The 57,671-nt window shown below is 54.8% G+C and carries 37 protein-coding genes (2 of these 37 only partly in view); 25 read left to right on the top strand and 12 right to left on the bottom strand.

Annotation, left to right across the window (positions count from 1 at the left end):
- On the bottom strand, positions 1–833 hold the 5' portion of the coding sequence (locus Mal65_RS26735) for a family 78 glycoside hydrolase catalytic domain (RefSeq protein ID WP_165701520.1). The gene continues 3,943 nt to the left of window position 1, outside the view; the window shows 833 of its 4,776 coding nt (coding positions 1–833); its start codon is at positions 831–833; its stop codon lies beyond the left edge, outside the window.
- A gap of 288 nt (positions 834–1,121) precedes the next feature.
- Here Mal65_RS26735 and Mal65_RS25045 point away from each other — a divergent pair, with 288 nt between their 5' ends.
- Both Mal65_RS25045 and Mal65_RS25040 read left to right on the top strand, forming a co-directional pair.
- On the top strand, positions 1,122–1,322 hold the full coding sequence (locus tag Mal65_RS25045; RefSeq protein ID WP_145304095.1) for a hypothetical protein: 201 nt from the start codon (positions 1,122–1,124) through the stop codon (positions 1,320–1,322).
- A 198-nt stretch (positions 1,323–1,520) separates the two neighbouring features.
- Positions 1,521–2,816 carry a BNR repeat-containing protein gene (locus Mal65_RS25040; RefSeq protein WP_165701519.1) on the top strand — a complete coding sequence of 432 codons (1,296 nt, stop codon included), beginning with the start codon at positions 1,521–1,523 and terminating at the stop codon, positions 2,814–2,816.
- 252 nt (positions 2,817–3,068) lie between these two features.
- Here Mal65_RS25040 and Mal65_RS25035 read toward each other — a convergent pair whose 3' ends face one another.
- The 4 genes from Mal65_RS25035 to Mal65_RS25020 form a co-directional block, all read right to left on the bottom strand.
- Positions 3,069–3,305, bottom strand: a complete 237-nt coding sequence (locus tag Mal65_RS25035; protein ID WP_145304091.1) for a hypothetical protein — start codon at positions 3,303–3,305, stop codon at positions 3,069–3,071.
- Between the two features lie 79 nt (positions 3,306–3,384).
- A complete protein-coding gene (locus Mal65_RS25030; RefSeq protein ID WP_145304089.1) occupies positions 3,385–4,722 on the bottom strand; it encodes a sulfatase family protein in 1,338 nt (445 codons plus the stop codon).
- 135 nt (positions 4,723–4,857) lie between these two features.
- Positions 4,858–6,807: an ulvan lysase-like protein gene (locus Mal65_RS25025; protein ID WP_145304088.1), complete on the bottom strand. Its 1,950-nt coding sequence runs from the start codon at positions 6,805–6,807 to the stop codon at positions 4,858–4,860.
- Between the two features lie 96 nt (positions 6,808–6,903).
- Positions 6,904–8,268, bottom strand: coding sequence for a sulfatase family protein (locus tag Mal65_RS25020; RefSeq protein ID WP_196784438.1), 1,365 nt, complete (start codon positions 8,266–8,268; stop codon positions 6,904–6,906).
- A 366-nt stretch (positions 8,269–8,634) separates the two neighbouring features.
- Here Mal65_RS25020 and Mal65_RS25015 point away from each other — a divergent pair, with 366 nt between their 5' ends.
- On the top strand, positions 8,635–9,495 hold the full coding sequence (locus Mal65_RS25015; protein WP_145304085.1) for a helix-turn-helix domain-containing protein: 861 nt from the start codon (positions 8,635–8,637) through the stop codon (positions 9,493–9,495).
- Positions 9,496–9,527: 32 nt separating this feature from the next.
- On the opposite strand, the gene Mal65_RS25010 is transcribed toward Mal65_RS25015, so the two are convergent.
- From Mal65_RS25010 to Mal65_RS25000, 3 genes are all read right to left on the bottom strand, one after another.
- A complete protein-coding gene (locus tag Mal65_RS25010) occupies positions 9,528–10,820 on the bottom strand; it encodes a class II aldolase/adducin family protein (RefSeq protein WP_145304083.1) in 1,293 nt (430 codons plus the stop codon).
- A 58-nt stretch (positions 10,821–10,878) separates the two neighbouring features.
- Entirely contained in the window at positions 10,879–12,369 is a 1,491-nt protein-coding gene (locus Mal65_RS25005; protein ID WP_145304081.1) for an aldehyde dehydrogenase family protein, read from the bottom strand.
- A 325-nt stretch (positions 12,370–12,694) separates the two neighbouring features.
- A complete protein-coding gene (locus Mal65_RS25000; RefSeq protein WP_165701518.1) occupies positions 12,695–16,252 on the bottom strand; it encodes a glycosyl hydrolase in 3,558 nt (1,185 codons plus the stop codon).
- A 549-nt stretch (positions 16,253–16,801) separates the two neighbouring features.
- Between Mal65_RS25000 and Mal65_RS24995 the strand changes: the two genes are divergently transcribed.
- Entirely contained in the window at positions 16,802–18,220 is a 1,419-nt protein-coding gene (locus Mal65_RS24995; RefSeq protein WP_145305192.1) for a sulfatase family protein, read from the top strand.
- A gap of 70 nt (positions 18,221–18,290) precedes the next feature.
- Here Mal65_RS24995 and Mal65_RS24990 read toward each other — a convergent pair whose 3' ends face one another.
- Both Mal65_RS24990 and Mal65_RS24985 read right to left on the bottom strand, forming a co-directional pair.
- Complete coding sequence (locus Mal65_RS24990) at positions 18,291–19,424, bottom strand: glycoside hydrolase family 183 protein (protein ID WP_145304077.1); 1,134 nt, start codon at positions 19,422–19,424, stop codon at positions 18,291–18,293.
- 192 nt (positions 19,425–19,616) lie between these two features.
- Positions 19,617–21,065 (bottom strand): right-handed parallel beta-helix repeat-containing protein, encoded by a 1,449-nt coding sequence (locus Mal65_RS24985; RefSeq protein WP_145304076.1) that lies wholly within the window; start codon positions 21,063–21,065, stop codon positions 19,617–19,619.
- 357 nt (positions 21,066–21,422) lie between these two features.
- Here Mal65_RS24985 and Mal65_RS24980 point away from each other — a divergent pair, with 357 nt between their 5' ends.
- The 8 genes from Mal65_RS24980 (at position 21,423) to Mal65_RS24945 (ending at position 32,226) form a co-directional block, all read left to right on the top strand.
- Complete coding sequence (locus Mal65_RS24980) at positions 21,423–22,136, top strand: orotidine 5'-phosphate decarboxylase / HUMPS family protein (RefSeq protein WP_145304074.1); 714 nt, start codon at positions 21,423–21,425, stop codon at positions 22,134–22,136.
- Positions 22,133–23,155, top strand: coding sequence for a zinc-binding dehydrogenase (locus Mal65_RS24975; RefSeq protein ID WP_145304072.1), 1,023 nt, complete (start codon positions 22,133–22,135; stop codon positions 23,153–23,155). Before Mal65_RS24980 ends, Mal65_RS24975 begins: the two co-directional genes overlap by 4 nt.
- A gap of 112 nt (positions 23,156–23,267) precedes the next feature.
- Positions 23,268–24,152, top strand: coding sequence for a sugar phosphate isomerase/epimerase family protein (locus Mal65_RS24970; protein ID WP_145304070.1), 885 nt, complete (start codon positions 23,268–23,270; stop codon positions 24,150–24,152).
- Between the two features lie 152 nt (positions 24,153–24,304).
- Positions 24,305–25,699: a sulfatase-like hydrolase/transferase gene (locus tag Mal65_RS24965; RefSeq protein WP_145304068.1), complete on the top strand. Its 1,395-nt coding sequence runs from the start codon at positions 24,305–24,307 to the stop codon at positions 25,697–25,699.
- 352 nt (positions 25,700–26,051) lie between these two features.
- Entirely contained in the window at positions 26,052–27,494 is a 1,443-nt protein-coding gene (locus Mal65_RS24960; protein WP_165701517.1) for a sulfatase family protein, read from the top strand.
- A 150-nt stretch (positions 27,495–27,644) separates the two neighbouring features.
- Positions 27,645–29,582 (top strand): DUF1592 domain-containing protein, encoded by a 1,938-nt coding sequence (locus Mal65_RS24955; RefSeq protein WP_196784437.1) that lies wholly within the window; start codon positions 27,645–27,647, stop codon positions 29,580–29,582.
- A 68-nt stretch (positions 29,583–29,650) separates the two neighbouring features.
- Positions 29,651–31,039, top strand: coding sequence for a DUF1552 domain-containing protein (locus tag Mal65_RS24950; protein ID WP_145304065.1), 1,389 nt, complete (start codon positions 29,651–29,653; stop codon positions 31,037–31,039).
- Between the two features lie 251 nt (positions 31,040–31,290).
- The gene (locus Mal65_RS24945; protein WP_165701516.1) at positions 31,291–32,226 is read left to right on the top strand and encodes a nucleoside hydrolase; all 936 of its coding nucleotides are present in this window, start codon (positions 31,291–31,293) and stop codon (positions 32,224–32,226) included.
- Between the two features lie 52 nt (positions 32,227–32,278).
- Here Mal65_RS24945 and Mal65_RS24940 read toward each other — a convergent pair whose 3' ends face one another.
- Positions 32,279–33,688, bottom strand: a complete 1,410-nt coding sequence (locus Mal65_RS24940) for a sulfatase (protein ID WP_145304061.1) — start codon at positions 33,686–33,688, stop codon at positions 32,279–32,281.
- 246 nt (positions 33,689–33,934) lie between these two features.
- Here Mal65_RS24940 and Mal65_RS24935 point away from each other — a divergent pair, with 246 nt between their 5' ends.
- The 4 genes from Mal65_RS24935 to Mal65_RS24920 all read left to right on the top strand — a co-directional run bounded on the left by Mal65_RS24935 (position 33,935) and on the right by Mal65_RS24920 (position 40,757).
- Positions 33,935–35,083, top strand: a complete 1,149-nt coding sequence (locus Mal65_RS24935; protein ID WP_165701515.1) for a glycoside hydrolase family protein — start codon at positions 33,935–33,937, stop codon at positions 35,081–35,083.
- Between the two features lie 26 nt (positions 35,084–35,109).
- Complete coding sequence (locus Mal65_RS24930; RefSeq protein ID WP_165701514.1) at positions 35,110–37,158, top strand: beta-L-arabinofuranosidase domain-containing protein; 2,049 nt, start codon at positions 35,110–35,112, stop codon at positions 37,156–37,158.
- Between the two features lie 81 nt (positions 37,159–37,239).
- Positions 37,240–38,709: a sulfatase-like hydrolase/transferase gene (locus Mal65_RS24925; protein ID WP_196784436.1), complete on the top strand. Its 1,470-nt coding sequence runs from the start codon at positions 37,240–37,242 to the stop codon at positions 38,707–38,709.
- A gap of 155 nt (positions 38,710–38,864) precedes the next feature.
- Positions 38,865–40,757 carry a sulfatase-like hydrolase/transferase gene (locus Mal65_RS24920; protein ID WP_145304056.1) on the top strand — a complete coding sequence of 631 codons (1,893 nt, stop codon included), beginning with the start codon at positions 38,865–38,867 and terminating at the stop codon, positions 40,755–40,757.
- A 69-nt stretch (positions 40,758–40,826) separates the two neighbouring features.
- Here the strand turns inward: Mal65_RS24920 and Mal65_RS24915 are convergent, their stop codons facing one another.
- Entirely contained in the window at positions 40,827–41,594 is a 768-nt protein-coding gene (locus Mal65_RS24915; RefSeq protein WP_145304054.1) for a hypothetical protein, read from the bottom strand.
- A gap of 422 nt (positions 41,595–42,016) precedes the next feature.
- Between Mal65_RS24915 and Mal65_RS24910 the strand changes: the two genes are divergently transcribed.
- From Mal65_RS24910 to Mal65_RS24865, 9 genes are all read left to right on the top strand, one after another.
- Positions 42,017–44,182: a right-handed parallel beta-helix repeat-containing protein gene (locus tag Mal65_RS24910; RefSeq protein ID WP_174820232.1), complete on the top strand. Its 2,166-nt coding sequence runs from the start codon at positions 42,017–42,019 to the stop codon at positions 44,180–44,182.
- Positions 44,183–44,310: 128 nt separating this feature from the next.
- A complete protein-coding gene (locus Mal65_RS24905) occupies positions 44,311–45,441 on the top strand; it encodes a putative glycoside hydrolase (protein ID WP_165701513.1) in 1,131 nt (376 codons plus the stop codon).
- Between the two features lie 119 nt (positions 45,442–45,560).
- Positions 45,561–46,598: an alpha/beta hydrolase gene (locus Mal65_RS24900; RefSeq protein WP_231131246.1), complete on the top strand. Its 1,038-nt coding sequence runs from the start codon at positions 45,561–45,563 to the stop codon at positions 46,596–46,598.
- A 56-nt stretch (positions 46,599–46,654) separates the two neighbouring features.
- Positions 46,655–48,178, top strand: coding sequence for a glycoside hydrolase family protein (locus tag Mal65_RS24895; protein ID WP_145304047.1), 1,524 nt, complete (start codon positions 46,655–46,657; stop codon positions 48,176–48,178).
- A gap of 8 nt (positions 48,179–48,186) precedes the next feature.
- Positions 48,187–49,935: an arylsulfatase gene (locus tag Mal65_RS24890; protein WP_145304046.1), complete on the top strand. Its 1,749-nt coding sequence runs from the start codon at positions 48,187–48,189 to the stop codon at positions 49,933–49,935.
- 2 nt (positions 49,936–49,937) lie between these two features.
- Positions 49,938–53,555 (top strand): alpha-L-fucosidase, encoded by a 3,618-nt coding sequence (locus Mal65_RS27050; RefSeq protein WP_196784432.1) that lies wholly within the window; start codon positions 49,938–49,940, stop codon positions 53,553–53,555.
- Positions 53,556–53,622: 67 nt separating this feature from the next.
- Positions 53,623–55,128 (top strand): alpha-L-fucosidase, encoded by a 1,506-nt coding sequence (locus Mal65_RS24875; protein ID WP_145304044.1) that lies wholly within the window; start codon positions 53,623–53,625, stop codon positions 55,126–55,128.
- A 55-nt stretch (positions 55,129–55,183) separates the two neighbouring features.
- The gene (locus Mal65_RS24870) at positions 55,184–56,554 is read left to right on the top strand and encodes a sulfatase family protein (protein WP_145304042.1); all 1,371 of its coding nucleotides are present in this window, start codon (positions 55,184–55,186) and stop codon (positions 56,552–56,554) included.
- Positions 56,555–56,556: 2 nt separating this feature from the next.
- Positions 56,557–57,671: the 5' portion of a sulfatase family protein gene (locus Mal65_RS24865; RefSeq protein WP_145304040.1), read on the top strand. Its footprint extends 331 nt past the window's final position; only the first 1,115 of its 1,446 coding nucleotides appear in the window; it begins with the start codon at positions 56,557–56,559; the stop codon falls past the right edge of the window.

Here is a 57,671-nt window from a genome sequence, read left to right as displayed (position 1 = left end):
ACACGGTGGCCGTTGATATGAAATTCACAGATGCCAAGTGCTGATCCATACAACCTGGCTTTGATGATCGGTGCTCGGACGTCAAATTTGTGACGGAAGTAGTAACCGGGGTGGGCCGTCCAGGGCGGCAACGGACTGAACCGCTTGTTCTCCGCTACGGTCGCCTTCTTCGCTACGCCGTTGAACTGAAATTCGACCCACAAGGTCTTGGCAGTGTCCGGCGCCGGATCACCGCCCAGTCTCGCATTCGTCACAGGGAATGGGATAACGCCGCGATCGATGGCTCTGGACAGTCGGGCCGTGACGTCGACCACTTGCGCAGAGGTTCCTTCACGACTTCCGTACTCCGCTTTCAAGATCGTGATTTCGTCCGCCGCTGCCGTTTCGCCTTTGACCTCAATCCAGTCCGCTTTCCAATCGGAATTGGACAACAGTCCCATCTCAATGGTCGCATCATTGCTCCATTGCGAACGGCGGCCCTGGTCATCCCAAAATCGGACTCGCCAAACGATTCGCTGGCGAGACTTTAGCGCCGGACCACTGTAGGGCACCCATGTGGATTGATCCGACACGATCTTTCCTGAATCCCAAAGCGGTGTTGCCTGACCGTGGGTGGCATCTGTCACGATGATCTGATAGGCAGACTGGGATGTCACACCGCTATCCGCCGGCAACTTCCATGAGAAAACAGGTGAAGGATCATAAAAGCCAATCGGGTCGGCAAACCCTTCTCCCACCGTCAGCGAATGAGGTTGCAGGCCGTCGGAAAAGCTCGGCGCAGACCCTGCCCATAGAAACAATGCGGATAGGAAAACGGGTCGCAAGTTTTTCATCACACGGTTCGCTGCTTGTTCATTCTGGTGTTGGAGGCTTGGACGCCTCTCGATCAACGATTCAGTTTAGCCGTGGGGTCGATGAAAACCTGGACAATCGAATCGAAAACTAGCACGATAGTACCGCCTGCCCGAAGGCCTTCTGGTGTGGGCTGTTTCCGTACAAAGGTTTCTAGGTCACCGGAGTCGTCCCTCAGTAGCCAAGGTCGACTGATGTACTGAAAGAAGTAGGACGATGTTGGTACACTGGTTCGTCCGGTCTCTGGGGCTACTGATTTCTGTATCCCGATGTTGTCGCAAGAGCCGCTTGGTGCAAACCGCGTCAAAGACGAAATCGCATTGTCCCAAGTTGTGCTGTTGGCGACCGCAGGTGATTCGTCGCAAAGGATGTCTTGGTACTCAATCGAGCCCAGCAGCAAGACTGCTTTGGATTCGCAGACGCGAAAGGTATCGCGGTCTCCGAACAGAGTGGTGGATGAATCGGTGTAGAATTCACGCTCGGCATCTGACACTCGAATGAACTAAGAACCGTTGATTCATCCGTGATAATGGCGTCGACGCAAGAGCGTTTGATATTCCAGTGGAACTCTGAACGGAAACAAGATGATCGCGAGACACGTTGCGTCCATTGCACTACTTCTTCAATCATGCCTATTGCACGCTGATGCTCCTGCGGTAACGGGTCTGATGGCAAACGGTATCCAGCGTTCGTTGGTTTCTGAAAACGGCATGCCCTTCGATATAGTGGACCGGCATTCACAATGGAACTTCGGCCCGGGGGCACTTCAGACGTTCAACGGTTGGCAATATGCCGCCTACTGGGATGACACAAAACAGGTTTCGGTAGCCAGACGGAAGCTACCGGATGGTCCCTGGGCTGTCGTGTCATTATCCGATTACCAGCGGACCCGCACTGGCGATCGCGGAAAGGGCGGCGTGATCTCACGCGGATTCGGAGACGGTCATGAAAAAGTTGCAATGGGCATCTCGCCCGATGGTTTCATTCATCTTTCATTTGACCATCATTTATCAACCCTACGTTATCGTCGCAGCAATGATCCGATTGCCCAATACCCCGAGAAGGTATTCTGGGACGAGAATCTATTTGCCGACGTTCAAAATCACCTCGGAATCGCACATAGTCAGAGCCCCGGCGATAATGCTCAGGGAAACGAAATGCAGACAGCTCCGAGGCTAGAGCGTGTGACTTATCCGAGTTTCATCTCGCACGGCAATTCAATGCTGTTGTACCTGCGCCTCGGTGGTGGGTCCGGGGCGGCAAACTCACATTTGTTTCATTACTCAGGCGGATCTTGGTCACCGCGTGATGAACCGTCCAGTCAGTTCATCGACCAACGTTGGTCTGGTGGTGACGGAACCGTGAATGCGTATCCGTTCGGGTTTGTGTTCCAACACGGTAGATGCCACTTGACGTGGTGCTGGCGAGACAACCCGGATCATCGCACCTCGCATGACCTTTGCTACGCCTACAGTGACGACGGAGGGGTCCATTGGCGCAACAACGACGGGAGTTTGGTCGCAACGCACGGTCTCGAATTCATCACTGCCGACAGCACCGGCATCACTGTCATGAAGATCCCGCCTGGACACGGCTATCGCAACGGCGGGTCGATGGTCGTCGACGAGGAAAGCCGAGTTCATGTTCTGGCACGAGGCCCTAACGGCGATCCGACGATTTACCAGCGTGATCCCCAAACCGGCGATTGGACACGAATGCAAGCGCCACAGTTTGGAAAGCTTTTGACCTACAATGGCAACCTGTACCTTGTATCCAATGACACTTTCTATCGAATCAGCCCAGCCGATCCGACAAAATTCAAGGTCCTCGCCTCTGGTTTTGAATCCACCTTCGAAAACAGCAAGTTGTCACTCGATCTCCAACGCCCATCACACGACGGTTGGACATCGATCATCGGCCAAAAAGGCAAGAATATCACTGTGATCGACGTGAAGCTTGAATAGCCACCTGCAGAGACAGCCTGTTTCAGGTCAGAGGCCATGTCGATTCGGTCTGCCAGCGTCAATCACCTGATTGCATCAAATCTGCGGTTCTCAAAACCTGCGAATCGAGAATCGCATTTGTGTCGGTCTCTGACTTGGTTCCTACGCGACTCACCCAGCGCGACTCTCTATTTCTTCATCGGAACTTTGTTGGATTTCATTCGTTCCGCTGCGGCGAGTTGCTTGGACAGTCGCGACGCTGAATCACGATGCCTATTTGGTGTCGGTTGAGATATTGGCGACGGCTTCGTCCGGCACACTCGCCAGATCAAACTCTTTCCGAAACGCCACCCAAGTATTCGCTGGCCCATCCTCCGCCTGCCAAATCCACTGGGCTCGCCAATCGGGGTTTGCGGCATTGGCACGGGAGGTTGTCAGCCAAATCGAGGTAAATGAATGAGCCAGGAAGACAACGCTAACGATGTACCCGCATTTGGTGATCGATTTCATGGGGAAGCATTCCGAAGTGCTTGTTTAGATAGTGGCTATGCAAATGGATCCGGATGTGGCATCGGATAACCGAACGCAATCATTCGGGATTCATCATGGGGGTCTTCGTCAGCCAATGCTTCAGGGCATTTGATAGTTCTTCCACCGTCTGCGGATCATTGTTCGACAAATCATTTCGGTCGTCCGAGTCAGACTTGAGATCGAAAAGCTGCTTGTGATCGGACCATGCAATCAGCTTGTTCCAGCCTTCGATGATGACACGTGCTTTCAAACCATGGTTGATGTCGTCGAGGTGGTCCAAGTCGGTGTCGTGCTGGTAGGCTTCGACAAAGATGCGGTTGCGTCTTCGCAATTCATCGCTGTCACGCAAATCCAACCCTTCCATTTCCTCAGGTGGCGTGATACCACAGGCCCGCAGAATCGTCGGTGCGATATCAATGTTACTAGCCAGTGTTGTGGAATCTCGTCGCGGATCGATTGTGCTCGAGTGCGTCAAAAAGATGGGTGTGCGAATTCCCGCTTCAACGGGTTCTTGCTTTGATCGAATGTAACGGTCTCGTCGCTGCGGATCGGGGATCCAGCCGTTGTCGCACGTGTAGACAAAGAGAGTATTTTCGTAGAGTCCCTTAGACTTCAAGTGATTGACCAGTTCGCCGCAAGTTTCATCAAACCAGTCCACATTAGCCCAGTACCATGCCGTTGGTTCATTGGGCGCGACATCTTTGTACTTGTCAAAAAAACGCTGTGGGGCGTTGTGTGGTGCGTGTGGCAGAAAAACCCCATACCAAACAAAGAATGGTTGCCCGTTTTCCGCGGCGTTTTCGACAAATTCATAGATCGGCTGCATCGTTTTGCGGCCGATATCCAAGCCTTTGTCACCATGACGCCCGCCGCGTGATTCGTCACCGTGCGTCATTGCATGGGTGAATCCATGATCTTTCGGGTTGCCTTCCCACCACTTTCCGGTTTGCAGTGTTGCGTAACCGTTTTCATTCAACGTGCGAATCAGCGACGGTTGCTCGTGCAAGGGTGTCGTCATTCGCCGCCGAAGCTTGGCGAACAAGGACGGGTTGTTCTTGCGATTGTTCGAACCTGGCATGACCGGATCATTGCCGCGGATTCCGGTTTGATGGGGGTATCGGCTTGTGACAATACTGGCAAGCGATGGCCGGCATAGCGGCGCGGTCACGTAGCCGCGTTCGTATAGCAAGCCTTGCCTGGCCAACGCATCCAAGTTCGGTGTTTGAATGTGCTCGTGCCCCATGAACCCATAATCATTCCACGCCTGGTCGTCACTCAAGATGAAAACGACATTTGGTTGATCGGCGGCGACCGATTGAAAAACTCCGAAGCTGATCAGCAAGAGTCTGTAAAGGACGTGCGGGGAAAATCGCGAAAGGGTGGCAATCGAAATCATGTCGACGACGTGGTTGATGGGGTAAAGACGGAGTAATTCTTTCGATCCGCGAGTGGACGCTGAGGCACGCGAATGTGGGAGAGTATGGCCTTCGCGGTCGGAATGACGGTGATGGCTGTGAATCTTCGGTCGTGTTCATGCGCGCACGGAAATTTCGCACACGATGGGGCTGGGGTTTTTGCTGAGTTTCATTGCCACGGGAGCGGATTCCATTCCGGGAACCATGTTGAAGACTCGTTTTTTGAGTCCGGCGAGCAACGTCAGAGGCACGTTCGATTTCAACACGACGGTTCCATGTGGCTTGTCGATCTCGATGCAAGTATTTGACACCTGTCGAACTGATTCGCCGGATGGGGAGATAAGAGGCACGACCAGTGTTGCGTCTTCCGTCTTCGCTTCGCTGGATTGGGTGACCGAGATAGTGGTTTTGTCGGAATCGAAGGTGTATCGCAATTGAAAGGCTGCGGAATCGTCCGAAGGCTTGTCTCGTTCTTCGTTCTGAAGGGTGGTCGCGATATCGAATACGCACCGCTGTTCGGTTTCCGAGATGCGAACGTCTGCTGTCAAGTCGTACAGATTGGTGAACCAATCATCGTCGATTCGACGTTCAACTCGTGTGGTCAGAGGAAAGTCGTCACCGGGTTGCGGCTGCATATTCAGCGGTTCGACCATCTCATAACGTGCCATACTGGACGCCAGCAACGTGCCCACCTTCTCGTGATACAAAACCGACAGCGAGCCTCCGGTTGGCTGTTGCAGCAGACCGGACTTTTTAGTTTTGTAGATCGAATCGTAGGCCGATACGGTGGCACGCCAAGGGCCTTTAGCCGCTAGCCAAACATCCAGTTCGGGAACATGCTTGACGTTACTGGCGATTTCACGAGGCAGCGGCGTGTTGGTATTGACCGGCGGCAACGACTTCATGCGATCCTGCATCAATGCCATCACTTTGGCGTGTGTGAACGTGTGATGCATGCATGGTTTGATACCGTGAGAAACATAGTGGGGGCCGCCGTGCAGAAGGCCGTTGGACGTGCAACGCTGCATCAGCTGGGCGTTGCGAATCGCTGCGGTACCGAATGCCGGGTTGTGATCGGCCATCAGGGCAAAGGCCGGCTGGCATCCGTCCGATGTACGGCTGCCCCAATAGCTCCACTTCTGTGACCGCGTTCCCCAACTGTTGTCCCAAGCTCCATCGGGAAGCATGAATTGCAGGTGTCCGGCCAACGCATTGGACACTAGGTCGAGCAGTTCCTGATCACCCACATCAACGGCATACAGGACAACACCGTTGAGCGATTCTTCGACGTTGTAACCCAGGTCCACCGGCAGCAGGCCACGACCGCTGCGATTGTCATTCGGTTTGCCTTCGCCCCAAAGCAAATGGTTCGGTTCGGTAAAAAACTCTTTCACGCGGCTAGCGAACCGTTCACTGCGTCGTGTGTAATCGGGGTTCGCCAGAAGATCGCCAAACAGATGGAACCCGTACACGGCAGTCATGCCGTAGTTGAGGTTGGTGAAATCAATTTCCTTGAAATCAGACCACAGATAGCCACCGACCGCTTCATCCAAACGGTTCGTCCAAGCGTCGCGTCGTGATTGATCCAACACGTCGCCGTGGTAGTGCAACGCTTCGGCCAACGCGATGGCTCCAAAGATCGTGGTCCCACGCCATGATTTCGGATTGACGTCATTGGTCCAACTGCCATCGGCGCGACTGACGTTGTGCTCGGCCCAGTCGTAAACGGCAATGGAAGCATCCAGGTATTTCTGCTGGCCGGTGGTGTGTGCCATGTGCAAAAACGGATACAGCGCATCGCTGCATCGACCGTGAATTCGCGGACATGCCGGGCACGCCAGGCCACCATGCCGGGTGGGATCTTCCGGGGCATCGATCTGATGGGCCAGCATTCCATCACACCATTGTTTCAATAGCTGTGCGGTGAGTTGGTCAAATTCGGAAAGGGCCTGCGGTGTGTCCTTGTCAGGTCGATACGCTTGGTCGGATCCCCATACTTGGTCAGGGGCCAGCGATACGAGTGCACCGCCGAGGGTCAGGGAAGTAATGAATTCACGTCGTTGCATGGAATCGTCTAGTCTTACACCCCACGTCCATCACCGGAGACGCGGGCGTGGTGGGGCACGAAGTCGAGAAGTTCAAAACTCCGTCACAACGAGCGCCTATCGTTTTTGGCGCGGCAATTTGCGAGGTTCCCAGGTTTCCGGCGCGTCGAGCATTAGCGGTTCGTGGAACACTGTAAGTTCGTCGCCTTGCGACTGGACCCAGGAGTTCAGCTCGTTTCGAAGACGGTCTTGAATTGCAGCAACGTCCTCGTTCCCGGCGATGTTGGTTTGCTCAAGCGGATCGGTCTGCAGATCGTACAGTTCGTATTCAGGGCGACCGTGGTGTTTGGCGACCACGTCAGCGGCACGCGCGTCCGTGTTCGCGAGCTCCGTCCACTGTTTGAAATAATCGCCCGACGTTTCTCGCAACAACAGGTCAATGTGCGTGGTGAACGCGAATTCCGGATGAACGTTCCAGATGAGCTTGTAGCGGTCGGTGCGTATGGCGCGGCTGAGATAGACGTTCATCAACCGGTCACCACTGTGGGTCGTGAAGATGCGATTGCGATGCGCGGTTTGTTGTCCGCCCAGGACCGCGGAGAAAGAACGGCCGTCCAGTCCATCGGGGACATTACCACCGGCAGCATCGATCAGCGTCGGCAGGATATCGATCCAGCTGACCATGGCGTCGGTACGCGAACCCGGTTCGATCACACCAGGGCGAGCGACAATCAGTGGAACGCGGGTGCCCTCGTCATAGAGTGTCCATTTGCCAAACGGGAACTGTGCGCCATGGTCACTAGAAAACACAAACACCGTATCATCCGACAGATGTTCGCGTGTCAGCAATCGCAGTTCGCCAAGGTAGGCGTCCAGGTCTTTGACTTCTTGTAGATAGCGAGAACGCTGTACTCTGGTTTGCGGAGTGTCCAACAATTTCGGTGGAAGGTTCATTCCCTGTGGATCAACGTTTGATTCACTGGGCCAGGGAACATGAGGATTGGACACGCCGACAAACAACGCCAGCGGTCGAGGGTCGTTTCGCTTCTTCAAAAAATCCTGGACAGCAGTGCGGACGTCGGGGATGTCTTGTCGTAGATCGAATGTCTGGAACTGATAGTCTTTGGCACTTTTCAGGTGAGCCACTTTTCCGAACGCTGCGGTTTCGTATCCCATTTGATTCAAAACCGCCGGCAGTCGCGGTGTGCCTTCTCGCGGGTAGGAATGATTTTCCTCGGCGCCGTTTCGTGCTGGCATCAGCCCTGTCAAAAACGCGGCTCGGCTGGGGGCACACGAAGGAGAGGCGACGAAGGCGCGATCGAACGTCATTCCCTCATCCGCCAATGCGTCGATGGCGGGAGTTGGAATGTTCGTTCCCCCGTAAAGCGAAAGGTCACGTGCCGATAGATCGTCGGCCAGATAGACGACAATATCCGGTTGTTGTTGATCCGCCGATGACCACGCGGCCATGGCGACTAGCATCGGAACAGCCAAAGTCAGCGGGAGATTTACCCTAGTCATGATGGAGGTTCGTGCGATGACGACAGGGAAGGGCGGGAGCGCATGAAATTCGGGAGCACGATGGTGGGCGGCGTCGCCAATTCCGCTGGGACGCTGCAATTCATCTCTGCGACGCCTCGAAGCGGAATCGTCACGATCCGTCGGCGGATCAGTTCGCTTTTCCCTTCAAACAGCAGACGCAGTCTAGGCCGCCGGTGACACCAAAACCTTGACGATCGAACCAGTAACTAGCACAATAGTTTCATCTTGGGTCGGTTTTCTGGCGGATCAAAATTCCTCTATCTGCATCCGCTGGCTGGATGGCCACCGTTGTGGCGTTGCTGTCGTATGAAAGTGCTAAAGAAGCAGGACTGGTTCCATGCCGACGGTTTTCCCATCGTCGTGGAGCGGCGCGACCCTCAGGAACCGTTTGGATTGCACTGCCACGAGTTCTCCGAAATCGTGATCATCACCGGAGGGGCAGGCGTGCATATCACGGGGGAAGACAGCTACGACCTGAAAGCGGGCGACACGTTTGTCATTGGCGGCGACCGGCCGCATGACTATTTGAATATGGATCAATTGAGTTTGATCAACATTCTGTTCACCCCAAGTGAGTTGCCGTTGTCGCTTGGCGATTTGCAATCGCTTTCCGGCTATCACGCGTTGTTTACGCTGGAGCCCGCTTGGCGTAGCCGGCACAAATTTACCAGTCGTCTGCAGCTGAGCCCGGCGGAGATCGTCGACACAATGCAGTTGGTCGACAAGCTAGACAGCGAACTTGCCGCAAGGCGACCGGGATTCGAGGTCGTGGCGATCGCGACCATGCTGGAATTGGTGACCTTTCTGTCGCGTTGCTACAGCGAGACGCGAAATCCATCCAGCAAGTCACTCATTCGCGTCGGCGAAACGATCTCGCACATGAGACGCCATATCGCCCATCCGATCACACTTGAAATGCTGGTCAATATTTCTGGAATGTCTCGGACGAACTACATCCGAATGTTTGAGTCCGCGATGGGAACCTCCCCCATCAACTACCTGATTGGACTACGGATCGAAGAAGCCAGTCGGTTGCTGCGGAACACAGACAACAGCATCACGGACATCGCATTTGAGGTGGGGTTTTCTGACAGCAACTACTTCAGCCGCCAGTTTCGCAAAGCGAACGGTGAATCACCACGCGAGTACCGCAAACGCCACCGCTGATTGGCACGGGACGACCTGTATTGATCGGTTGTTCATTTCAGGTTGAACGCGGTGCATAGTTCGTCGATCACATCACCGGACATGACCGACACGTTTCCGATGGCACCGGCGTTGATCACGGCTTCGGCGGTGGATTCCAAAACTTCCAACCGGTCGAACGTGTCCAGCACGGTCGATCCTGTTACCACCACGCCGTCATTCTGTAAAACCGCGGCAGGGTTGGATCGACACACGTAATCGGCAATACTGCCGTCGTCCCGGTACTGAACGCCGTACGGTACCCGTCGCACATCACGCAGAAAAACATAGCTTTCGGGAATGGTGCGAACGTCCAGTGGGGTTTCGGTCACGCTGAACGCCGTCGCATTCACGGGATGGGCGAACACGATCGCCTGCACGTGCGGATGTTTATCGTAAATCGCTTGGTGTGCACGAGCGGCACGGCTGGCTAATTTACCGGCTTCGCGCTGGTTGCCGCGAACCAGTACCAAATCATCGGCGTGTAATTGTTCACGGTCCTTTTGCGTGGGAGTGATCAGGAAAGAATCGGCGTCGACACGCGCAGAAAAGCTGCCTTCGGTACTGATCAGCAGTCGCTGGCGGCAACCACGACGCACAAAATCGCAAAGCTGCTTGCGAAGCTCCAGTTCGCCAGCGGTTGCCTGGTCCGGATCGTAAGAATCAAAATTGACGCAGCGATCAGCCGCCTGCCTCAGTTGGTCCTCGTCCAGGAATCGCACGGGGCTCAGCTGGTTGGCTTTAATCAGCGTCTTGCCGGCGAATTCAAACGCCTCGAATCGTTCGAACGCACGTGCAAGATCGCTTCCGCCGACGACGACACCGTGGTTTTCAAGGATCACGCTGTCGCAGCCCTTGGAAAACGTGTCCGCAATGCTCACGCCCAAAGCTTCGCTTCCCGGGCACGCATAGGGCGCAAATCCCACTTTCCCACACACCGAGTGAGCTTGGTGAAACAGGCGTGTGTCGGGTGACTGGCGACAAATGCTGAATGCGACCAACGCGACGGGATGAGCATGCACGATCGCCCGGATGTCGGGACGTGCTTCATAGATCGCTTTGTGAAAGGGAAACTCACTGGATGGTGGATGCAAGCCATCGGCGGTCCCGTCTGCGTGAACGCACACGATGTCACGGCGATTCAAGTTGCCTTTGTCCACACGGGCCGGCGAAATCCAAATGTCACCGGCGGAGTCGCGGATGGATAGATTGCCGCCTGATGTGGTCGTCATGCGGTAACGATAAATACGATCCATCGTTCGCATGATTTCATCACGCGGGTGAAGCGTGTTTCGCTTGTTGGTCATTTCAATATCAATCCACTTGTGAACTTCACCGGTCAACCGAACCGTCCGACGCGGCTGATCAGGCCAAAGGACGGACCACCGACGTGCTGCGGTAGTAATCCATCAGAGTTTCGACTGACAATACGCCGCCGCCCATGCCGCTTTTGTTGATGCCGCCATAGGGCACGCCGTGGACAAACACATTGTGAGCATTGATCCAGCTGTTCCCGGCGACCATGGACTCCGCCACACGATCGGCACGATCTTTGTCGTTGGTCCATACGCTGTTGGCCAAGCCGTAATCGGTGTCGTTGGCCATTGCGATCGCGTCTTCTTCGGTTTCGAACGCGGTCACATAGGCGACCGGCCCGAAGATTTCCTCTCGTGCTGCGACGTTGTCCAGTGATCCTGCGAGCAGCGTCGGGTTGACGTAGTTGCCTTCATAGCCATCGACCTTTGCCGGGCCACCACCCACCAAGCATTCGGCACCCTCGGCTTTGCCCTTGGCCTGATAACCGAGCACCCGCTGGCATTGCTTTGGATTGACCACCGGTCCCATTTGGCTTTCGGGATCCAGCGGGTGACCGATCTTCACGTTCTGCATCAGGTCTCGGCAATGAGCGACAAATTCGTCATAGATGTCTTGATGAACCAGCCAGCGTGTCGCGTCACAACAGACTTGCCCGGTATGAAAGGTGATCGCGCCCACCAATGCCTTGGCGGTGGCTTTGACATCGACATCGTCAAAGACCAGGGCCGCACCTTTGCCACCCAATTCCAGCTTAACCGGGACGAGATTGCGTCCACATGCTTCGCCGACCAATCGTCCGACCTCCGGTGACCCGGTGAAAGACATTCGTTTGATCTGTTTGTTGTTGGACAACGCCGAACCCGCGGTTGCGCCTCGACCGGTGACCACATTGATCACGCCATCGGGTACGCTGACTTCCTTTGCCAGTTGCGCCAGATAGATGGCCGACAGCGATGTGTCTTCGGCCGGCTTGATGACCACCGTGTTGCCTGCGGCAAGAGCAGGCGAAATTCCCCAGCCGATCAACAAGAAAGGAAAGTTCCACGGGAAGATAAACGCACAAGCGCCCCACGGTTGCTTCACCGTCCAAGCTTCATGTCCCTCGACATCCAGCTTCGTGCGTTTTTCGACTTTGCCGGAAAGTTCAACGAAGTAACGCAGTGTATCGACGAAGTTTTGGACATCGCCGGCCGCTTGAGCTTCGATCTTTCCGGCGTCCAGCGATTCGATCTGGGCAATGATCGACTTTCGTTGCTCAACCGCATCGGCCAACTTCAACAGAATGCTGCTGCGTTCTTGTTGTGGCAATGCGGCCCACGCGGGGAACGCTGCATCGGCGATTTCGACGGCGCGATCAATTTCCGCTTCACTCAGGTCATGGATCTCCGCAATCTGTTGGCCCGAACCGGGATCGATGGTTGCCACCAGATTTCCGTCCGCATTGGGGAAATTTTTCCCTCCCACAAAACTTGCCAGCGGACTCTGGTCCAAGAATGCTTCGACTTCGGGAAGCAGATTCAACTGAAGCGTCACACTCATTGGGGTCTCGCCTAACATTGGGGGAATGGGTGATCAAACGAACGCGAAAATGCGAAAGCGGATGCCCGCCGGTTGTACCGCGGGCGAGGGAGTCTATGCGTGTTCGATCGGTGAAACCATGACGATTGTTTCTCGCACTAGCACGATCGTTCCAACAGCGGCCTTTTAACATACCCGATGGGGGCACGTTGCATTTGCCCCGGTCACGGTGCCGTCGCGATCGCAATAGAGTCATCGTCTGTTGGGTTTGAACCAGCCAATCTTTGCGATTTTTGGTGGGCGTGTGATCGAGTACCGGAGTGCGGACGGGCGGGGATCTGCAACCTCAATCGAGTGAAGGTGGCTTTGACGCGTTGGTAATCCGAACGACCTGGCCGATGTTCAATCGGACGTCGTTGCTGAGACCCGAAAATTCGAGTGGCGAATCGATGGGCGGCGGGCCGATGGTCCATGTCTTCCGTTGCTCGGGTTGTTGACCGGAATCAAATGCCAATCGATTGTGCCAAGTGCTAGTCACCTGGATCGATAAAGTGTTTTCGCCAGGCTGAACTTGGTCGGAAATATCAAGTCGGTAGGGTGCCGACCAAAGTGTGCCTGCATGGATTCCGTTTACTTCGATGGACGCAATGTTTCCGACGCGTCCTAGGTCCAACTGAAACCGCTGATCGCCGGGTTTCGCGTCCAGTGAGAATGTCGTCTTGTAGGTCGCGGTGCCGGAGAAATGACGAACCGCTGGGGCGTCCAACTCGGACCAAGGCCGTGGTCCTTGCAGAGTCAATTGATCAGGGGTGTCCCATCCATTGGGAAACTGAAGTTGCCAGGTGCCGTCCAAAGGAATCGTATTCGCATCGATGATGTCCACCGTCTGCGCCGACCCTTTGGCTCGATCGATTCGATACTTTCCGTTTTGATAGGCGATCAAATGTTCGCCGGTGAGATCGAATTCAATCGTGGGGGACAGTGGCAGAACCCATGGTTGTGTGATTCCATAGCGGTCGATTCCAAACGCGGGGTAGCCCGGTGTGTCGTCGATGCGCGCGGTGTCGGTCGCGTCAAGCAAGACGTCGGAATTGCGCGAAAGACGCTGGATCGGTACGCCCGACGATGATTTAGGACGAAAGACCACAAAGGTGGAACCGGCGGCTGGCAGGCGGATCGGAATCGCGGTGCCATTTTTCGTCCGGTGGTACATCGGGGCGGCCATGCGATGGCCATCGATCGGGTTCCAAAACTCGGGCTTGCCTTTGGCGCGAAACTCCAGAGTCGCATCGACTGCTTGTGTGCGACTTCCAATGACAAAGTAGATGTCGACATCGCCGACGCGACGGTGACACCATCGCTGTGACAGTGTTCCGTGCACGTCAGGCGGTATGTCGATTCTTTGGAGGGCTTGTGCCAGCGGCATGCCCCACAACAAACGGCCACGGCCAATCCTGCGATCGCCTTGATGCCGATCTGCATCGCCCCAAAGCTCTCCAACCTGTCGACGGAACCGCCCGTCCGCTTGATCGCCACCACTGTGTGACGGATTCATGATGGCTGCCGGTCCAATGACCGTTGCCCCAGCGTGAAGCAGTTCTTTGATTCGCTGGAGTGTTTGCGGTGTCAAACGTCGACACTGCTGCGGGGCCAACCAAAGCACCTTCCATCGCGTGCCTTCGGGAATGACCAGTTCGCCTTCATCCACTGCCAGCCGATTCAGCAACGCGTCTTGATTGACATAGTCGAAATGGTAGCCGCCGGGGAACGGCGAATCCTGTCTGGGTTTGTGATCAACGTCATCGCCCAGGTACCACAGCACGTCGGCAACGGGATGGCCTTGTTCCAGCATGTGCTGGCAACGAGCAAGGTAATCCGTGAACAGTGGCATGTGTGGCCACCAGGTTTGACCACGCAGGAACGGCGTTCCAATCGTGCTGCCGAACGATGTTCCCGGCACGCGTTCGAGCGGATTATGCGTGTAGGTATGGAAGACCAAATGGGTGACGCCGGCCGCGAACGTTCGATCGGCGACGTTTTTAAGAGAAAACGGGTGCTCACGCCAGTTCATCGGCGCGGACGTGAACGTTTCGCATGCGACACGCGGTTTGCCATAGATGTGCGCCGCCGATGCTGTTGGTGCAATCGGTTTGGTTTCCAATCCACCGATGTGCGGATCATTCGGCTTCCAAACCTCGCACATTGGAATGTCGGCCGATTTGATATACTCCAGAATGTCGCCCGGCGAGACGTCACCCACGGCGGTTTCGAATGAAAGTTCCAAGCCGTGTTGTTTGCCCAGTTCAGCCATTCGGCCGTAGTAGTTTTCGACAATCAGGTCACTGATGGTCGCCCGCCAATCGCGAAGAAACTTCTCGCTGGTGGTGTGATCTTCCACGACCCAGCCGCCCAGGGCGGGAAGCCAGCTACGCAGGGAATAGCCACGACGCTTTTGAAACTCGTCCTCCATGGCGGGCGTCCACGTTTGTGTGTAGCACTCCCAGCTATCGATCAGCATGCCTTGCAAGCGACCATGGTCTGCCGCGCCGCCGGGTCTGGATAACCGGCCGATGTAACCGGCAAAGTGTTGTTCGGCTCCCCTGGGCGAAAGCTTGTTGCATTCGAATCCGGTCGCCTCGGGTGGCGCCGGCTTGTTCTTTACCCCAGTATTGACGTGACCGAACCGAACAATGGTCCAAACTCCGGCGGGCGGTTCCCAAGTCAACTGTCCAGACGAATCCATCATCGCCGAAACATCGACTACATCTTTCAAGTCGATCCATGCTTGGGTGGATTGTTGGGCCGGTGTGGTTCGCTCAAGACTGCGAAGCGCATATCCCGCTTGGGCCGGCCAATCGTGGGTGCGTGCCCCTGACGACAGACGCAGGTGCGAAATCTCCATCGGTCGACCGTTAAGGAACGTCATTCGATAACGCGTGGTCTTCGCATCGGGGACAGACAAAACATAGTGGTGCTCGGGTTGGCGATCCTGCCAGTTTCCTCGTGGTACTTGGTGTGTGACCAGTGGTTTCCAACCGGCGTCCTGTTTAGCGGAGATCGATATGGATGAATCCGGATCGAACATCATCCGTTTCATCAAGTGTTCCGTTGGAGGCAGCTGAATCGATCGTAGCGTGACCGGTTGATCAAACTTGAACTCGACCCAGTGATCCGGTGAATCCGCTGGAATTTGGATCTTGACGTCGTCTCCCTGCATCAACTTCGACCAATCCGCCTCGGGCAAACTGCTAGTGATCTTGGATGGAATCAGTGGTTGATCGGCGTCTCCGTCGGGCGTCGGAAATGCGAGTACGGCGATGTCACGGTAATCACGCCAATCTTCGTTACTGGGTTGCGGAATGGCCAGATCGAACGACAGGCGTTCTCCACCCGAAACATTCACCCGGCTGAACACAAGATGCCGCATCGCGTTATCGGGCGTGATCCATGGACCGCCGGACATGGCCCAGCCAGGACAATTCTGCATCGTGAATTTCAAGTTCAATCGTTGGCAATCATCCGCAACGTGCCCCACCAATGAATCCCATGTTGGGCTGAGCGTCTGAATTTGCGGCTCCACGCCCGGCCAAGCTCTGCCTCTGCCATGAAACAATTGGATGCCACGGAGTCCAGCCGAAGCCACCGCGTTTAGATCTTTCGTCAACGCTTGTCGATCGACGTTTCCACCAATCAAGTGAAACCATGTCTGTGGTCGCGATTCCCACGGCGGTGTACGGAAATCTTGCGACAAATTCTTCGGTTGTGCAGTGGCGGAAACCGGGATCGCGGCGACCAGAATCGTAGTCAGTACGCACCCGACCAAATGCTTGGTGAATGCTTGCCAACATCGGTGCCATACGGCCGGAGGGTTGGTCAACGTGGACAACGAACGTGATTTGTTCATCAATCGATTCCTAAACCGCTGAGATTTCAAGTCGGTTCCGTTGGACTGCAAATTGCGGTTGGTCTTGAATTCTTGTCGCCAGTCGTTTCGACACATGCGGGCAATCGAGCATTTGGCGTGACGCAACAGGTCGCGGGCCCCGTGTCAAATGTTCGCAACCACTATTTTGCCGCAGTTCGCGAGGCTCCGAGACCAGCCATGACTGGCGCAGATCAAGGCGTTGTGTTTCCATCAATCACCCGCCGGCAACGAGGATTTCTTCAACAAGCGTCCGCCGAGATGGGAGCGCATCGTAGGTCCGACGAAGAGCCGAAACCTTCACGATCGAGCCAAGGAATAGCACAATCGTTCGCCGTCAATCGCGAGTCGGGCAGTCTGCAAACACGACAGTTTTCCAAGTCAATTCTTAGCTGACGTTCATGCGGGACTTCGCAAAGTGATCCGGACGCCGCGCATTCGTTCGTCGCTTTTGGGCTATCTTGTGCGTCGCCTTTTGCGGCTGCCGAAAGACGTATTCCCAGTCGCTTTAGCGTTTGTTTTCGCCGCGTGATGAAAGTGGAAAGCCGCGTGTACCCGAAGCTTCGTTTAGCCGTCGTCGCCTGTGTGTTGTTTTTCCCTTGGCAGGTTGGAGCGGATGACCGTCCCAACGTGATTCTGATCATGGCCGACGATGTCAGTTGGGAATGCTTCGGGTGCTACGGCGGTGAAGACTACGAAACGCCCAACATCAATCGATTGGCCGCGCAGGGCATTCGTTTCGAACACTGCTATTCCACACCGATCTGTACTCCGTCACGTGTCAAAATCATGACGGGGAAGTATGGTTTTCGGAATTACACGCACTTCGGCTACTTGCATCCCGATGAACGAACCTTTGGCCACATGATGCAAGACGCTGGTTACCAAACGGCAATCGCGGGGAAATGGCAGCTGAATGGTCTGTACAACTCGTTGCCAGGCAACCAAGATTCCACGCGACCGATGAATGCCGGCTTTCACGAATCATTGCTGTGGCAGGTCACCCGCGGCAAAGCCGGTGACGGTGGCGAACGTTTCTGGGACCCGCCACTGGAACACAACGGCAATTTCATTACGAAGGCAGAAAACGCCGGCAAGTATGGGCCGGATTTGTTGACTGATTTCGTTTGCGATTTTGTGCAACGCAATCGTGATAAACCATTCTTTGTTTATTACCCGATGGTTCTGGTCCACGACCCGTTTGTTCCCACGCCGGATACGGTGGGTGACCAGGCAATCACACATGCATTGAACAAGGCACCGAAGGGGGCCAAAGCCCGCAAGGCGAACTTTGTCGCCATGGTCCAATACATGGACAAGCTGATCGGTCGAATCGCCGACAAGGTTGATTCGCTGGGCTTGGGCGAAGAAACCATCATCCTATTCACGGCGGACAACGGTACCAACACAAGCATCCGGTCACGATGGAATGGCACCGAGATTCAAGGTGGCAAAGCGGGAATGAAAGACAATGGGACGCACGTTCCGCTGGTTGCTCGGTGGAAAGGGCACACGCCGAAGGGAAGCGTGTTGTCTGACCTGGTCGACTTCACTGATTTCTATGCGACTCTATCGGACGTTGCGGGCCGCCAAATGTCCGCTGATGACCCGATCGATGGGCGAAGTTTTTTCCCCCAACTCAATGGCCAGCCTGGGAATCTTCGCGAGTGGGTTCTGTGCCACTATCAATGCTATTGGAAGAAGAATCCAGGGCAGTATGCCAGAACGGCACAATACAAGTTGTATCGTGATGGACGCTATTACCAAATTCCGGTGGATTTGGACGAATCGAACGACCTTGGTTCCGCCATCAGCGGTGAAGCGGCGAATGTCCGCAAGGAACTGGAGCATCTGTTAAATCAGTGCCCGCCGGTCCCACCGGGGGCACTCGACAAAAACACCAAGGTCCGGCCAACGTATCCAAAGACGCCGAATCTATTTGCGCAGTGATTGCAGGACGTTTGCAGCATACGACCGCATCACCCAAGCGGCACGGTTCACTGCGGCGGCCAACCCTGTGCTATCGACGGATTTTTCGAACGAATCGACCGCTGACCGTGTTGAACGAATCGTTGTCTTTTCCCATGCCAGCGCCAGTGAAGTTCGCGGTGAAGTCTAAACCGTCGAACCATTTCGTTGGGAATGCGAAGAAGAACACGTTGTTCTCCCACGGCCATTCGCTTCCCGGTCGCTGCGCACCGAACGGTCTGCCGGGACGGTAATACTCCACGGTCGTCCAGGGCCCCCAGGGTGCGGGTGCGTCAAAAATTCCTAGTAAGCCCGCTTTGCTTTCACCGTGTTCCGTGCTGATCAGGACTCGCTGAAATCCAGGATGGTAACACGCACTCATGCACCATCCGACTCCATTTGAATCGTGAAAGACAGGGCGTTTTTCGTCAATGGAGCCCCACTTGGGCTGGTCGTTAGGGCTCAGCCCGGCAAAGAACTCGAAGCGATCGCGATCTGGTCCTGATTGAAGTTGTTCCGTGGCGACGCGGGCAAGGTAAATCGTCCCTGGGTGATGGACGATCAATCCGGCGGCGTCGTTTCCCTGTTGTTGTATTTTGGGATCACTTGGCCGAATGAAATAGCTGTAAACATAGTCGCCAAACGATTCAGGGACGCCCCAGTTTGCACGTCCAAAGTTCAGGAAAGTTGGTATGGTCAGGCCGTCGAAAGAGGTGAATTTCCAACCGGCTTTGTTCCATGTGGCACCGAAGTCACGAGAACTTGCCAGGCGAATGAACTCGTAATGATTTCGGTAATCTTTGCCCGGTGGTTTATCGGGAACAACCCACATGTGAAGCTGGTCGCCAACGCCGATCATTCCCCAGCTTTTGCCATCGAACTGGGCGGGGTTTTGGGCGTCGGCTCCTCCCCAAATATTGGTGCCTCGAAACTCACGGGCGGTGCCTTCGATTCTGGCGACGCCCAATCCGACGCGACCCTCGGAATTGGATCCGCCGAAGCCTCCGCCGTCGCCCCAAGCCCCATACAGGTGACCATCCTGCGCCCAGGTCAATTGAAAGTTGTCACTTCCCTGTGCGGCACGACGGTGCGTTGTCCAATCAAACTGAAGTCGTTCAATGATTGGACTTTTGGGATAAGGCTCATCGGCGACCGATCGGGCGAACAATCCAAGGCAGACAAGCATCAATAATCCACCCAGGCGTACGAATGGATGTGATGTCACAGAGGATGGCCTTGAGTGGATTTTACTGAATGTGTTCACCACGTCCTCCAAAGGTTTCTGCCAGCACGGCGACGGCGAATCGATGAGTCAGAATGTTGTGAGAAAACGAAAGTTGGAAACGACAGAACATCGGCCGACGAAGTGTCTGTGATTCTACTGACGATCGTCGGTTTTATCGTTGGTGTCTTCTCGTGTCAGTTTTCGAAAGAGATTGTTGTGCAGCGCGACGTCGTTTTTGCCGACCTGTTCAAAGGCGACCGATTCGACCCCCTGGCCGCTCATCACGCAATTCGAGATGCTCGAGAAACGCAGTCGCTTCATTTGAAAGGCGGCTCGGTTGAAATTGGCCAACACGCATCCGCTGATCGAGACGCCCTCGCAATCCGTCAGCCTGACCACCGCGTCTCGGTGCACGATTCCCTGAAACACTTCACCGTTGATCGTTAGGTTTCGGCAGCCTTCCAAGATCATGCCCAATTTTGCGTCCGCGCCGTCGCCGTAGTGATATTGCGGGTTTCGGTCGTACAAGTTGGCCGACAACGCGATCTCTCGGCAATTTTTGGCTCGCAAGTTCGCTTCATAACCCTTCCACATCGTGTTGCCCGAAATCGTGATCCCTCGCACGTCCTGGAGGTCGATGTTGAACTGGACGTCGGACAGCACATTGTTGGCGATGGTGATGTTGCCGACACGGCGGTCTTGTGTGAACGATCGCGGTTCCGGGATACCGGTGATGCGAATGTTTGCGGAATCCGTTGCCTCGTGTGTGTGCTGGATCGTACAGCCGACGATCGCGACCTCCGCCACCGACCCATCGTTCGAATTCAACAGGATGTTTGCGGTCGCGGGCGAACCATCGCCGGAATGGTTTCCTTCGATGTCGCAGGTACCGATCTGTAGGTTGCGGATTTCACTGCGACGTGACACCACGCCACCGCCGTGGTTGTAACTAATGTGACAGTTGGCGATGTTGATTTGATGCAAGTTCAGATCTTCCATCAGCACACCGACGCCAGCGTTCTCATACAGGTGGCACTGACCGATCGTAACATTGCGATTGCGACCTGTCAGCCGAATGGCGTGTCGGCTTTTGCGGACCACTAGACGGGTCATCGTCAACTGCATCGTACCGGATGCTTCGATGCCGTCAGCCTTGGGATGCTTGCCGACGATTTCGATGCCGTCGATCAGCGGCGCACGCTGGCGATCCCACACACCCGGCCGGACGGTCGATGGGCTGGCGGTTCCATCGTGTGTCCCGGTGATTTGAATCGCGGGCCCAGGCCCTGTCATTACGAAACGAACGACTCCATCGCCATGCAGGCTGGTCCAACCGACGCGATCCAGGTCAATCACGATGGGCCGAGTCAGTCGGTAAACGCCTGGGGCGAAACGCAGCGATCCGGTGGAGCGGTCCACGGCCGCCTGGATCGCCATGGTGTCGTCGGCGACTCCGTCACCGGCCGGTTGGTGCGGAACGGAAGTGAGCGCATCGTTAGCGTGTACCGGTCGGACATTTTCAACGGTTTGCGCGATCAGCAACGACGATGGCAACGTCCATAGCGCAATTGCAAGAAGCAGGGGTGGTCGATTGATGTTCATGGTCAGCCTCCTAAGTTTTGCAACTCAGCAGCTTAACAAGACCGATGATCGTGGGGGTGTCCGTCCGGCAGGCAAGCCCGCGATGACACGAAGATGGCTTCCGTAGCGGCTCGCTGGCTCGAACGGTGCGGATCAAAGGCGTGGTGAGTGTAGTCTTTGCCGAATCAACGTCACATCGGCCGGATTAAACCCGCGATGGTCGTCGGTGCTTTCCCGAAATGGGGGACGATGTCAGCGGGGCTGGTGCGCAGATGCTACAAACAGGCGTATCGGAAAGCCGTCTCAGGTCGCTCCTGCGAGCCTGGTTTGCGTTGGGTCGCCGGCGTTTGCTGTTTCCTTCAATGATCCGGGAAGCCCATGAAGCCAATCGTTCAGATTTCACTAGACGTCACCGACATCGCGGAGGCCGTGGAGCTTGCCGAACTGGCGATGCGTTGCGGGGTGGACTGGCTGGAGGTTGGTACTCCGTTGATCATCGCCGAAGGGATGCATGGGGTGCGGGCACTTCGTCAACGGTTTCCCGATACCCCCATCGTTGCCGATTTGAAAACGATGGACGGCGGATGGTTGGAAGCCGAACTGATGGCCAAGGCCGGTGCAACGCATGTGGTCGTCATGTCTCAAGCACATGATGAAACGATCAAGTGTGTTGTGAAGGCCGGGAAAGACTTTGGCGTGGGCGTGATGGGCGACAACTTGGCTTCGTCTTGCATGATCGACGGGGCCAAGCGACTTGACCAGCTCGGTTGCGGCTACATCATCCATCACATCGGGTACGACGAACGTAACGGGATTGCCGCAGCTGGCGGACGCATGCCCAGTCCAATGCATCAACTGAAAGACGTGGTGGACGCGGTGTCTGTTCCGGTTCAAGCGGTCGGCGGACTGACCTTGGAACAGGCGATCGAAACACCCAAGTACGGTGCCCCGTTGGTTGTGCTCGGTGCACCGCTGACGATCGACAACGATCGGTTCCAGGCCGCATCGGGTGACATCGAAGGGGCACTTCGAATGATTTGTGATCAAGTGCACGGGTACGGTGATGTCGCGATCGGAGGGGCGGTCGGATGAAAATGCCAGCGGTCGTCAATTACAAAGCGGAAAGGCATTGTGTCGAGTTGCGTGATCTGGATGTTCCCGAATTTGGTGAGGATGAAGTTCTGCTGGAAGTTGGTAACGTCGGTGTCTGCGGCAGCGACTTGCACCAGTGGACCAATGATCAATCTTGGCCCGTCAATTATCCGGTCGTCTTGGGGCATGAGTTTTGTGGGACCGTGGCCAAGGTCGGCCGGCGCGTGGATGGGTTTCGTGAAGGCGATCGCGTGGTAAGTGAAACCGCCGCGGTGATCGATCCGGACAGCCCGATGACCCGACGTGGCTTGTACAACCTGGATCCGTCACGCAAAGGTTTTGGGTATGGCGTTGATGGCGCAATGACCAGGTTTGTTCGTGTACCGGCGCGGACTTTGCATGCAATTCCCGATTCGTTGCCATTCGAGTCGGCGTGTTTGGTGGAACCGTGTTGCGTGGCCTACAACACCGTTGTCGGGAACGCGCGAATTTTTCCGGGCGACCGAATTTTGGTCTTGGGACCGGGGACAATTGGGATCCTTTGCGCGGCCATCGCCAAGCTGTGTGGTGCCGAGGTTGCGGTCGTCGGTTTGGACAAGGATCGGCCGCGGTTGGACATCGCGATGCAGTATGGTTGCAGCACCATCGTTGGCGATGCTCGCGATTGGGCACTGCAGCGCGACGCGATGGGATGCGATGGTGTCGTCGACGCGGCGGGCGTGGGCCCGACGATGCAAATCGCTTTGGACTTGGTGCGACCGGCGGGCTGGATATGCAAAGTTGGTTGGGGCGCACCATCCGACGGTTTCACGCTTGACCCCATGATCCAAAAGAACATCACCGTGCAGGGGAGTTTTTCGCATCATTGGGCAATCTGGGAACGTGTGATCGCGCTGCTTTCCAGTGGTGCACTTGATGTGCGACCCATCATCGGTGGCGTCTGGACGCTCGATCAGTGGCAAACCGCTTTTGAAACCATGCACCGTGGGCAAATCGTCAAAGCCGTCTTGCGCCCCTGATTGCCTTGGAATTGAATGGGTTCGTGTGATGGGGACGCTCTTGGTGCAGGATGACATTTCAGTCGCAGCGGAACGTTGTGACCCGAGGATCGAAAAAAAGAGTTGATGGTCCATGCCGAAATTAGCCGTGTTTCCGAAAGCCTATATGGATGCCTTGTGCGTCAATGGCACGATGAAGTTGGAGCAGTGGATTGATCTTGCGGCAACGTTGCCGATCGATGGACTAGAGTTGTACAGCGGACTTTTGGATCTGAAGGACTCTCATGCTTGGGGCCGATATCGAAGAATGATCGAATCGTCCGGTCTGCAAATGCCGATGATGTGTTGTTCGCCCGATTTCACGCATCCCGATGATGGCTTTCGCGCCGACCAGGTCGAAAAAGAAAAGTACTGGATCAATATGACGGCTGAACTTGGGGGGCAGTATTGTCGTGTGCTCAGCGGCCAGCGTCGTCCGGAAGTCAGTCGTCAGGACGGAATTCGATACGCCGCGGATTGTATCCGGGCTTGTATCCCTTACGCGAAAGAACGAGGGGTCACTCTGATAATCGAAAACCACTACAAGGACAATTATTGGACGTATCCCGAATTCGCTCAACACGCAGACGTGTTTTGCGATCTGGTCGACGCGATTGACGATCCCGGCTTTGGTGTTAACTACGATCCCTCCAATACATTGATCGCTGGCGAAGAACCGATCGAACTACTTCTTCGCGTCAAAGATCGCGTCGTGACGATGCACGCGTCAGATCGCTATCTGAAGGAAGGCACTTGGGATGACCTGCGGCACGAAGAAATGGATGTCGAAGGTTATGCGCAGCGACTTTGCCATGGTGAGATCGGAAAAGGGCTGAACGACTACGACCAGATTTTCGCGATTCTTCAGGATGTCGGATTTGACGGTTGGATTAGCGTTGAAGATGGGGTCGAAGGGTTCGATCAATTGCAACGCAGTGTTGAATTTTTGCGACGAAAGCTGGCGGCCTGGAAAGCCTAGCCGATCGTTGTCTCCATCTTGGCGCGTTGATCCGTGGATGGATCGAGGGCCTTGGTCTGAACTTGGCCGGGGGCATTGTGCGAATGTTGCTATGATGGTCCGGTGAACAATTGTGCGTGGTTTCAAGTCGGCGTCACTAACAGATCAGCGGAATGATTGAGCGTTTAGTTTGCCTGTTGGCCTTTCTGGTCTTTTCCTCATTTGCCTTGGCGGACGATCGTCCCAACTTTGTGATCATCATGGTCGATGATATGGGATACGCTGGGATCAGCTGCTTCGGCAATCCGTACTTTCAGACGCCTGAGATCGACCGTCTGGCCGCGGAGGGCATGCGGTTGACTGACTTCCATTCCTCGGGAACCGTCTGTTCGCCGACGCGTGCGGGGTTGCTGACCGGTCGCTATCAACAACGTGCGGGAATCGAAGCTGTGATCCATCCGGTGCGAAGTCATCCGGAGCACCGAAAGGGATTGCAAACGTCAGAAGTTACCTTTGCAGAGATGTTGCAATCCCAAGGATATGCGACGGCACTGATCGGCAAGTGGCATCAGGGGTATGTCCATAACTCCGATGATTTTCACCCGCAAAACCATGGTTTTGATCAGTTCATCGGTTATCGCAGCGGCAATATCGACTTCGTCAGCCACGTAGGTGACCACGACGAACACGATTGGTGGCATGGACGTGAAGAGACGAAAGAAGAAGGTTACGTCACCGATTTGATCAACGAATATGCGATTGACTTTATCGAGAAAAATCGGGACCAGCCATTCTGTCTGTATATTCCGCATTTGGCGATTCACAATCCGGTTCAGACGCCCGGCGATCCACCACGACGCACCGAAGACGGAGGTTGGAATCGTTGGAAGCCCGCGGATTCCGACGAACGCATTGAAAAGTATCGCGGAATGACTTTGCCGATCGATCAGGGGGTCGGCCAGATTCGGCAAACGTTGATCGAACTCGGGCTGGATCGCAAAACACTCGTTTTGTTTTTCTCAGACAATGGTGCGGCCAACGATTTTCCCAGCGGCAGTCCCGGTCTGCGAGGCAACAAAGGCAGCGTATACGAGGGCGGGCATAAGGTTCCCTTCATTGCCTGGTGGCCAGGTCGAATTGCAGCCGGCAGCAAGAGTGATGTTCCCGCGATCACTTTGGATGTGATGCCCACTCTGTTGTCTCTCGCCGGAGTGCAATCACCCGTGGACCGGCGACTGGACGGTGTTGACCTGTCGCCCGTGCTGCTTCGGCGTCAGACTTTGAGGAGTCGGCCTCTTTTTTGGGCCTCGCTCAGCAACAACGGGGGGCGTTCCGAAGCGATGCGAGATGGTCCATGGAAGCTGGTCGTTCATCATCCCGGAGCCGCAAAGGGAAGCTTTGAAAACGAGCGTCTGGAGTTGTACCGATTGGACCAAGACCCTGCGGAATCGACCAATCTGACAGACCAGCATCTTGATCAAGCAGCACAGATGTTGGCACGCTTGAAGGAATGGTATGCCGACACGCAGCGTACGGCGACGCCACAGTTGGGCGGTTGGCCTGGATAGATTCACCGGAATGATATCAGCGTGCACCCGCCCATAGCAATTGGCGTTGGTAGGCGACACTGGTCTCGAGCAGCGCCGTAAGTGATCGACCAATCGTTCATGGAAATTGGACCGGCGGAGTCGGGATGGGATAGACTGCGGGTGCTTCGACACGACTTCCCACCGGATCGTGGTCCGGCGATTGGTGGTTCGTAGAATTAGACAGCTTATTGTCAACAATCGCATGCCCGTGGCGTACGCCGGAAACGTTTGTCTTCACCGTATTTGGTCGGTCGACGTCATGACGTTCCAAGGCATCGGATAATTCCGAACGCATTGGATTATTCATCAAGTGATCAGAGGAGAATTGGACATGATGCAGTGGCTATATCGAACGGTTGCAATCGTGTTGTTGCTGTTCTTGGGAGTTAGCCATGCCGCGGACAGGCTGAACATTCTTTTGATCACCGCTGATGATTTAGGGCCACAGCTTTCCTGCTACGGAGATTCGATCGCCAAGACGCCTGAGATCGACGACTTGGCGAAGCATTCGGTCCAGTTTCAAACGGCATACGTGAGCCAAGCGTCTTGCAGCCCATCGCGGTCCACGATGCTCACCGGCTTGTACCCGCACGGAAACGGTCACTACGGATTGGCGAACGCCAATGTTGGATTCCAGTTGCATCCGGAATTGCGTGACAACGTGCTGCCAAATGTGCTCAAACGGGCCGGATATCGCACAGGGATTATCGGAAAGCTGCACGTGAATCCGGAGGATTCGTTTCAGTTTGACATGCGGCAAAGAGACGGATTCGGCAACCGGTTAGTCCGAAAGCAATTGCAGTATGCCAAAGAGTTCGTCAGCCAATCAGATGGGCAGCCATGGTTTCTAATGTTCAATCTTTTCGATCCGCATGTTGCGCGCGAGCGACTTGCGAGCGGGAATCGAGGTCCACAATATTTTCCAGACCAAGTCGAAGGATTGCCGGAGAATGTTTTAACCGCACAGGATGTCCCACCGTGGCCGTGGCAACAAATGGATTCGCGGGCACAACGAACCAAGATCGCGGGATACTACAACTGCCTGCATCGGATCGATGCGGCGATTGGAATGCTGAGGCAGATGCTTCAAAAATCAGGCCATTGGGATGACACGTTGATCATTTTCCTTGGGGATCATGGACCACCCTTCGCGCGAGGAAAGACCAGTTGCTATGAAGCCGGGCTGCGCGTCCCGTTCTTGCCCCGCTGGCCGGGCGTGTCTGAGCCACATGTTTCGAACCGTTTGGTCGGCAGTGTTGATATTTATCCGACGATCTTGGACGCAGCTGGTGTCGAAATGAATTCACCGCTGCATGGACGTTCGCTAAGGCCGGTTTTGGTGCAATCAGAATTGGTGGATTGGCGTGATACGCTGGTCGCTGAATTCCATTATCACGGCGGATCGCCTTTTTTCCCGAGAAGGGCCATCACCGATGGCCGGTTCAAGTTGATTCATAACTTGCGTTCCGGCGAAGTCACCGCTTCACCGTCGGTCGATGGTGATCGAGCCAACGTCATGGCTGAAAAGCTGGAGTCTGATCATCCGGCCAGGCTGGCGATGGAGCGTTTAGCTGATCCGCCGGAGTGGGAATTGTACGATCTGAAAGACGATCCGATCGAGTTCGACAACCGGGCAAACGATCCGGCAATGGCCAAGGAGGTAAGCCGATTGAAACAGGCTTTGGCCCTGTGGCAACAGCGAACGAAGGATCCGTTTGTTGATGCGGGTTTTCGCGACAAGATCGAAAGGAAGTATCAGAAATCGTCCAACTGAAACGAACGGCTCCAGATGGTGTGGTCGTCATTCTGTTCGGCCAAAGTTTTCTTCGGCCAGACATTCGATTTTGGGGCCGGCACCATCGATCGCGAACGCCAAGTCAGTCGAAAGAAGATTCGAATCCACCGATGAAAACCAAGTGATTCAATGAGCCTGCCGGTAACCATCCGAATGGAACGTTTTCTAACGAACGCTTTTGCTGCGATCTTGTTGGCCGTCATGCCAATGCGGACCGACGATTGCTCCGCACAGTCAGTTTTGCCGGCGGACCATGAGGCTCGAAAAGCCGAAGCGGAGCAATATTTTCAGAAAAGCATTCGTCCGTTCATCAAGACCTATTGCCTGGATTGTCATCAGAATCGACGTCCGACCGAGGCAGGGCTCAGCTTCACCCCCGCGCTCGATACGCCGGGGCATGCGGCCTTCAGTGAAAAATGGAAGAAGGCAGTTGCTCGCGTGAAAGCGCATGACATGCCTCCGGAAGGGTTAGATCAGCCCAGCGATGAAGAACGACATAACTTTGTCCAGTGGCTGGATCAGGTCAAATACCTTAGCCCCAAAGACCCGGGCCCGTTTGTCATCAGGCGTCTGACCAAGACAGAATACGCCAACACATTGCGTGATCTGTTTGGTGTTGATCCCAAGGTTGCCGATCGTCTGCCTGACGAGGTCAGCGGTGAAGGTTATCTCAACTCTCTTTCTCCACTTCAGCTAGAACAATACCTTGCAATCACCGATCAGGTGGTGAATCAGGTCATCGCGACGGACGAGTCGTCTCCGACGAACTGGCATAGGGAATGGATCGGAAAGCTTCCCTCCGATGATTCCGATGTTCGTGCAGCCGTCGGAAAGATTGCCGGATCGCTTGCCAAAAATGTCTATCGGCGGCCGGCGTCGGATGATGAAGTGGCGGTCCTGTTGGATGTTTTCGAACTGGGACGTGGAAAAGGACTTTCGGAAATCGCATCACTGCGTTTGATGCTCAAGGCGATGTTGGTTTCTCCGCAATTCCTGTTTATCACACCCGCCGAAGGGACCGCTGCCCCGGCGGGGATTGTTCCACTGGATGACCATCAGATCGCCTCGCGTTTGTCATACTTGTTGTGGGCAACGATGCCGGATGCCGAACTGATGGCACTGGCTGATTCCAAACGATTGCATGATCCACCGACGTTGAAGGCTCAAGTCAATCGCATGTTGAACGATCCTCGGTCTCGAGCATTGTTCGATGGTTTTGGCGCGCAGTGGCTGGGGCTGACAGACCTGAAGACCAGGGCGTTTGACGTATCAAAGTTCCCACAGATGACCGACGCGATGAGATCGGCCATGTATGACGAGGTGCGATTGTTTTTCGAAGACGTAGTACGCAACAATCACAGCGTAACGCGTCTGATCGACTGCGATTACACGTTTCTCAACAATGACTTGGCAGAAATCTATGGTCTGCAGGACGTTGTTTCGGGACCAGAGATGCGTCGGGTATCTTTGTCCGATCGCAATCGTGGAGGGATTCTTGGGATGCCCGGTGTTTTGGCTGCCACGTCGTTTCCCAATCGCACCAGCCCGGTCATTCGTGGCGTGTGGGTATTGCAGCAAGTGTTGGGGGAACAGGTGCCATCGGCCCCGCCCGATGTGCCGGAACTCGAAACGCAGGATCAGCAATCCGTAGCCAACTTGACGCTGCGCGAACGGACGGAACTGCATCGAACGGATCCTGTCTGTGCAAACTGCCACCAATTGCTTGATCCGATCGGTTTCGGTCTGGAGAACTTTGACGCGATCGGTCGCTGGCGTGATCAAGATGAAAATGGACTTGCCATCGACGCCACGGGCGAACTTCCCGACGGAAGTCGATTCACCAGCCCTGAAGAATTGAAGGCGATGATTGCCGGTCGCGTCGACGACTTTTCACGCAACTTGCTGGAGAAGTTGTTAGCCTATGCTTTAGGTCGAAGGCTGGAAGGCTACGACGAGATCGTCGTCGATGAATTGATGCGAGAAATTGCAGCGGATGACTATCGAATGCAAACGATCGTCACCGCCGTGGTCACCAGTTATCCCTTCACACATCGCCAGACCGACTGATGAACACTCGTTAATCAACTGGTTGCGACAGACTGGGCGCATCGGTCGGCGTGCCCGAAAGGTTTCTCATGAGCACAGACAGCACGATTGGACGAAGATCCTATCTCAAGGGGGCGGGAGCCGCGCTAGCTTTGCCTCTATTGGATGCGATGGGATGGGCGGATTCGGGGTCCGGCAAAGCGTTGAAACCTCCGGTCCGTTTGGGGTTCATGTACATGCCTCATGGCGTGATCATGGATCAGTTTTGGCCCGCCGATGCGCACAGTTTCTTGACGTCGCCACCACCGGCAATCAAATCATTGCAACCGGTTTTGGACCAATGTCTGATGATGAAAGGCATTTCGGGAGTTTCCAATGGACCGTACAAAGGTGCCCCGCATGCCTTGGAGTTGTCGACTTGGCTAACCGCGGCGTTGCCGGATCCCGATCGACGTGATGAGATCGCGATTTCGATTTCCGCGGACCAAATTGCGGCTAACGCATTGGGAGCGTTTACGACGCTGCCTTCGTTGGAACTGGCCACGATGCCTCAAACGTGGAAAGAAAACCAAGCGGGATTGAACGAAGCATACTATTCCCACTGCAGCTTTCGTTCGCCGACCCAGGCGGTTCCTGCTGAAATCAATCCACGAAATGTGTTGAATCGGCTATTCAATACGAAAGACCAGGACAGCGGACAAGTTTCATCGGGAATCAGTCCGCTGGACCGCAGCATGTTGGATTTGGTGCTTGGCGGTGCACGTGATTTGCGGCGGACGCTGTCGCCGAACGACCAGCAAAAGCTGGATGAATATTTGGATAGTGTGCGGTCGGTGGAACGACGAATTGCCGCCATCGAATTGCGGCAGAAGGAAGCGGCCCTGGAAAAGGCTGGAATTCGACCGAGTCGAAGTCACAAGTCGGATTCGCCACCGATCGAAGTGAAGATTCCTGAAGGAGACAAACGCAGCGAGTACATGCAGGTCATGTGCGATTTGAATGTGCTGGCATTCCAAACCGACACGACTCGGGTGTGCACCTACATCGGGTCGACGCCCAACGGTGCGTCCTATCCGGAACTGGGTTTTTCTGACAAGCATCATTCGACAACACACCACAATAATCAGCCGGAAAAGGTTCGAAAGGTCGCCGCCATCACGGAGTTCAATATCGAACAGTTTGCCTACATGGTGAAAAAGATGCACCGCTTGCGTGAAGGCGATGGGACACTTTTGGACAACTGCATCATGATGTGGGGGTCCGGACTGGAAGATGGCAACAAGCATACCCGTGAAAATTTGCCCTTCATTCTGGCCGGACGCGGCGGTGGTTCAATGAATACCGGACGTTTTCTTCCAGATGTTCAAGGGAATCAGGGAGATTTGTTGACGACGTTGTTGGCCTGTGCCGGCGTGCCTTTGGATCGTCCCGTGGGAATCGCAACCAAGCAAATTGCGGAGTTGTCTGCGAAAGGCTAGACCTATGTCCTTGGTTTTTACCGCGACCTTCGGGCTGTTATCTTACGCAGTTGGCATGGTCGAATCGCAGGAGTGGTACGGTATGATGTTGCAGCATCACGCACGATGAGAGTTCGTACCGGACGAAGCGATTGGTTTCGAATAGACTGCTGGCCAGGTGAATGGAGATGGTAATGACGATGGTTCGGTTCGTTTGTTTGGGTGTTTGTTCGATTGCACTGTTTGTGACAGGAACCGTGAATTCGGGACGAGTGTCTGCACCGCAAGTCGGATCCACCGCCGTCGTATCAGCCGACGCATCGCAGCGAATCGTTCCGGCTCCTCCTACGCCCGATCAACGATTGCCGCTGTTGATCGATAGCGATGTTGCGAATGAGATTGATGATCTTTACGCCATCTCGCTAGCGCTTGCGGCCAGCGAGCGGTTTGAGCTTCAGGGGATGGTGGCTACACACTTCGCGCAGTGGGCGGGCCCCGACAGCACTGACCAGTCGTTTGAACTGTTACAGCAACTGTTGGAAGTATCTGGAAACCAAGGTCGATTTCCGATAGCCCGTGGTGGCGACCCCATGCAGTATTCAAAGGTTCCCACTTCCAGTGAGGGAGCGGACCTCATTGTTAGGCTGGCACGGCAGGCGTCGCCGAGCAATCCGCTTTGGGTTGTCGTGTTGGGAGCCGCGACCAATACAGCAAGTGCCATACTGCAGGCACCCGACATTCAACCCAACCTGCGGGTTGTCTTTCATGCCCGCTGTGCCCACCACTGGCCGGAGCGAACGGTTCAGTTCAATGTCGTGGGCGATGTGATCGCCGTTCAAACTTTGTTGGAAAGCCAAGCACCGTTGGTGTGGTTCGACACAGGAACCAAGCTGACGATTCCGTATGCAGAAACGAAAGCAAGGCTTGCCCCGATGGGAGCCACCGGAAAATTTCTGCATCAATTTCGAGACCAGAAGCCGCAATTCGCCAAAGCCACGAAAGGCTTTTTCGATGTCGGTGACATTGCTTGGTTGATGGATCCAACCCTATGCAAGATGGAGGTCGTTTCCACACCTCGACTGCAGCGAACGTTGGCTTTTGAAGGGTCACAACGTCACGGCGAAATGTTGCGAGTCAGTGAGATTGACGTGGATCGCACCTGGAAACTTTTCTTTGACACCCTTGCGCGGTCACCGCAACTTCGTTAGTCCGGTACGTTTGTTAGCGGGACAGACAATTGTCTGGGCACGTGTTGGTGTTTCAAGGCGATAGCAAGTCAGACATTTGCTTCCTCAGCTCAATCAAGGTAGATCGGACCACGGCATCGTCTTGCCGGGTGACGGCCAAGTTCTCGAACTCTTCGGAATCGCGGGCGTGATCGTAAAGCTCCTCTTCGCCTGACGCGTAACGAATGTATCGCCATCGGGGCGTCCGCAACGCATGGTGATCAACGAAGGTCGTCAGCACCGGATGAGGCCATTCGCGTTTGACGTTCTCCAGGACGGGCCGAAGAGAGTGTCCATCCAGTTTGTTGGGTGGGGTGACGCCGGCGTAGTCCAGCACCGTTGGTGTGATCGTCAATAGGTCGATCGGTTGGTCGTATCGAACGCCATCGGGAATTCCCGGTCCGGCCACGATCATGGGGACCCTTGTGGTCTGTTCCCACAAGGCAGCTTTGCCCCAATGACGCTTTTCCCCCAGGTGCCATCCGTGGTCGGAGAACAGGATGACGTAGGTATTCTTGGCATGTGGCCCGCGATCCAGGGCATCCAAGACACGACCGAGTTGATGGTCCATGGCCGTGGTGCACGCCAAGTAGGCTCTTAGAACGTCTTTCCACTTTCCGGATTGCTCCGCCCAATCTTGGTTGAACAGTCCCGGTGCTTCGATGTCCTGAGGACGGCGTGGGCGTCGTCCGAAGTAGACCAGGTCGTCGTTGTCCTCTGGCAGTATTCGTGGCAGTGCGATGCCGGACTTGGGGTGCAAATCAAACCACTTGCTGGCAGCATAAAGCGGCGTGTGAGGACGGTAAAAGCCGCAGCCCAAAAAGAGGGGACGGCTGTGAAGATCGCTGAGGGCGGCGATCGTGCGGTCAGCAATGATCGGGTCAAAACTGGCGGCTTGATCACGATCTTTCGGCGGTACACCCCAGTCGGTGATGGAATCACCATGGTCATAGTGAAGCTTTGGCTTTTGTCGCGGCCCGTAGCTGAAGACGTTGCTTCGTTGCCATTCGACGGCCGATTCGCTAGGCCGCCCGACGTGGAACAACTTGCCAAAACCGAGTGTGCTGTATCCGGCCGAGGCCATCGCCTGCGGCAGCGAAACGCAATCGGGGCGAAGTGAGCTTTCGCGAAACCATTTCGATCGGTTCGCCGTGATGCCCACAGTCGTCGGACGCAGTCCCGTCCAAAGGCTGGTGCGTGATGGTTGGCAAACCGGTGAATTGCAATAGGCATGCGTGAACAGCACGCCGCGCGCGGCCAAACGATCAAGGTTCGGCGTGATTGCATTCGGGTGCCCATCCAGGCATCCGACGTAATCGTTCAGATCGTCGATCGCGATCAACAGGAAGTTCGGGCCGGAATCCGCACCGTGCAATGTCACGGCGGCGACGAGCATTCCGACCGCCAGCGTCCTTGAGACGAATCCGCGTGCGGCTTGGTTCATGAGTCGAAGGTCCTGTCGAGCGTGTCCCAACGAACGCGGCGATTGAATAACGGCTAGCCTACAGGACTTCCAACGGACAAGTGGCAATGGGGCACATGGATGCGGGATCCCGAAGCCGCACGCATGACCAAGTGCCGCAGCCACGTGCAGGAAAGTCAACCACGGTAGCGTTGGAACGTGACGGCAAGCAGACTTAATGGGATAGAAAAAATTACCCAAGGATCGAGCATGCAGGAGTGCCCATTGATGAAGTCGGTTCGGCAGAACGGCCTTGGTATGCGATACGTGTTGCCTGCCGCTTGGTCGACGGTCCTTGCATTGCTACTGCACGATTCACCAGTGCTAGCACAGACGTTGATGACCAGAGTGGACATAAAACCAGTCCTGTCTGTTGCCGACGCGCCGACTTGGAGATCCGTACATGTGGCCAACGCGGCAATCCTAACTCCGTCCGAATCACCGGATGGTCGTTGGCGCATGTTCATCCGAGGTAGCGGCTTCTTTCCTGAGGAGGGAGGAGATCCGAGAGATCACTATCATGATTCGATTGGCCTGCTGTATCAGGAATCAGAGACGTTTTCGCCTCGCGGCCCTTGGAAGGAGTTTCCTGGCAATCCAATACTGGTGCACGGTGAACGGACCGCATACGACGGAAAGCATTTGTTGGATTGCACCCCGGTTTGGGGGACTGTCCCAGATGGCCAAAACGCGTTGGTGATGTTCTACAAGGGCGTGTCCTACGAACACGGGGCCTGCTTGGCGGCTGCTTATTCCACCGATTTGGGGAGGAGTTTCGAGAAGCTGTCGAGAAATCCGCTGCAGTCATTCATCGGACCATGTGATGCCATTTTTCACGAGGGCTTGTTCTACGTGTTCTACGGAGACATGAAGTATGACACAGCGAAACGAAAGCCAACCGACAAGCTGAAGACCTACCTGGCAATCACGCCGGATCCGGCAAAGTTTGCTGAAACGCCGCGACGGTTGGTGCTTGATACCGGCCCGGAAGGCAGCTTTGACAGTATGTCGGTGCATGGTGGTCGAGTCTTTCGAATTGCCAATCGCTGGTACATGGTTTACCAATGCAGTCGTCGCCATATCGACTATCCTGATCGTTTTCACGTTGCCTGGTCAGATGATCTTGTCACGTGGACGAAAGTCACCAATGAACAGCCTTTTTTTCAGCGTGGTCCGTCGGGCGCGTGGGACGAAGGTGGTATCTGGTTTGGCGAAGTGTTTGAACACGACGGCAGCCTGTACATGTATTACGAAGGTTGGGGCAGCGGGAAGCCAGGATACGATCGTCGCCGGCCTTACCAGCCTGGTGGCAGATCGCAAACAGGACTCGCATGCGTTTCCGTCGATACGTTTCTGCGGTGGTGCGGGCAACCATAGATCCGCTTTATGAAAGTCAAGTTCGAATGAATTTAAAAATTTGCGTTTTCCTATGCGCAGCGGTGCTGATTGCGTCATCGTCATCTGGTGAAAACCATGAGTCCGGTCAATTCAATCGCCCACCACTGATCGAAAAGCCCTACGCGGAATTACCCTTGGGATCGGTCAAGCCCGATGCATGGCTGAAGCACCAACTTCAAACCATGGCCGGTGGCTTGACGGGGAATTTGGATGAGGCCTATGAGGCTGTTTGCGGGGACCGGAATGCGTGGCTGGGTGGAGATGGTGACACATGGGAGCGCGGCCCCTATTGGATTGACGGTCTTTATCCGCTTGCCAAATTGTTGGATGATTCCGCATTGGAAGCCAAGGCCATGCGTTGGATCGAATGGACCTTGGCCAATCAACGGCCAAACGGCCAGATTGGACCATTCGAGCGGAAGAAAAGCGAACGAATCGTTCCACCGCCAAAGGGGGCGCAGATCACCGATCCTGATGACTGGTGGCCGCGGATGGTGATGCTGAAAATCTTGCAGCAGCATTACATGGCCACCGGTGACCATCGTGCACTATTCTGCATGTTGCGCTATGCTCGATTTCAACACGCTGAGCTGAACAAACGACCGTTGTACGATCCCGAGAATGCGGAAAGCGGCTCTTGGTGGGCTGGGCGACGCGGTGGTGAAAATGTGATGAGCATCTACTGGCTGTATAACGTTACCGGCGAAACGTTCTTGCTGGAACTGGCGGACCAGCTGAAACAACAAACCTACCCGTGGGTAGATGACTTTCGCGCGGGCATCCATCTGAAACGGTACCGATACAGCGAGCATCATGGCGACGGCGATGCGTATCACTGTGTCAATTTGGGGCATGCGCTGAAGTATCCGCTGGTGTTTGGTCAGCGTGATGGCGTGCAGCAGGCTCTTGCAGTCACGGTGAAGGCACTGGATGACATCCGAACGTATCACGGACAACCTCATGGGCTCTGGGGCGGCGACGAAGGAATGCATGGCACCGACCCGACTCGCGGCAGTGAGTTTTGCACGATCTCCGAAGCATTGTTTTCATTGGAAAAGAACTTTGAGATTTCGGGGGATGTGCGTTTCGCCGATCTGCTGGAACGGATCGCCTACAACGCATTGCCTACGCAGGCGACCGACGACTTTTCGGCTCGCCAGTACTTTCAGCAAGCGAATCAAATTTCGTGTACGCACAGTCCGCACAAATTTACAAACCATCCCTACGAATCAAACTTGTTTGGCCTGACCAACGGATATCCCTGCTGCACGTGCAACATGCATCAGGCATGGCCCAAATTTGCCGCCCATTTATGGATGGCGTCCAACGATGGTGGTCTTGCCACGATGGCATATGCTCCATGCCAGGTGACGACCACAGTTGGTAACGGAAAGAAGGTTTTCATCAGGGAGGAAACCGATTACCCCTTCCGCGATGTTGTCCGTTTCTCCATGGAACTGAGCGAACCCACTCGCTTCCCGCTGCATTTACGTATACCGCAGTGGTGTGACCGGGCATCGATCGAGATCAATGGCCAGGCGATGCCCCAGCCCGAAGCCGGATCCATGGCGATTTTGGAACGTCGATGGGAATCTGGAGATCTGGTCACGCTGCGACTGCCGATGCAAGTCCGATTTGAACGCGGGCATGAAAACAGCGTCAGCGTCCTGCGTGGCCCTTTGGTGTTCGCGTTGAAGATGGATGAGCAATGGACGTCGGCAGATGCAGGCCATGAGGTACGCAGCGAAACGGCCTGGAATTTTTCGCTGTTTGAACGAGACATCGTTTCCGGTCGCGATGTCATTGATCGAAAATTTGTTGTTACCGATGACGGTGCAACTTTGGCGGTCAACCCCTGGGCGTTAACGTCCGCACCAATCAGCATGAAGGCTTTTGGCGTGCGAAACCCACTGTGGGGAAGCTATCACGACGAATCAGGGCCGCTGCCGTGGAGTCCGGCGTCCTTTCCGAAAGGTGAAAAGCCACAAGAATTGACCCTGATTCCCTACGGATGCACCACGCTGCGAATTAGTGCGTTTCCGACGGTGAACTGAATTCCGGTTCGAGCGTGAGTTGTCAATCCGGGGCCGTCCCAGCTGCGATGCCCGATCGATCTTAACGAAGAGACGTGAACGATGGACAAAATATATATGGTTCTTCAGTCACCCAGGGTAATCATTGTTACCTTGATTGTCGTGCTGTCGACAATGGTTTCGCGTGTTCCCTTGTTTGGAGACGATCCGCGACCCAATATCATCCTGGTGTTCATTGATGATCTGGGCTGGTCGGACTTGGGGTGCTTCGGAAACCGACAGGCGGACACTCCCGCGATTGACAGGCTGGCGAGTGAGGGGATCGCGTTCGAGCAATTCTATGTGAATTCGCCCATCTGTTCGCCTTCGCGTGTGGCGATCACGACAGGCCAGTATCCTCAGCGATGGCGGATCACATCGTATTTGGATGCGTCGCAAGTCAATCGCCGCCGCGGCTTGGCCAATTGGTTGGATCCCCGTGCGCCGACGTTGGCTCGTGCATTGCAGCGGCAGGGGTACGCCACCGGCCATTTCGGGAAATGGCACATGGGAGGTCAACGGGATGTTGATGCCGCACCGCCGATCTCCCAGTACGGTTTTGACGTCTCCATCACCAATTTCGAGGGGATGGGGCCAAAGTATCTTCCGATGACGCTTGCGCCGGGTTGGGAGAAGCCGCGAAAGATCTGGGAAGACGCCGAGCGTTTGGGCGGACCGTATGAATGGTCGATGCGTTCACAGATCACCACCGATTTCGCATCGGCGGCCATCGATTTTATCAAGGCTTCCCAGGCCGCCGATCGTCCTTTCTATGTCAATCTGTGGCCCGACGATGTTCATGGTCCGTGGTTTCCGACCTTAAAACACTGGCGTCAGGGAGTCCCAGGTTTGTACCTGTCTGTGTTGCAGGAGATGGACACGCAGCTGCGCGCGTTGTTCGACCTGATTTGTGATGATGATATTCTGCGCGAGAATACGTTGATCGTGTTTTGCAGCGACAACGGTCCGGATCCAAAGACGTTTGACCCGGCATCCAAACCACTTCGTGGCTGTAAAGCGACACTTTACGAAAATGGCATTCGGTCGCCCTTGATTGTTTGGGGACCGGGCTTTGTATCACCTGAAAAGCAGGGCACGCGAGACGCTGAAACGGTTTTGGCGGCTTTCGATTTGGCTCCGTCGCTGCTGCGGCTGGTTGGAATTGACGCCTCCGCGAAGACCCCGTTTGACGGTGAAGACATGCTGGATGCGTTACTGGGCCATCGGGCGGTCAAACGCTCTGATTCACTTTGTTTTTCTCGACCGCCCGATTTCAAGGACTTTGGCAATGAAAAGAACCTTCCAGATCTAGCGATTCGCAAAGACCGTTGGAAATTCCTGTGCGACGTTGATGGTGGGCGACCCCAGTTGTACGACCTTCATGCGGACCCTGGCGAAACCCAGAATGTCGCCGATCAGCATTCCGAACTTGCTCAAGTCCTGACCGATGAATTGCTTCACTGGAAGGCATCGCTGCAGCCATCCGGCATGACCAAAAACCAGTCGATAGGATCTTCGGAATCGAACGAATGAATGCGACAGTTTCGGTGCGAAGTCACCTTCGTCACGATTGATGAACACCTTTACCCTGCGTCGTCCGTGGGGCGGCGATCGAGAAGAATGCCTTCACAACAGTGATGAATGAAGTTTGGACCTGGCGAAAGCTCTTTGTATCACGGGATCAGCAAATGCTAAGGGTATTTCTCATATTTTGGGTGTGTGGCGGAATCTGTGTGGCCGCGGAACGTCCCAACATATTGTTGATCGTCGCCGATGATGTCGGGTACTCCGATCTGGGATGCTATGGAGGAGAAATCGACACACCGCATTTGGATCGGATGGCAGAGCAAGGGATTCGGTTCAGCGAATTTCATGTCAATCCGATGTGTGTGGTGACGCGCACCAGCCTGATGACGGGACACGAGCATTCCCAGTCGGACAACTATCGGCGGTCATTACCCATCGCACGGTTGATGCGTGATGCGGGCTATGCGACTTCGATTGTGGGGAAATGGCATCAACCGGGGCATCCCCAGGATGCGGGTTTTGAATTCTTCTATGGATTCCTTCATGGTGCCATCAACAGCTGGACGGGAAAGGAGAACGGCCACCCGGCGATCCAGACGAATCGTGACGATCCTATGGCCGTCGCTGATGACTGGTACAGCACCGATGCGTTTACAGATCACGCCATCCGCCAGATCAACGTCGCGACGGAAGCCGGGCGTCCCTTTTTCACCTATTTGGCATACAACGCACCGCACACCCCGCTGCATGCCCCACGCAAGAATGTGGAGAAGTATTATCAGCGCTATCGGGCCGGCTGGGACGTTTTGCGGTTACAGCGATTCCAGCGGCTGATGGATCTGGGGCTGATCGATGATCGGTATGTGATGTCTGAACCCGAAGCGGAGGTCCGTCGTTGGGATGAATTGCCTCAAGCAATCCAGCGACAGGAAAGTCGACGCATGGCTGCCTACGCGGGAATGCTTGATCGACTCGATTGGAACGTCGGGCGCGTCTGGAAGCATCTTGACGAAAAGGGTCTCAGTGACAACACGCTGGTGGTGTTTCTGGCGGACAACGGCGGAGCATACAGCAACGGTGACATCCGAACGTACAGCCAACAGATCCCTTGGCGAAAAGACAGCAACCCATTTGTTTCCAATGGCTGGGCGTACCTTAAGAACACGCCCTTTCGCTGGTACAAGTCGTGTGCACAGGAAGGCGGCGTTTCGGTGCCGCTGATCGTCCGTTGGCCGGGACGACTCGCGGCACAGTCGGGCGGCATTCGGCGGCAACGTTTGCATGTGACGGATCTGTATCCGACCTTTTTGAATCTTGCCGGTGTGAAGTATCCGGCGCGCGACGGTGATCGAGTGCTGCAACCGCTGTATGGACATTCCATGTTGCCACTTTGGAATGATCCGTCTTTGCCGAAACAGTCGATCCACGATGAGATCTTTTGGGGCTTCAACCAAACCGGCAAAGGATTGGTGAAGGGAGACTGGAAAATCGCCAGCATCAGTGATGGGCCTTGGCGTCTGTACAACATCACGCGGGACCCTGCCGAAGCTCGCGATCTTGCAAAGTCCAATCTTGCTAAGTTGCAAGAAATGAGCGATGCGTGGTTTCGGTTTGCTCAAGAACAAACGACGATGCCCGCGTCATGGCGATCGCCGTTGAACGCCTATCGAGAAGGCTGGGGGTTTCACCGGATCCGAATGGTCATGCCGGGATATGTTCGCGCTGTGCCCGCCATGTCGGCGATGAACGTTCCAGCCACGACATCGTTGACGTTTCATTTCGACCGGAAGATCAGTTTCGGCGAAACCAGCGGAAGCACCATTCGGTTGTATGAAGTCTCCGACGTCCATCAACCCGTTTGGCAATCCGACCCGCAGCCTGGTCATCCAGCTGAGGGAAAACGGTCGATCACGTTTTCAGATTTACCGGTGCTGAAACCGGATACCACCTACTTTGTACTTGCGGATCCCGGATGGATTTGGCTCGGAGACAAGCCGGCAGGTCCGCTTAACGATGGTGCTTACTGGTACCGCTTTCGTACCGGGCAACACTAGAGCCTTCGCAGGCGATGGATCCGCCTCTGCGATTGGGGCGTCGGTCGCCTGCGACGTCGCGATACGTCGCTAAGGGACCGTGTTGTTAATCGATTGAATACGCAGGTCGTCGAAGTGAACTTCGTGTGATGGGTGACTTCCCCATACGCCGATCCGAAGGTCCGGTTTCGTGGGGTGTTTCAGCCCTGGGCTTTTTAAGTTTCCGGCCATTTTGCCGTCGATCCAGACCTTCATTTCGTCTGCAACGATTTCCAATCGAAGTTGATACCAGCGGTCTTGCTGTAGTGATAGAGGAAACCTGGCCGTTGCGTCGGCCGACAAGCGATCGCCTTCGGCTTTCTGTTTCGGATCACCCGATTTTCGCAGCTTTCGAATGTCCAAACGCATGACGCCTTCTTTATCGTCATACAGGGTCAATCGCTTGGGTTGGACAGTGATTCTGGCGATGTGTCCCGCATGAACTTTTTGGCAGGATCGATCATCACAACTTAGATTGAATGATCGTGCACCTTGAAAGTTGAACCTCAACTCAATACCCACGTTTCCGTTGGGAAGTTGGATCAAACGATGAGCCGAGCCGCCATGATCGGGTTTGCGTTGGCGGCCCTTCAGCACGCCGTCTTCGATGCGAAAGTCCGGAATCATCGAACGCAGATCCGGTCCAAGTTCGCGGCGCTCAAAGCTATCGACGCAGACCACATTGGATTCGGCGGCATGGGTGTGGGTGCCAGACGCGACCGAGGAAATCGACGTGAAGATGGTTACGAGAATGATCAGCGACGAGGTGGCCCCGTGGATGCTCGGCGAATCACTGCGAAACAACTTCAGAGTATTCATGAATGAAGCTAGTGGGTAACGAGGGACCGATCGGAACGGCGGCGACGTTGCCTGGAATTGGACGCACGTCGGCATTGTCGCAAGCATCATTGGGTTGAGGCGGGCCCAATGTAGCTGAACTCACATTGGGACGCTGAAAACGTTCGATATTTGGGACGCAAAACGTTACCGGGGTGTCGCATTTCACACTCGTACATCATCGGCGATCGGCCTCTGATATTCAGGTCGTTGGAAGGCAAGCGGGTCCGATAGGAACGCAACCGCTTGCTGGAAAGGCGGCCCCTCATGCGGCGACCAGTGTAAATCGAGACTCCATGTTCGAGACGCAACCTCTTTCGAATAGCCAACGCGTCGGACGGTTTCGTCGAACCGTCAACGCTATGGTGATGATCACATGGTGGCCAAGGGGAATGCCTGCGTTGATGGTTGGTGCCGTGCTGTGGTGCCTTTTGTTTGTAACGTCCGTTCGAGGCTGGACGGAAGGAACGACCGCTGATTTTTTTGTCTCGCCGATCGGATCCGACGCTTGGTCGGGAACCATGGCGGAACCAAACGAGGAACGATCGGACGGTCCGTTCGCGACGTTGGAGCGTGCAAGAGATGCCGTGCGTGAATTGGACCAGCGCAACAGACGCGATGTCTTGGTCTTGGTTCGTGGTGGCGATTATCAGCTATCGCAGACCATCTTCTTTGGCTCGGCGGATTCGGGGCGGGGGGAACACGCAATTACCTATGCGGCCTTTCCCGGTGAAACGCCGGTCTTTCGTTCGGGTGCGGAGATCAGCGGATGGCGGCCGGTGCCGTCGTCGATGCCGGGCCTTCCCGAAGCGGCCCTGGGAAAGGTGCAAGTCGCGGACGTGGCCGAGTCCTTTGCCACGCTTTTTGATTCCGACGGATTGTTGCCACGGGCACGATCCGAAGGCTTCATTCCACTTGCCGGAGGCAGTCGAAGCGAGCTTAGGTATCCGGCGGGCCTGCTGAAGGAGACAACCCGCGCCGGCGATATCGAGATCGTGGTACGGCCCCACCACGCCTGGATCGTGAACATATTGCCTGTGGCATCGATTGATCATCACATGCGGATTGCTCGTACCGGTGTCGACGCCACCTACGCGATGAATCGCCTGCATTTCTTAAAGCAAACGAAATCTTGCTGGTTCGAAAACTCCCTCCAGTATCTGGATCGACCCGGCGAATGGGTTTTGGACACCGAGCAGCGAAAACTGTACCTGTGGCCACGTTCGGATTCGCCAGTCTTCGCACCGCAGTTGGCGGAACTGGTTCGTGTCGAAGGAGAAGTCGATAAAGACGGCCCCGCCGATCAACCGGTTCGGAATCTCTGTTTTCGCGGGCTGACGTTCATGCACGCTCGGCGGTATACCGTTGCAGCCGACGATGCCGGGCTGCAGCATGACTGGGACCTGCACGACAAAGCCACCGCAATGTTTCGGTTGCGTGGGGCCCAGCAGTGCCGCATTGAACAATGCCACTTCAAACACAGCGGTGGTGGTGCGATCCGCGTGGATCTGCACGGTCAAAAGAACACGCTGTCGGGGAACGTGATTGAAAACATTGGTGGGGCCGGCATTCTGTTGTGTGGCTATGGTCCGGGAACCAAGGACGTCAATCGTGACAACTCGGTTGTTAATAATTGCATCCACCATGTAGGACAGATCTATTCGCATTCCCCCGGAATCATGGTCTGGCAAAGCGGCCATAATCGCATCGCGAACAATCTGGTGCATCACACGCCGTACACGGGAATCATTGTTTCTGGATGCATGGCACACTTCTTTGCGAAGCACGGGCGAGAGCTTGGGAGAACAATTCGGTGGCATGAACTGGAAGGTTTGGCCAGGTCTCCGCAGCGAGAAGACGTGTTGCCCTTTTTGCACACCCGAGACAATCGCATCGAATTCAATGAGATCCATCACGCAATGGAGATGCTCGGCGACGGCAATGCCATTTACATTCGCGGCGCTGGTTCCGGCAACGTCATTCGGGGAAACTACATTCATCACCTGGTGGCGCCGATGATCATGCAGGCGGCGATTCGAACCGACGGCGGGCAGACTGATACGCTGATCGCGGAGAACCTGATCTATAAGTGCACGTCGCAGGGGATCATTCTGAAATTGAATAATCGCTGCGTGAACAACATTATTGCCGACGTGATCGCACCGCCACGCGGCTACTATCTGGCCGTGCGTGAAGGCCCGATGGTCGACGCGGTGATTCAGCGGAATGTGTTCTACGCGTCGTCGGACGAATGCACGTTCATCGATGAATTGCCACCCGGAAACGGACACGCAACGGAAGATCGGCGTGGCCGAACTTTGGCGCGATCCAAGGACGCGCAGACTGATCGAAACATTTATTACTGTGCGGCGGATCCAACGCTGGGGCGTCAGATGCTGGAACGCCAACAGCGGGACAACGTCGACGCCCACAGTCTGGCCGTCGATCCGCTGTTCGTCGATCCTGACAATGGCGATTTCCGATTTCGTCCCGAGTCGCCGGCCCACGCTTTGGGAATCGTACCCTTTGATCGATCAAAAGCTGGACTGTTCGACGGAGACCTGCCATGAAATCAAGTGACGATTGGGTTTGCCCAGTTTTTCTTAAGATCGGTTTGGTGTCGCTATGCATCGGACTGACAAGTTTACGATCGGGACATGCGGAAGAGTCCGGGGGAACGGACGCAGGTGGCAGTGCTGTGCCATCGCAACGGGCGTTGAACTATCCCCAGTTCAGCTGGGATCGAATCCCGCGATACATGCACGTTCGAAAAGCAAGATCATTTACCGATCACGAAGTGCAGTATTTGTCCAAGTTTCCGCTGATCACCTTCGAAAAGGCCAACGGCCACTTGGATCATGGTTCCGTGGAGGCCGGGACGCTAGTCGCCGCTCGGGCGGTGAAGGCGATCAACCCCAAGGCGACCATCCTTTATTACCGCAACGTCATGGTGCACTACGGCGGATATGAGGCTGATGACCAATTGGGCAGAATCTCCGGTGCGTTTTTGCGCGATCGAAGCGGTCGCACCAGTCTTGTTCGCGGACGCGTCGAAGCGTACGACCTGTCCAATGCCGAACTGCGATCATGGTGGGCGAATTCATGTCGCACCATGACGCAGAGTCCAGACATCGATGGTGTCTTTCTTGACGGCAACGTCAAAGCCATTGAACCGGCATACCTTGTCAAGGAAATCGGGCTAGCCAAGAAGCAACAAACCATTGCAGGTTATCACGAACTGATAAGCGAAACGCGGCAGGCAATCGGTCCTGAGAAATTGATGTTAGCCAATCTTCTGCGAGCACGCTTTGATGATGCCGGGTTGGAGTATCTGAAAAATTTCGATGGTTCGTACTTGGAAAACTTCTTTCACAACGTCGGTGATGCGGACTACGAGCAATACGTTGCCCGAGGAATCGATGCATTCCAAACAGCGGCGAGGCAAGGGAAAATTATCGCGTTCACATGTGGTCTTGCTACGGCAAATCGGAAGGCAGCCGATTCAAACGATTTGGGAATCGACGAGGCTCATGCAAGTGTCCAAACGATGGATCAGGCACGCCAGGGACTGGTGTATCCCTTGGCCATCTTTCTGGTATGTTCCGAACGATATAGCTACTTCCGAGTCCACGAAGGCTATTCGGCCAATGAAAGTGATCGATGGATGCGATGGTTTCCAGAATACGATCGTCCCTTGGGACCGCCCGATGGCCCCGCATCGCGTGAAGGCAGTGTGTATCGTAGAAAGTTTCGGCATGCATCGGTGATGGTTGATATTAAGAATCGGAAAGCCGACATCCGTTGGACGACCCCCCAGGGCAAACAATGAATCGACATCCATCTCTTTTCGTCGCGGTGGTTCTGTTGGCAACAACGTCTTCCATTGTCATTGCCCAGGAGCCAGGAGCGTCGCCAAGCGACCAGTCCCTTTCACGGGCAAAGCGACTGATGCGAAAGATTGACAACGACGGAAACGGCACTTTCGAAAAGGCGGAAAGTGTTCGTACTTGGAAGCGGTATCAACAGTTAGACGCCGATGGAGACGACCGCTTGACCGTACAGGAATTGGGTAGCGACCGAACCGGCTACTTGCAAACCGGTGGCCGGCGAAGCTTGGATGTTGTTTACAAGACCATTGGGAATCGGGAACTGTTGTTGGATCTGTACTATCCCACCGGAATGAATCCCAGCGATCGTTGTCCCGTCATTATCTATACCCATGGCGGCGGATGGGCCGCCGGAAGCAAACAAGGTGCCGCCCGAGGATCATTCGCGAAAGTGTTCCTGGATCTTGTGGGTCGCGGATTTGCCGTCGCATCAGTGGACTATCGGTTATGCAAGCCCGATAGTGGTGTCGCCATGCGCGATTGTGTCATCGACTGCAAGGATGCTGTTCGCTATCTAGCAAAGCATTCAGATTCGCTGGGTTTGGATGCGGGAGAGTTTTTTGTGATGGGCGATTCTGCGGGAGGCCAGATCGCACAAATGCTGTTGCTTTCCCCACCAGAAAGTCTTTCCGGCGATCCGGTCCTCGCGTCAACGACCTTCCAATTGATTGCGGGTGTCTCTTGGTACGGTCCCTGCGATTTTGAGCGAATGGATCTATTCAATCATGATGACCGACCAGACTTTCGAGATCGATTTGAGCCTCGCATTTTGGGGACCAGTGGTGGTTCCGATGCCGTGGCAGCGAAACCCGAATCGCTGGATATCAAGTTGCAGCGGTACCGTGAAATCAGTCCGGTGAACTATTTGATGGGTGACAGTCCTCCTTTGTTAATGATTCAGGGGGACAAGGATACAACCATTCCAGTGAAGCACGCCTATTACACAAAAGAGCGTGCGGAGGCTGTTTCCGCACCTGTAGAAATAATGATCGTTCGGAATGCTGGGCACAATTGGCGAATGGTTGATGCGGAGATTGATCCGTCTCGAAAGGCGATTGAGAGTCGTACCGTCCAGTTTTTCGTAGATCATCGTCAATAGTTCTTCCCAACCGCCTTTTGGCAATCCTTGTGGAACCACACCCCACCGTCATCGAAATGAAACGCATCACTTTACCGCTAATGTTGTTGGCGACGCTGTTGTTTTCCTCGGTCGCGAAAGCAAACGAATGGGCCATTGAAACCGCCGATGATTGGGCAACCAGTGTCGAAACGGTATCAGGAGCTACCTTAGCTGATGGGTCCGTTTCGCCCACCGGACAATTCGCACGCCTCAGCACCATCGTCCACACCTCGGACCAGAAACTGTCGGCCCGGTCACTTCGCATTGAACAGTCGCCGATTTGGCAAAACTGGAACCCGATCGAAAATCTTGGCCCTGCCAACCTTGCCGACGCTCTCGTTCTGTTGACAGTGGGGCCGAATGACTACTGGATGTTTGGTCGCTACCGCGCTGCCAAAACGAAAGGAAAGAAAGGGCAGGGCAAGGTACCGCCACAACCCATTAAGCCTCAACCAGCAACTCTGGAAGGGTTTGATGTACCCTTGTTGACGACGCCATTTCCGAATCAGTATGACGCGCCGGGAGGCCTGCAATCTGGAAGGGGTGGATATCACGCCTGGCAAAGTCGCGACATGAAGCATTGGGTGCACCATGGTCCGGTCACCGAGGGCTTTTCGAAGTGGGTGACCAGCGCCGAATGGGTCGACGGAAAAGCCTACATCTATTACGACTTTCCGAACGATCAGGATCCGCATGTCTATGTCGACGACGATCTGTTCGATGGAGTTCCGGGCAAGAATATGGGGCTTGCCGTGAAGGACCCGTCACACGGAAGTGATGCCGGGTTCATCCGAGACCTGGAAGGAAATATGCATGTCATTATTGAAGACTGGACTCCGATTAGTGCCAATAAACGCTCCTGGGATTCGCCACTGGCGGGCCACGCGGTCAGTTCGAATGGTATCGATGATTTCCGATTCATGGATCCGCCGGTGGATCATCGTACCAATCCGACTGGGAAGATCGGAAAATACAAGCATCCTCATTGGATGAAGGAAGACCCGGAAAACTATCCGACCAATGTGGCGGAGTACGATATTCACCATCCCGAGCAGGAGGCCTACGGTGATTGGGCGGCGATCTGTGTTGGTGGTCAGTACTATCTGTTCGGAGACTACGATCCCGTCGGCGGTCATCAAATGAGCGTGGGCTGGTTCACTGCACCCTCGATCAATGAGCCCTTCACCTGGTGCGGTAACATCGGAAACGGCCACCCCGATCCGGATATCGCGTTTGCCGAAGGTCGGTTTTATCTTGCCACCCAACAGAGTACGGATTTCGTTAGTCCTGGTCCCTGGGTTGAAACGGTGGAAGCACGCGTTGGTGTTGACACCAACAATGATCAGGTGATCGATCAATGGACCGATTGGGACGAAGTGAAGGAGCGATACGATTACATCCCGGGCTTTTCAAAGCAAATTAAGAGAACGCCCGCCACAATGGATTCATCTGAACTGCCAGCAGGTTTCGGGTTCCAGGTCCAACTGCGTTTAACGGACTCCACGGATAATCCATCTAAGCCGATCATTGATCGGATGACTTTGGTATTCGCAAACTGAGGAACGTGATGGCGCCTCGAATGATCGTGATCATCTTTCTGCTGCTGACCCATCTCGGTATTCCGGCCCGCGCGGGTATCCCAATGGACCCACCGAACGTTATACTCGTCATGACGGATGACCAAGGTTATGGCGATCTGTCATGCCATGGCAATCCGATTCTTCAAACGCCGAATCTCGATACGCTGTATCGCGAATCGATTCGTTTCACGGATTTCCACGTCAGTCCCTTTTGCACGCCGACGCGTGCATCGCTGATGACTGGCAACTATGCGGGGTACACCGGTGCGTTTCGAACCAGTTCGGGACGCACGATGATGCACCGGGATCAGAAGACGCTCGGTGACTTGTTTTCAAGTGCAGGCTATGCCACAGCGATGATTGGCAAATGGCATCTCGGCGACAACGCGCCGCATCGCCCGCAGGACCGCGGTTTCCAGCATGTGGTGTGGCACCGGTGTGGTGGCGTGGGGCAAGCATCGGATTATTGGGGCAACGACTATTTCGACGATGTCTACGAACGCAACGGTAACTTTGAAAAGTTCGACGGCTATTGCACGGATGTTTGGTTCCAAGAAGGGCTTCGCTTCATCGAAGACAACCAAGACAAGCGGTTTTTTCTCTATCTAGCAACGAATGCACCGCATGGACCCTATCGTGTGGACCAAAAGTGGGCCGAGCCCTATGCGAGGCGAAAAGACGTTGCCAATGCGAATTTCTACGGAATGATCGCCAACATTGATCACAATATGGGGCGACTGCGAGACCGGCTTGTGGAGCTCGGTTTGAATGAGAATACGATACTGATCTTCATGACCGACAACGGGACGGCCGCGGGTGGGAGTTTTCGCGGATTGGATTCGGAGCCAAGTCGGGGATACAACGCCGGGATGCGAGGCAAGAAATCATCGCTTTACGACGGTGGCCATCGTGTCCCATTTTTTATGCATTGGCCGAAAGGGAGGCTGGTCGGAGGAAGGGATATCGATACTTTGGCCGCGCACCTTGATGTGCTGCCCACGCTGGCGGATCTGTGCGGGATTCCAATACCCGACGATATCCGGACCGATGGGACTTCGCTGGTTCCATTATTGCGGGGCTCTGTCGAACCATGGCCGCGTGACCACCTGGTGGAACAGTTCCTCGGTGGAGCGTATGCGAAGGAATTTCCGCCTCAGCCATTTCACTTTAGCGTTGTGATGACGGAACGCTGGCGGCTGGTGAATTCCGGCGGTGAACGCCTCTTTGACATACAGGCGGATCCTGCGCAGCGAACGGATCTGGCAAAGATGCATCCTGATGTCATCGCAAAACTACGAACGAAGTATCAAAAGTACTGGAATACGATATCGCCCCGGTTGACGCCGGTTAGGATTGACATCGGAAGTGATGCTGAGAATCCGACGATACTTTGTTCCCAGGATTGGCGAATGGCCAGCGGAAACCCGCCCTGGAATTTCAATGCAATCAAGCGATTGCCCAAGGTCACCGGGCCATGGATGCTGAGGGTGAAGAAGGCCGGACGTTATCGGATCACGCTTCGCCAATTTCCGAAGCAGACGAACAAGCCTGTCGTGGGTGAACTCGCGAGGATTGAAATTGCGGGCATGGTCAAGGAGTTGCCCGTCAAATCGGATCGCTTGAAAGTCGTTTTTGAGCTGGGTCTTCCGGCGGGTCCCACAGAATTGACAACCTATCTGTTTGATGAAAACGGTGAAGCCGGCGGTGCCTACTTCACCGAGGTAAAGGCGCTTTGAAGATGACGAATAAGTCGGCGATTTTGGCGGTTTTTGTGCTTCTTGGGAACTGCGGTGCCGGTGGAGGCATTTGTGGTGAGCCAACCGCGCGGCCCAATGTGGTCTTCATCTTTGCAGATGATATGGGCTATGGGGAAATCGAAGCACTGAACCCGGAACGCAGTAAGATCCCGACGCCCGCTTTGAATCAATTGGCGGCAGAGGGAAAAGTCTTTACCGATGCGCATACCAGTTCATCGGTGTGCTCGCCATCGCGGTATTCCTTGCTGACCGGGCGATACAGTTGGCGATCGCGTTTGCAGCGTGGCGTCTTGACCGGTGGCGGAGAGCCACTGATCGCAGATGATCGTGTCACCCTTGCGTCGCTGTTTCGCCGACAAGGATATCAAACCGCCATTTTCGGAAAATGGCATCTGGAATATCACTATCAAGTTCCTGAGGGCCTGAAGAACGTCCAGCCCAATCAGGCCGAAAGTCGATACGCTGCTCCGGTTCCCGTCGGGACGCACATTCCTGACGGTCCTATCACACGCGGGTTCGATACATTTCTTGGTTTTCATCATTCAAGATCGATGAGCAGCCTGGTCCGCGACGACCGAATCATCGAAGAGATTGATGTCGTCGAGATGTTGCCGAGATTAACCGAAGAGGTCGTTCAGTATATCGATGCGCACGCGTCGGATTCTGAATCTGGGAAGCCGTTCTTTTTGTACCTTCCTTTAAATTCGCCGCATTCACCGATCGTGCCCGCCGCAGAATGGGAAGGCAAAGGCGGCATGGGGCCATACAGCGATTTTGTGGCGCAGACGGACGGTGCGGTGGCGGAAGTCTTGAAGGCTTTGGAACGCAATCACCTAAGCGACGACACGATTGTCATTTTTAGCACGGACAACGGAACCTCACGCATCGCAAAGATTCCGGATCTACAGGCTCAAGGTCACTTTCCTAGTGCCGATTTTCGGGGATCGAAAGCTGATCTATGGGAAGGCGGACACCGCGTGCCATTCATCGTTCGATGGCCCGGAGTCATCAAACCGTCGTCGACATCAGATCAATTGGTTTGTTTGACGGACATCATGGCCACCTTTGCTGAATACTTCTCCGTGGATCTATCGGACGACGTGGCAGAAGACAGTATCAGCTTCCTGAACGCAATGTTGGACCGTCCGGGAAAAAATGTACGCACATCGGTGGTGCATCATTCGATTGCGGGACACTTTTCGATTCGGCAGGGTGGCTGGAAATTGCTGCTCGCGCCTGGTTCGGGTGGCTGGACCGCTCCGGTCGGAGTGGCCGCGATCAAAGCCGGTCTACCGGAAATGCAACTCTACCGCATTAACGAAGATTTCGGCGAACGCCACAATGTTATCGAACAGTATCCGGACAAAGCCAAGGAACTCCTGACGCTACTTGAGTCTTACGTCGCAAAGGGACGCAGTACTCCAGGTCAGCCGCAGTCCAATGACGCAGAAATTGATCTCTGGAAAAAGACAAATTGGCAACCCAAACGCAAGAAGAATGCGAAATCCGAATTGGTTGTCTCGAACGCGGCAAAGACAGGTGTCGCTGCAACGGGGCCGATGAAGCGTCCGTACGATGGATCTTGGGAAGCGTTACAGAAAATGCCTGTTCCAGAGTGGTTCGACGATGGGAAAATTGGAATTTTTATCCATTGGGGACCCTACAGTGAAGTCGGTTATCGCAAAGGAAGTCGGGGCTATGCGGAACATGTTCCGAAGTTGCTGTACGAGGACCCAGGGCATTATTACCCCTACATGCAAGAACGATGGGGGGAAAAACCTCCGGAGTTTGGATACAAGGACATTGTCCCAGAGTTCAAAGCGGAAAAGTGGGACCCAGACCAATGGGCCCAGCTCTTTGAAGAAGTCGGCGCAAAATACGTGGTTTTCACCGCAGAGCATCATGACGGATGGGCAAACTGGGATTCGGATCTGACGCCCTGGAATGCTGTCGAAATGGGGCCGAAGCGAGATTTGGTTGGTGATCTTGGCAAAGCGCTGCGTCAACATGGGTTGAAATACGCTCCCTCGTATCATCGCGAGCGACACACCGGGTTCTTTGCACAAGAGAAGTATGTCGTTCACAGTGAGCCACGTGAGGATATTGCCGAAGAAATACGGCGAATGCCCCAGGCTGCGTCGTTATACGGTCCGTTTTCCTACAGCAAGGCGTTTGTGGACGACTACGTTGCAAGGTGGAAGGAGATCCAAGAAAAGTATCACCCAGATATGTTGTGGGTTGATGACTTTCCGATCTACACGCGTGATGGGAACCAAGTTCGTAGCGGGAGGATGAAGCCGGAAATCAAGTACCTCGACGATCAGATGCGTCGCATGATCACTGATTTCATGAATGACGCCGCGGACCGTGGGCAGCAAGTGTATTGCAACAACAAGGGTGGCAATCCGAATTGGCCTGCCGGCGTGGGATGTTTGGAAAAGGACAACCTGAAGCTAAAGGTGATCGGGCCGAAATGGCAAAGCTGCACCACGTTCGGTTCTTCCTTTGGATATTTGGAAGGGGATCGTTATCGAACGGTTGAAAGCGTCATCCATGAATTGGTCGAGGTGGTCAGCCGGAACGGGAACTTTTTGATCAATATCGGACCCAAGGGTGATGGGACGCTGGTTCCCGAACAGGTCGAGCGTCTTCGGGCGATGGGGCAGTGGCTAAAAATTAATGGAGATGCAATCTATGGCTCGCGATACTGGAAGGTCAGTGATCAAGGAGACGAACGTCTGGTATTTACGACGAAGGGGAACAATCTTTATGCCATCAAGATGGAGGAACCTTCGGAACCTTTCAAGATCGTGGGGACCGCAGGCTGGAAGTCCGATGAAGTGCGGTCGGTGCGTTTGCTCGGTGCCGATGCGAATGTGTCCTGGAGCATGACGCCCCAGGGGTTGAGAATCGTTCCGCCAGATGATTCTGGGATCAGTCGATACGCATGGGCATTTGAAATCGTTACCATCCGCAACCAGCATGTTCCCAATGTCATTCAAAATGACGCGGATGAAGCGTTGAAGGGGACAAGGAAAGTCGATCTGGAAGGCCATGATCTATCGGAAATTCAAAATCTTCCGGGGACATCGGTTGTGATCGAGACGGCGAATAGCCCAGAAGGCTTTCAAAAACTCGTTCCAAAGGTCTGTGATGCGGTGATCACAACGAATCACATGACGAGCAACGACCCGGTGGCTTTATTGACAGATGGCAAGCTAGAGGAAGGGTTTGGACCCGTTTTCAAGAACGGAGTGCGCAACGGGGCGTACAAGTTGGATCTTGGGGCCGTGCATTCCATTTCGTCGATTACGAGTTGGTCGCACAACCAGCGTGGCTTTCGTGGGCATCAACGTATCGCACTGTTTGGCAGTGACGCCTCGACCGATCCGGGTTGGGATCTCCGTCAATTTGTCCCGCTGGGGAAGATCGATACGTCAGGCCAAGCCATCGGAAAGTTCACCGCCGCGTCACTGCGTTCGTCCGACGAAACGACGCTCGGAAAGTTCCGCTGGATCGTCTGGGCGGTCGCACCGATCACGACGACTGGCGGAGGGGAAAACACTGCCTTTCAGGAACTGTCCGTTGAGTTTGAATAACGTGCCGCAAAACCGGTCCGATGAACCGACCGGTTGAGTTTCGCTAGCCTCTCATAACGATCGAAACATGATTCGAAATATCTTTCTTCTTTGTTGTGTATTCAGTTTTGGGATCTTGGCGGATTCAGTCGCGGCCCAGGAAATCGAGCCGACTTGGGAATCGCTAGCAGAGCACTACGAGGTGCCACAGTGGTTTGTCGACGGGAAAATCGGCGTCTGGTTCCATTGGGGAATCTCATCGGCCGCCGACGAAAATCGGCCCAATGATGGATCGCACTATGGGCGTCGCATGTATTCGCCACCGCCTGATGGAATGGCCGACGAAGAGATGGGCATGAGTGAAACTTTGACAAAGTGGCACATTGAGCGATACGGGCCGTTGGAGGAGTTTGGCTACGAAGACCTGATTCCGCTGTTCAAGGCTGAGAGTTGGGATCCCGATGCGATCGTGCAGTTCGTCAAAGAAAACGGGGCCAGGTTCATCATGCCCGTTGCCTGTCACCACGACAACTTCGACATGTATGACTCCTCACACCCATGGAATTCGGTCAAGATGGGGCCGCGACGAGATACTTTGAAAGAATGGAAGGCTGCGGCACGGAAGCATGGACTTAAATTCGGCGTGTCGACGCATCTCTACTGGTCACCACGTTTTTTCGCGAATGCCAGGAAGTACCAAACGCCTGGGACCGCGGAGTGGGCTTTGTTCAACATGGACTACGATCCGCAGGGCTATGCGACGCAAGATAGCTGGAATCAGCATTGGTACGACCGGTGTTGGGAGATTATCGAAAAATATGATCCGGACATGTTCAATAACGATTCGCCGTATCCGAAGATCGATGGGGGCAACGGTTTAGGGATCCAGTTGTTTACAAACTACTTGAATCGTGATCGACGACAAAACGGCGGGAAGCAGACCGTCGTGCTGTCGTTTAAAGACGCGAAAGTGGATCGATCGGCATTTACATACAACCTGGAACGTGGTGGTGCAGGGGAGATCAAACCGGAGCCATGGATTTGGGCGACTGATTTATCAGGCGGATGGTTCTATCGAGCGACCGCTGTAAACCGGATGAGCATCCCGGTCATGGTTGGTAATTCGGTGGACGCGATCAGCAAGAACGGCGTGGTGATGTTGAACATCGCATTAAAGGGTGATGGCACTATCCCGGAAAGCCAAGCAGAATATTTGACCGCATTCGGTGACTTTCTAAAAGTCAATGGGCAAGGGATTTACGGCACACGACCCTGGAAGGTCTTCGGTGAGGGTCCGTTAAAGATCAAAGACGGGCGTCAGGGCGAGAACCGACGGGACTTCTCTCAGCAAGATATACGCTTCACCACGAAAGACGCGACATTGTATGCATTTGTGCTGGCGCGTCCGACGGAAGATATTTTGATCAAAACGCTTTCCAGTAACGGTCTATTGGATCAGTCCATCACCGGAATAAGGATGCTGGGCAGCGATGAAGTCATTCGGTGGGAGCGTTCGATCAACGGGCTGACAATTCGTTTGCCCGATGAAATGCCGGACTCCATGGTGGTTGGGTTCGCCCTGAGTCTAGATTGATGGTGCGCATGGCAATGGTTTTCTTTAGTGCTCTTTTCGCGATAAGGACAAGACGATGCGCATCGATGTGATCGTGATCGGCTGTTTCCTGGTGGCAACGTTCGCATCGGCCAAGGAAGTCGAAGCGGGATCGAATCGGCCCAATATTGTCGTGGTCCTAGCGGACGACATGGGATGGGGCGATTCCGCCACCTATGGTCATGAGCTGATTCAAACACCCAATCTTGACCGCTTGGCATCGCAGGGTGTGAAGTTCACGCAATGCTATTCGGCGTGTGGGGTTTGTTCGCCATCGCGCGCGGCAATTCTGACCGGGCGAACTCCGTATCGAAATGGTGTCTATCGCCACCTGTCCGGAAATCATGAAGCCCATTTGCGTTCCAGTGAGGTGACGTATCCGAAACTGCTGCAAGCGGTGGGCTACGAAACATGCCATGTTGGAAAATGGCATCTGAATTCAAGACCACAATTCAACACTGCAGAGTATCCGCAGCCTGACGACCATGGGTACGACTATTGGATGGCCACCCACAACAATGCGGATCCCAGCCACAAAAATCCGACCAACTTTGTCCGCAACGGAGATGCAGTGGGTGAGATCCAGGGGTTTTCCTCGTTGTTGGTTGTTCAGGAGGCCACCGATTGGTTGAAGAGAATCCGTGACAAGGCAAAACCATTCGCACTGTCGGTTTGGTTTCACGAGCCGCATTCGCCGATCGCTACTGCGCCGCGGTTTTCGAAGTTGTACCAGGGTCACGCAAACAGCACTTACATGGGGAACATCACTCAGCTTGATGCTGCGCTCGGGGACTTGATGAACGCACTGGAAGAAGAAGGTGTAGCAGAAGACACATTGCTAATCTTTTCGTCAGACAACGGGCCGGTTGCCGCGTTTGGTGGAACAACGGGTGGCTTGCGAGGCGGCAAGCGAAGTGATCACGAAGGAGGGATTCGCGTTCCGGGAATCGCGCGTTGGCCAGGTATGATTCAGCCCGGTACCGTTAGCGATGTTCCTGTCATTGGGACCGATATCTTTGCGACTGTGCTAGATGTGGCGGGAATTCCGCTGCCAAACGATCGTACGATCGATGGGGTTAGCATGCTTCCCGCATTCGCGGGGCAGCCAGTACAGCGAAAGGTTCCGTTGTTTTGGAGGACCCATGTGTCACCTCCCACTGATCGGGTCGCGATGCGAATTGGTGACTGGAAGCTGGTGGGTGATGAAACGCTGACAAAGTTTCAGCTGTATCAAATCGATGAAGATTGGAAAGAAGAAAATGACCTGTCGGATCGGTATCCTGGTAAAACCGAAGAGATGAAGGAGGCTCTGTTTCGTGTGTGGGAGCAGATCGAAACAGAAGGTCCTGATCAGTGGTGGAAGAACGAACGACAAGCGCCGGTCCGAGGCGGGAAAGTGAACTATTGAAGATGAAGATCGATTTTGAATCAGATCAAAGGATACGCTTTTGCTTGGCAGCGTGTCTGCTGGTCATTGTTTTGGGGTATTCCGGTGTTTCGCGTGCCGATTCGTCGCGGCCCAATATCATCTTGCTGTTGGCCGACGATTTGGGATACGGCGACCTTTCTTGTTTCGGTAGTCCCGCCGTGCGGACACCAAACATTGATCGTTTGGCGGAACAAGGAAGGAAGTTCACCCACTTTTACGCGGCATCCGCGGTTTGTTCACCGACGCGTGCTTCCGTGTTGACTGGTCGGTATCCCCTGCGTTTTGGAATTACGAAACACTTCAACGATGTCAATCGATGGTTGCCCGAATCGGCGATCACGATTGCCGAACTGTTGTCACGCGCGGGCTATCACACAGCGCATGTGGGGAAGTGGCACCTGGGGGGATTGCATGTGGATGACACGGGAAAACGTTTGAAAGATCAACCAGGGCCGCGTCAGCACGGTTTTGATCACTTTCAAACCCAAATCGAGCAGCAGCCGTTGCGAGGCCAAATGGGGCGAGACAAAACACTGTTTCGACAGGGGGGGACGGTGCTGATGCGCGATGGTCGGCGTATCTCCAAAAATGATCCCTATCATTCAAAGCACTTTACCGATTCCAATGGTGACTATGCGGTTCAGATGATCGAACAGTTCGCCAAGGACGCAAATCCATTCTTTCTGAATGTGTGGTGGTTGGTACCGCACAAACCCTACGAGCCCGCCTCAGATCCGCATTGGAACGCCACTGCCGCAGAGGGAATTTCTGATGACCAGCACCGATTTCGATCCATGGTCGCCCACATGGATAGCAAGGTCGGTGCGATCATGGACAAACTTGATCAATTGGGAATCGCGGACAACACGATGGTGTTGTTCACAAGTGACAACGGGGCAGCCTTTGAAGGCCACATCGGCGATTTGAAGGGTGGAAAGACGGATCTGCATGATGGCGGGCTGCGTGTGCCGATGATCGTGCGGTGGCCAGAGAAGATTCCGGCCGGTCAATCTGATGCCTTTGGTCACACCAATGATTTGTTGCCCACCTTCTGTGAAGCGGCAGGAGTCGACCTATCACATCATCAGGAAACACT

The organism is Crateriforma conspicua (assembly GCF_007752935.1).
GTDB classification, from domain to species: Bacteria; Planctomycetota; Planctomycetia; order Pirellulales; family Pirellulaceae; genus Crateriforma; species Crateriforma conspicua.
Note: the sequence above shows the minus strand (reverse complement) of the source record. Positions and strands in the feature narration are given on the sequence as shown.

Bases quoted from the DNA above. Each gene is read 5' to 3' on its own strand.
- Mal65_RS25045 (WP_145304095.1), top strand. From the start codon at position 1,122: ATGTTGTCGCAAGAGCCGCTTGGTGCAAACCGCGTCAAAGACGAAATC.
- Mal65_RS25040 (WP_165701519.1), top strand. From the start codon at position 1,521: ATGGCAAACGGTATCCAGCGTTCGTTGGTTTCTGAAAACGGCATGCCC.
- Mal65_RS25035 (WP_145304091.1), bottom strand. From the start codon at position 3,305: ATGAAATCGATCACCAAATGCGGGTACATCGTTAGCGTTGTCTTCCTG.
- Mal65_RS25030 (WP_145304089.1), bottom strand. From the start codon at position 4,722: ATGATTTCGATTGCCACCCTTTCGCGATTTTCCCCGCACGTCCTTTAC.
- Mal65_RS25025 (WP_145304088.1), bottom strand. From the start codon at position 6,807: ATGCAACGACGTGAATTCATTACTTCCCTGACCCTCGGCGGTGCACTC.
- Mal65_RS25020 (WP_196784438.1), bottom strand. From the start codon at position 8,268: ATGCTAGTCGCCATGGCCGCGTGGTCATCGGCGGATCAACAACAACCG.
- Mal65_RS25015 (WP_145304085.1), top strand. From the start codon at position 8,635: ATGAAAGTGCTAAAGAAGCAGGACTGGTTCCATGCCGACGGTTTTCCC.
- Mal65_RS25010 (WP_145304083.1), bottom strand. From the start codon at position 10,820: ATGACCAACAAGCGAAACACGCTTCACCCGCGTGATGAAATCATGCGA.
- Mal65_RS25005 (WP_145304081.1), bottom strand. From the start codon at position 12,369: ATGAGTGTGACGCTTCAGTTGAATCTGCTTCCCGAAGTCGAAGCATTC.
- Mal65_RS25000 (WP_165701518.1), bottom strand. From the start codon at position 16,252: ATGAACAAATCACGTTCGTTGTCCACGTTGACCAACCCTCCGGCCGTA.
- Mal65_RS24995 (WP_145305192.1), top strand. From the start codon at position 16,802: ATGAAAGTGGAAAGCCGCGTGTACCCGAAGCTTCGTTTAGCCGTCGTC.
- Mal65_RS24990 (WP_145304077.1), bottom strand. From the start codon at position 19,424: ATGCTTGTCTGCCTTGGATTGTTCGCCCGATCGGTCGCCGATGAGCCT.
- Mal65_RS24985 (WP_145304076.1), bottom strand. From the start codon at position 21,065: ATGAACATCAATCGACCACCCCTGCTTCTTGCAATTGCGCTATGGACG.
- Mal65_RS24980 (WP_145304074.1), top strand. From the start codon at position 21,423: ATGAAGCCAATCGTTCAGATTTCACTAGACGTCACCGACATCGCGGAG.
- Mal65_RS24975 (WP_145304072.1), top strand. From the start codon at position 22,133: ATGAAAATGCCAGCGGTCGTCAATTACAAAGCGGAAAGGCATTGTGTC.
- Mal65_RS24970 (WP_145304070.1), top strand. From the start codon at position 23,268: ATGCCGAAATTAGCCGTGTTTCCGAAAGCCTATATGGATGCCTTGTGC.
- Mal65_RS24965 (WP_145304068.1), top strand. From the start codon at position 24,305: ATGATTGAGCGTTTAGTTTGCCTGTTGGCCTTTCTGGTCTTTTCCTCA.
- Mal65_RS24960 (WP_165701517.1), top strand. From the start codon at position 26,052: ATGATGCAGTGGCTATATCGAACGGTTGCAATCGTGTTGTTGCTGTTC.
- Mal65_RS24955 (WP_196784437.1), top strand. From the start codon at position 27,645: ATGAGCCTGCCGGTAACCATCCGAATGGAACGTTTTCTAACGAACGCT.
- Mal65_RS24950 (WP_145304065.1), top strand. From the start codon at position 29,651: ATGAGCACAGACAGCACGATTGGACGAAGATCCTATCTCAAGGGGGCG.
- Mal65_RS24940 (WP_145304061.1), bottom strand. From the start codon at position 33,688: ATGAACCAAGCCGCACGCGGATTCGTCTCAAGGACGCTGGCGGTCGGA.
- Mal65_RS24935 (WP_165701515.1), top strand. From the start codon at position 33,935: ATGAAGTCGGTTCGGCAGAACGGCCTTGGTATGCGATACGTGTTGCCT.
- Mal65_RS24930 (WP_165701514.1), top strand. From the start codon at position 35,110: ATGAATTTAAAAATTTGCGTTTTCCTATGCGCAGCGGTGCTGATTGCG.
- Mal65_RS24925 (WP_196784436.1), top strand. From the start codon at position 37,240: ATGGACAAAATATATATGGTTCTTCAGTCACCCAGGGTAATCATTGTT.
- Mal65_RS24920 (WP_145304056.1), top strand. From the start codon at position 38,865: ATGCTAAGGGTATTTCTCATATTTTGGGTGTGTGGCGGAATCTGTGTG.
- Mal65_RS24915 (WP_145304054.1), bottom strand. From the start codon at position 41,594: ATGAATACTCTGAAGTTGTTTCGCAGTGATTCGCCGAGCATCCACGGG.
- Mal65_RS24910 (WP_174820232.1), top strand. From the start codon at position 42,017: ATGGTTGGTGCCGTGCTGTGGTGCCTTTTGTTTGTAACGTCCGTTCGA.
- Mal65_RS24900 (WP_231131246.1), top strand. From the start codon at position 45,561: ATGCGAAAGATTGACAACGACGGAAACGGCACTTTCGAAAAGGCGGAA.
- Mal65_RS24895 (WP_145304047.1), top strand. From the start codon at position 46,655: ATGAAACGCATCACTTTACCGCTAATGTTGTTGGCGACGCTGTTGTTT.
- Mal65_RS24890 (WP_145304046.1), top strand. From the start codon at position 48,187: ATGGCGCCTCGAATGATCGTGATCATCTTTCTGCTGCTGACCCATCTC.
- Mal65_RS27050 (WP_196784432.1), top strand. From the start codon at position 49,938: ATGACGAATAAGTCGGCGATTTTGGCGGTTTTTGTGCTTCTTGGGAAC.
- Mal65_RS24875 (WP_145304044.1), top strand. From the start codon at position 53,623: ATGATTCGAAATATCTTTCTTCTTTGTTGTGTATTCAGTTTTGGGATC.
- Mal65_RS24870 (WP_145304042.1), top strand. From the start codon at position 55,184: ATGCGCATCGATGTGATCGTGATCGGCTGTTTCCTGGTGGCAACGTTC.